Genomic DNA, 57,671 nt, shown 5'->3' with positions numbered 1-57,671 from the left:
ATCTGGAGCATAAATAATTTCTCTTTCTTCAAGCATTTGTCCATGTCTGTCTATGTCTTCTAATTGATTATTTGCGCTACCACATACGGCTTTAACCTTCAATTTAGGAATAGTATCGTCGTTTAATATACCTCCCAAGGCACAGGGAGCAAATATGTCAGCTTCGACTTCAAATATCTCATCTACTCCAACTCTTTCGGCGGCGAATTCGTCGACGAACTTTTGAACGGCTTCTTCCAAAATATCAGTAACTATTAATCTTGCACCTTCTTCTTTTAAATGTTTGCATAGATAATAGGCAACATTTCCGCATCCTTGAATAGCTATTGTTTTACCTCTTAGTGATTCTTCTCCAAAAGCCTCTTTTGCTGTTCTCAACATTGATTTATATAAACCATAAGCTGTTACCGGGCTTGGATTGCCAGAAGAACCATAACTCTCAGAGATGCCTACAACGTAGTTGGTTTCTTGATATACTATATCTAAATCCTCTGTTTTAGTTCCTACATCCTCGGCAGTTATATATCTTCCATTTAGACTTTCTACAAACCTTCCAAAGGCTCTAAACAAAGCTTCTGATTTATCTTTCTTTGGATCGCCTATTATTACGGACTTCCCTCCTCCCAAATTTAAACCAGCTGCAGCATTTTTATATGTCATACCTTTTGCAAGTCTAAGTACGTCCTTTAAGGCTTCTTGTTCTGAATTATAATTCCACATTCTACAACCACCAAGAGCTGGTCCCAAAGTTGTATCGTGTATTGCAATTATGCTTTTTAAACCTGAAGTTCTGTCATAACAATAAATAACTTGCTCATATTCACCACTTTCCATATTTTCGAAAACCATGGTATCCCTCCCATATACAATAGACTTTTGATACCTTTAGATTTTTTAAAAACCCATTCTGCAATTATTAATTATTAAAAAATCTAAGTTTAGAAAATTTTCTTCTTTGTAATTGTCTAAAAACCATAACAAAACTTTTTACTAGATGATATTTTAATACAAATTACTCTATATTCATATTTACGTTACAATATTTTACAACACTTACGTTTTATTTTACTACTTCTTTCATTCCCGCTTTTATTGCTTCTAGATTTATTTTTATCAGGTCACTCTTTTTTCCGGTCAACCTTTCTTGCAACGCTTTTTCAATAGATTTAAGGGTAACTGCTTTTGTCGCCTTTAAATAGGCCCCTAACATTACCATATTTGATACCATTTTGTTTCCTAATTCTTCAGCTATATCATTGGCAGGTATTTTAATTACTTTAATGTTTTCTCGATGAGGTTTTGTATCGATAACAGATGAATTTATAATAAGTATCCCATTTTCTTTAAGAATTTTTTCAAATTTCAACATAGATGGAAGATTAAAAGCTACAACTTCGGTAGGTTCATCTACAACAGGAGAAGCAATATAATCATCAGAAATTATTACAGTACAATTTGCAGTTCCTCCTCTCATCTCAGGTCCAAAAGAAGGAAGCCAAGTGGTAAACTTACCTTCAAACATCGCAGCCATGGATAATATTTGGCCAAAAAGCATAACACCCTGACCCCCAAAACCTGCAGATATTACACTGTGATACGCCATTTTAAACACCTCCAAAACGTTTATTTTTCCTCGATTCACTTAACTTTATCAACCTTATCAACAAATACACCTATTGGAAATTCTTTTACCATGTTTTCTTCAAGCCATTGCATAGATTCAATAGGTGTGAGCCCCCAATTAGTAGGACAAGTAGACAAAACCTCTACCAAACCGTATCCTAATCCCTCTATTTGAGCTAAAAATGCCTTTTTAATTTGTTTTTTTGTTCTTATCACATCTTGTGGAGTGGTGACTTTTGTTCTAGATAAAAATGCAACTCCTCTGATTTCTTTTAGTATTTCAGATACTCTCAACGGATAACCTTCGTTTTTTTCGCTCCTTCCGTAAGGTGTAGTTGTGGTTTTCATACCCAATAAAGTGGTTGGAGCCATCTGTCCACCTGTCATGCCATATATAGCATTATTTATAAAAATGGTTGTTATCTTCTCTCCTCGGTTAGCAGCATGAATTATTTCTGCTGTTCCTATAGCAGCTAAATCACCATCCCCTTGATAGGTAAAAACTACATTTTCAGGTCTAGCTCGTTTAATACCTGTAGCTACAGCAGGTGCCCTTCCATGAGCAGCTATAGTTCCATCCAATTCGAAAAAATCATTCGCAAAAACTGCACACCCTACAGGTGCCACCATGATTGTTTTTCCTTGTATATCAAGTTCGTCAATTACTTCGGCTATTAATCTGTGAACAATTCCATGGTGACAACCAGGACAGTACGAAAATTCCTTACCACTTAAGGATTGAGGAGCTTTAAAGCGTTCAGTATAAATCATGTCTTTCCACCTTCTTCTTAATTTAAATTAATTCCATAAGTTTTGCAAAAATTTCATTGGGCGTAGGAATAATTCCAGCTGTTCTTCCATAATATTCAACAGGTCTTTTACCTTCAACAGCAATTTTGACATCTTCTACAAATTGCCCTGTACTCATTTCAACAGTAAAAAAGAAGCTAGCTTGGTCTGACCACTTGCTCAATTGAACATACGGAAAAGGCCATAAACTAATGGGTCTAAAAACTCCGACTTTAATCCCTTTTTCTCTGGCCTGATTAACCACAGATTTCACAATTCTTCCCATCGTACCATACGCTACAATTACAATTTCAGCATCATCAAGTTGATATTCTTCATATAATATTTCATTTTTGACAACTTCTTTATACTTACTCTGAATCAACATATTCTTTTTTTCTAAACTAACAGGGTCCATGTCAAAAGACGATACCCTGTGAGCTTCTCGACGCATACCAGTCCCACTAAGAGCCCAACTTGAATGATCAGGTAAAGAATCAAGGTCCACAAATTCTGGAAAGCTTACAGGTTCCATCATTTGTCCTAACAGACCATCTGTTAACAATAAAACAGGATTTCTATACCGATCAGCTACATCAAAGGCATACATAGTAAGTTCTACCGCCTCTTGAAGAGACTCAGGGCTAAAGACTATTAATCTGTAATCTCCATGTCCACCGCCTTTTGTAGCTTGAAAATAATCAGATTGAGCTGGTTGAATATCGCCTAAACCAGGTCCACCTCTTACTACATTTACAAAAACGCATGGTAATTCTGCCCCAGCTATATATGAAATACCTTCTTGCATTAAAGAAAAACCCGGTGACGAAGTTGAAGTCATAACTCTTTTACCAGCAATTGCTGCTCCATATACCATATTAACAACCGCAACTTCGCTTTCTCCTTGCAAAAAAACACCACCAACTTCTGGCATTCTTCTTGCCATATATTCTGTCAATTCACTTTGGGGGGTGATTGGATATCCAAAATAAAGTCTACATCCGGCTCTAATAGCTGCTTCAGCAATTGCTTCTGTACCTCTAGCTAACACCTTTTCCATTGAAATCAACTCCTTAGCTCTTAATCTTCTCCAATACTTTAACGCTAATACAAACGTCTGGACACATTTGATAGCAAAAGCCACAACCGATACAATTTTCTATTTTTGATACTTTTGCATAGTGGTAGCCCTTTTCGTTGTATTTTTTTGAAAATTCCAAAACTTCTTTGGGACAGACTTCTATGCAAAGGCTGCATCCTTTGCATCTATCCTCATCTATAGAAACTATAAATTTTTGTTTATCCATCTTTTTTCCCTCCAGTCTTAAAAATTATGGATACTTTAAAATTATAAAAATTAGCCTCAATACTTGTTATAAATTTTTTCTAAATATTTTCTTATTTTGTTTTAATGAAGGTAATGAATATGGCCGTGCATTTTACCCCACTTCTTTATTGTCTGTAAAATTTAATAATAATCTTTGAAAAAACGCTTTATCGGAAACTTCTCAAATTTCGTTTCTATTTCATCAGAAATCTTTTCTGAAACAGCAGTGAATAATACAGGGATGTTTGTTTCTCTTGAAACATTTTCTAGGATCTTTTCGCCTTCTTCGATTATCAAATTAGTTGTTTCATTTTTAAGATGGGTATTACAAATTAAAAAATCAATTTTTGTTCTTATTTTTTTCTCAATCTGAATGATATTTTTTTTAATGTTGTTTTCATTTTGAGTAAAGGGCCTTTTAGTGTTAACAACAAAATAAATCACCCTTTTAGAATTGTCTAAAAAATTTTTCAAAGATCCAAGAACAGTTGCGCCTTTTTCATCTCCACCAACATCTAAAACTGTTTTAAATTTTGGATTTACTAAGTAGCCACCTACTTCAGCTGTTATTATTGGAACGTCTGCATGCAAATATCTTTCAGGGGGAGTAACTACACGAAGATTATTATTCTTTAACTCATCTAATTTGTCTCTAACACGAAAGTAAGGAGTGGCAACATCCAAATCAACTATCGCTACATTTTCGTTCTTTTCTTTCAACTTAATTGCAATATTAATAGCTATTTCAGTCTTTCCTGATCCTCCCATACCTATGAAAATGTGAGTTTGATATTCTTGAAGAATATGTTCTAACATTTTCTATTATCTCCTTAAGCCCTAATTAACAGCTTTTTAATAGTCTGTAGCTTCTTCTTCACCTCTTAATACTCTTAAAGCAGCATTTGCTAAAGCTTCTTCCTCTTCTTCACCTGGAAATACATAAATTGGAGCTATGAAACTGACTTTTTCTTTTATCCAAGGTATTAAAAACTCATTTTCATTTGCTAAACCACCTGTCAAACCTATTGCATCTACTTCAAAATTTAAAACAGCCGACATTTTTCCTATCCACTTTGCAATTTGATGAGCCATAGCTGAGTATATTTTTTTGGCATATTCATCTCCGTTTTTTATTCTTTCAACAACATCCTTTGCGCTATTAGTTCCAAGATATGCCACAAGACCGCCCCTGCCTTTAATCAACTTTCTAATGTCTGATTCTGGATATCCCTGATAACAAAGACTAATAAACCCCGTTAAAGGTAATGTTCCGGAACGTTCAGGAGTAAAAGGACCTTCTCCTTCTAAAGCATTGTTTACATCTACTACCCTACCTTTTTTGTGAGCACCAATAGAGATTCCTCCGCCAAGATGAGCTATCACAAGATTTAATGATTTGTAATCTCTTCCAATTTTTTGACTGAGCTTTCTTGCAACAGCTTTTTGATTTAAGGCATGAAAAATCGACTTTCTTTTAAAATCAGGATGACCAGAGATTCTTGCTATATCTTCCAATTCATCAACAACTACAGGATCTGCAGTTAATGCTTGAACTCCTATTTTATCGGCTATATGATAAGCAATTAAGGCTCCTAAATTTGATTCATGCTCTCCGTATTTGGCGGTTCTTAATTCTTCTAACATTTTTTCATTTATTTTGTAAATCCCGCTAGGAACAGGTCTTAACAGGCCTCCTCTGCCAATCACTGCAGAAATACTATTTAAATTAAGGTTTTCTTTTTCAAGAAATTCCAAGATTGTATCTTTTCTCATTTCATATTGATCAACTACTTTCCTAAATTTTTTAAGTTCAGAGATATCATGATGAATAGTTTTTTTTATTATTTCTTTTTCATCTTCATAAATTGCAATCTTGGTAGAGGTAGATCCAGGATTTATAACCAGAATCTTAAACATTTTTTCACTCACCTTTCGGTCATCAAAATTGAAAAGGCTATTGAATTTAATTTTGTTTCGTTAGAATCTGCTCTAGAGGTAAGTACAACTGGTTTTTTACCACCGATAATAGAACAAGCTAACTTAGCCTCTCCAAAATAGACTAAAGATTTGTATAAAATATTACCAGCCTCTATATCTGGTACTATCAGTATATCAGCGTCACCAGCTACTTCACTTACCAATCCTTTATGCTCCGCAGCTGTTTTTGAAATTGCATTATCCAGTGCGAATGGTCCATCTACCACACAACCTTTAATTTGACCTCTTCTATTCATCTGAGTCAGGATCGCAGCGTCTATTGTTACAGGCATTTTAGGATTAACCAGCTCTAAGGCACCTAAGATAGCAACTTTAGGTTCTTTATTACCTAACACATGGGCAACGGTTACGGCATTATTTATTGTATCAATCTTTTGCTCAAGTGTTGGAGAGATTACCATTCCTGCATCAGACAGAATTAGAAGCTTATGGTACCTTGGGATTTCAAAAACGCACACTAAATTCATTGTTTTACCGCTTTTTAATCCATATTCATCTTTAAGATATATTGATAAAATCTCCGAGGTCGTTATCTTACCTTTCATAGGAAGATCTGCTTCTCCCTTAGCAACACTTTCAATTGCACCAACGACTGATTCATAATCATTTGTGGTGTTTCTTATTTCAACTTTACTTAAATCTAGATTATTTTCTTGAGCAATATATAAAATTTTTTCTTTGTTACCAAACAATATAAAGTCGCAGAGACCTAGTTCGTAGGCCTTATTTACTGCTTTCAAGACTTCTAAGTCCTCAGCTGCAGCTACAGAAATCACCTTTTTGGTTTGCTCACTTATTAGTTCTAAAATTTGATCAATTTTTTTTATCATGCAACTTTCTCTCCTTCCCAAATTAAAAATTCTTCTAATTGATATAAAACTCGTAGCGTCCCATAAGCGAGTCCTTCAATTTCATAAGTTCCTGGATAAAGCATCACTACCCCTAATTTTGCTATTCTATTCTTAATTAATCTAACAAAATATTCGTTATTTGCTAATTCACCAGTTATAATTACAGCGTCTATTTTTCCTTCTAGTACAACCGCCATTGCTCCAATTTCTTTTGCTATTTGATAAGCCATTGCTTCAACAATCAGTTTTGCATCATTTTCCTTTGTAGCTTTTTTAATCGCTTCCTCTAAATTTTTTGTACCAAGATAAGCAAGTAACCCACCATTTTCTATGAATCTCGATCTAATATCCTTTTCTTTGCACTTGCTTTTATGTTTAAAAATCCAACTTGTTAGGTCTCCTAAAGGCAAATCACCAGTTGTGTGAAGTCCAAAAGGGCCTTCATCAAAAGGAAAAGTTGCATCTATCATCAATCCATTTTTTTGTGCTCCTATGGATATTTGTTCATCTAAATGTGCAATTACAAAATTGCATTCGAAATAATCTTTTTTCAACTCGTTTGAGGCATATCTTGCGACAGTTTTCATATTAAGGGCATTGTATCTGCTAAGTCTCTCTAATTGGGGTATTCCAGCTATTCTAGATTCGTCGATAAATTCATCTACAGAAATAGGATCGGTCATGAAAACTGGAGGTTTTTTAAAACTTGATTCGGAAAGATTATAAGCGATAGTTGCTCCTAAATTGGCTGGATGTTCCATAGGCGATTTTGTGGCGAGATAATTCACTATATTTTCATTAACAACATATGTACCACTTGGCATAGGCAAGAATACTCCGCCTCTAGCAGCTATAGCATCAAAATCGTCAATTGAAAGGTTCAGTTTATTCAAAAAGTCTTTTATCGATTCTTTACGATAATCTAATTGATCTATAATCTTCTCATATTTTGATAGTTCATTTTGATCGTGATTTAAAGTCCCTTCTAATACTTTTTTTTCATCCTCAAAGATTGCAATTTTAGTAAGAGTCCAATCCGGATAAATAACTAATATTTTCTTCATTAGTTCACCTCCTAAACTTTAAACTTTTAGACATTTTAGAATTTCTATGACTTAAATTCTATAAATATTTCAAAAATCTTCCTAATTCAGAAACGATCAAAGTTTTTAATTGTAGAGCCGACCTACATAAGTATCAAAATCAGGGTACACGCAAATTATATATTTCTACGATTCAGACAAATTGCTTACCTCTGACTATAAAATTGTTAATGAACTCTTTTTACTGAAATTATTCAATTGATTTTGATATTTTCACAAACTTTTTTAAACAAAAAAGTTTGTGAAATTTAATTCATTTGTAATTTTCTCTTATCATTTTAATTGTAATTAAAAATATCTAAAAAGTCAAAGTTGTTTATGAGTAATTATGGTAAATTACAACCAATTACACGCATTTAAAACCAGTGTGAAAAAAATTTCATGAAAAATATTTCATATATAAACTTTTTATTTTTCAGTCTTGCTCGTATTTAAAAATAATTCTGAATCATAAAGCTTTTGCGAGTTTTTACTCTTTTTATATTTAATCTTATTAAGATTTTTTCACAAAGTATATTTGTTAAATTTGCAAAAAAAACAATAAAAAAAGAGCTCGAATTTTTAACCAAGCTCTAAAGCTAAGGACTTTATATTTATTTTAGAAATTATTGCAATTTAATTTGCTACAATTCATGAATTTCCGATATATAATTTTTTAAATCAATTTCTATCATAAAAGAACTTTTTGTGTCTTCTAATAGATAGGTTAATTTTTTATCTTTAAATTCTAAAAATTTAAAATTCTCTATATTTGTTAAACCTTCTCTAAAGTTACATAAATCTTTTACATGATCATAAATGGACATATTCCAACTTTCTTTATCCCAATTAAACGTTCTTCTACAATCAGGATCCCTTCCACCAAACATCCCTATTTCATCGCCATAATAGATAATTGGAATTCCCGGAAAAGTAAATTGAAGTGTAAACGCTATTTTAACTTTTTTATCGCTTTTAAGAATCCCTCTTATTCGACTTGTATCATGACTTCCTAACATGTTCCAACATCTATTAAATCTAAGATGTTCTTTGTAACTTAGATTTTGCACAAAAGTATGAAGATCTATTGTCCCCTTCAGTAAGTTGATCACGTTATCTCGAAAAATATAATCCATCGCTCCATCGAAGGGATATTTTTCAAGTAGTTCATAAGGTAATCCCCAATATTCTCCAATTACAAATATATTTGGATTTATTCCTTTAGCTTCATTAATTAATTCTGAACAAAAATCAGGTTTGATGCACCAAGGCATGTCGAATCGCCAACCATCAATTCCTTTAGAGGTCCAGAATTTTACTACCTGTTTCAAATAATCTAATAGATCATTATTATCATGATTTAATTTTGGCAAATAATAAATTCCAGCATCTTCATAATTTGGATTAGGGAATCTTTTTATTGGAAAACCGTGGATATGGTACCAATTCCAATATTGTGAGGTCTCACCATTAATTTCACAATCTTTAAATGCCCAGAAACGGTCGCCAGTATGATTGAAAACGCCATCTAATAATAATTTCATGCCGTCATCATGCAAAGACTTCAATAGATCTTCAAAATCATCCATGTTACCGAAGTTAGGATCTATTCTCATGTAATCTTGAGTATCGTACTTATGTGGAGATGGGGCTAAAAAAATTGGTGTCAAGTAAATGCAATTTATTCCCAATTTTTTTAAATAAGGAATTCTATCTTTTATTCCTTTTAAGTTACCTCCAAAATGATCCCTTCTTGTAGGTTTTTCACCCCAATTTTTATATTTTTTTTGATTATTGTTGACTTTATTAAAACGATCGGGAAAGATTTGATAAATTATCGTATTATCTCTACTCAACAATCCTCACTCCTTTAAACCTGAAGTTGATATTCCTTCAATAAAATATTTTTGGGCAATTATAAAAACAATTAAAGAAGGTAATATTGAAAAAATAGTTGCGGCTGATAGTAATTCCCATCTAATACCGTATCTTCCTTGAAAATATGACAAACCTACTTGAATAGTTCGCATTTTTTGAGAATCTGTGATTATTAAAGGCCATAGAAAATCATTCCAAGCAAATAAAAATGAGAATAAAATGTTTGTTACCATTACTGGTTTTGAAAGTGGCAAAACTATCTGGAAAAACAGTCTAAACAAACCACAACCTTCCAATCTAGCAGATTCTTCTATGCTACTTGGTATTGACAGGAAAAATTGTCGAAAAAGGAAAATAGCAAAAACACTTACTGCTCGAGGAACAATTAAAGCAGTATAAGTATCATACCATCCAAGGTTTTTTATTGTCAAAAAGTTGGGAATCATTTTGACGGAATCTGGTATCATCATTGTGATTAAAAAAATAATAAATAGAGCATCTTTAAATTTAAACCTAATCTTTGCAAAAGCATAACCAGCCATTGCTGAGAAAAGAGTCTGAAAAATAACTATGCCCAAAGACATAATTGTACTATTGAAAATATACCTAGCAAAAGGAACAGCGTTCCATGCTTCAATATAATTCTCAAAATAAAAATGCGTAGGAAATAACAAGGGAGCAGAAAAAATCTTTCCTGGTGGCTTTAAAGAGGTAGTAACGAGCCATAAAAAAGGCATTATAGAAATGAAAGCACCGATCACTAGAAAAATATATAAAAACACATTTTTTATAGAAAAAGATTTTTTATGCGACATTTTTAACCCCTCCACCTGTATATTTCCATTGAACTATAGATAAAAAGAAAAGAATAACAAAAATTATTAGCGCGATCACAGAAGCATAACCTAGATTAAAATACTTAAAAGCATGTCTATATAGCAAAAATCCCAATACATCAGTAGCCCCTATTGGGCCTCCGTTAGTCATAGTATATATTAAATCAAAAACTTGAAACGATTCAATAAAACCAGTAATTATTAAGAACAGTGATGAAGGTAATAAGAGAGGTAATTTTATATATCTGAAAAGATGCCATACGTTTGCCCCATCAACTTCAGCTGCTTCTAAATAACTTTTTGGAATATCTTGTAAAGCAGCTAAATATATCACCATACAAAAACCTATTCTTTTCCAAATTCCGACGATAGAAACTGAAAAAAGAGCCCAAGATGTGCTGTTTAACCATTGTGGCCCATTAATATTAAAATAGCCTAGTATTTTATTAATCACCCCATTGTAGGGATCAAACAAATACTTCCATGTAATCCCTGAGGCAACACTTGGTGTCACAACTGGAATAAAGTAAAGTAATCTAAATAAGGATTTCCCTTTAAGGTCTTTATTCAATGCCAATGCAATTAATAAACCTATGATCATCGAGAGAAAAGTAACTAACGAAGAATATATTAAAGTGACGATTATCGAGTTTCTCAATTCTGGATCCTTAAAAGCCATAATGTAATTGTTAAATCCTACAAATTCTTTATTTGGACTGAATCCATTCCAATTAAAAAAGCTCAAAAAAAACGAATAGAATGCTGGAAACAAATTAAAAACAAAAATAATTATAATTGAAGGAATTAGAAAAATAGCCAATGAAAATCGTTCTTTTTTGAAAAAGAGGTGGGTCTGCGACCCACCCGTTTTTTTTGACATTCAATCACTTCTTTCCCAACAACAAATCTACTTGGGATGCGGCTTCATTAAGTACTTCTTCAGGTGTCCCTTTTTTATATACTGCACTTATAATAGCTTTTGATACTATATCAGAAACTTGAGGATATTCTTTAATAGGAGGTCTAGCATGTGAATATTGCTGTACTTCTATAAACGGCAATAACAATCTATTTGTGTTTTTAATATATGCATTATAACTTTCATCAGTTGCCACAGATTTCTTTACTGGAATAAAACCAGTTGCTTTATCCCAATCTATCTGAACTTCTGTACTGGTAAACCATTTTACAAATTCCCAGGAAGCAGCTTCTTTTTCTTTAGTAGTGTTGAAAATAAATATCTGTTCCCCTCCCATGTTAGTGGCAGGGACACCATTTTCAGGGTAAGGAAAAATAGCGCTACCTAATTCGAAATTTACTTGAGCTGGGAAAAATTGTGTCATCCAAGATCCATCCATAACCATGGCAGCTTCACCACGACTGAATAGTCCCCAAGGAGCTATTGGTGAAATCTTATGAGTATTAGTTAAATCAACCCAAAATTGAAGGGCTTGAACTCCAGCTTCAGAATTGAAAGAAGATTTTCTATAATTAGAGTTGGGATCCAGAAATTCTCCTCCAGCCTGCCAAAGAAAAATTTGCCACTGCCAAGTTGTACCTTCTCCTCCATCTAAATATAACTCGTAACCAAATTTTCCTGTTTTTTCTTTAATAATTATTCCAAACTCAACGAGTTCGTCCCACGTTTTTGGTGGTTTTTCTGGATCTAAACCTGCTTTCTTGAAGAGATCTTTATTCCAAAACAACCCAAGGTTACTAGAACTTACTGGGATACTAAAAAGCTTATCTTCGACTTTGCCATAAACTAAAGTATTTTCATAAAAATCATTTAAATCATAGTTATATTTTTCCACAAAAGGCATTAAGTCGATGACTTTTGCAGTATCAAGTATTAAAGGCATGCCGATAATATCTGAAATCGCAAGATCTGGAGTTTGTCCTGACAGTATTGAAAGTTGAATCTTTGTTAGCAAATCTGATCCAGGTATAAAAACAGGTTGAACTTCAATGTTAGGATGAGAAGCATTAAATTCTTTTACTAAAGATTCTAATTTTTTTCCATTCTCTCCATCCCAATAGTGCCAAAAAACTAACTCTGTCTTAGCAAACATAAAAACACTAAAAATTGCAATAACTAAACATAAAAACGCTTTTTTCATTTTCTCTCTTCCTCCTTTTGATTTATTTGTTCCATTTGCACTTCTTGATTTTTCAAATTCCATAACTACGCTGAATTTCTTCTAATTACCAAAGGATCAAATTTAACGGACTTTCTTGAAGACATAGAAAACTTCGAATTCATTTTGTCTAAAAGAATATTTGTAGCTAATTGACTCATTTCTTCAATAGGTTGTTTGATAGTTGTTAGTCCAATGTCTTCTGTCCAAGGCTGACCATCTACACCAACTATAAAAATATCTTTTCCAACTTCCAAATTAAGGTTATTAGCTGCCAAAATTAATCCATAACCAAATAAATCCGTAGTTGCAAAAAATCCTACCGGAAATTTTTGAATCCTTTTCAAGATCGACATTGCCTCATTCAATGCATAGTGTAAGTTTAGTTCACTATGAAAAACTTTTTTGGAAGAAAAAGTTAGATTATTTTCTTTTAAAACTTCTTCAAAACCCTCAATTCTTTTTTTAAAAACACCTGAAGTGAAAATAGTATCAGGTTCTATAAAAGTCATAACATATAAATTGGTTGTTTTTTCAAGTAAAATTTTCGCAGCGATTCTTCCAATAAGATGATTATCTATATAAACACAATCATAAAAATTTGATTCCATATCTATCAAGACAACAGGTTTTTCTGTAGGAACTACTCCATCTTTAAATAACTTTTGAACAGGAAGCGAAGACATAAGGATTCCATCAGAATGATATAGAATAGAGCTTTTTTCTAAGAATTTTTTTAACCGATATTCTGAAAGTAAAGGAAATATAGAACTTTCATAATTATTTTCTATCAATACACAATCAACTGAGTTAATCAGTCTATCATAAAAATCTGTCCTTATCATAGGGACTACTATCGATATAGAATTAGTTTTTCCTGAAACAAGTCCTCTAGCGTAGGTGTTTGGAACATATCCAAGAGTTTCAATCGCCTTAAGAACCTTTTGCTTATTTTCTTTAGAAACGTTTTTTTCACCATTTATAACTCTTGAAACGGTTCCAACTGATACATTAGCTTCCTTTGCTACATCTTTAATAGTAACTCTGGACATAATTTACCTCCTTTTTGAAACGTTTCAATTTATTAAATACATTATATCTTTTCTTACTAAAACAGTCAAGAATGATTTCCACCGATTAGACAACTTTATACTGAAACACGGAGATTTAGAGTTAAATAAAAATTAATTTCTTTGTTTTCGTGGATTTTTATCAAAAATTTTTTCATAGTAAATATATTTTTGTGTTAGAATTAAGATACGATATTAATTACTTACTTATCTAAAAGACGTACATTTAAGAGGTGATGTTAAATGTGGGAGGAAGTTAAAAACGTTGATTCAGAAGTTTACGATATATTGTTAAAAGAACTCAAAAGGCAAGAATTTGGTTTGGAGTTAATTGCTTCAGAAAATTATGTTTCAAAGGCTGTTTTACAAACTATGGGAAGTATATTTACTAATAAATACGCAGAGGGTTACCCTCGAAAAAGATATTATGGTGGTTGTGAATTTGTTGATGAGGTAGAAACATTGGCTATTGATCGAGCTAAAGAACTTTTTCATGCTAGATATGCAAATGTTCAGCCTCATTCAGGTTCTCAAGCAAACATGGCAGTCTACTTTTCACTTATGAAACCAGGAGACACATTAATGGGAATGTCTTTAAATCACGGAGGTCATTTAACTCATGGTGCGCCTGTAAATTTTTCTGGAATGTTATATAACGTAGTAACGTATGGTGTAGAAGAAGAAACCGAGATAATTAATTATGACGAGGTAGAAAAATTAGCAATTTCTTCGAAACCTAAAGTTATTGTTGCTGGTGGAAGCGCATATTCTCGTATTATTGACTTTAAAAGATTTAGAGAAATAGCAGACAAAGTTGGGGCCTATCTTGTTGTTGATATGGCTCATTTTTCTGGATTAGTGGCTGCAGGGATTCACCCTAATCCAATTGAATATGCCCACGTTGTAACCTCTACTACACATAAAACACTCAGAGGTCCCAGAGGAGGTCTCATCTTAACTAATGATAAAGAGCTTTCTAAAGAAATAAACAAAACAATTTTTCCAGGAATGCAAGGTGGTCCTTTGGAACATATAATTGCAGCAAAAGCAGTTGCTTTCAAAGAAGCTATGAGTGAGGATTTTATAATCTATCAAAAACAGGTTGTGAAAAATGCTAAAAAATTAAGCGAAGAGCTTTCAGAAAAGGGTTTAAAAATTGTTTCTAACGGAACAGATACTCATCTATTTTTAGTTGATCTATCAAATCTAAGCATCTCTGGTAAAGCCCTGGAAAAAGCCTTGGGAGAATGTAATATAACAGTCAACAAAAATACTATTCCAAAAGAAACTCGCCCTCCTTTTGTTACTAGCGGAATAAGAGTTGGAACTCCGGCCGTAACTACTAGAGGTATGAAAGAAAAAGAAATGACAAAAGTAGCTGAATTAATAATAAAAGTTACAAAGAACATTCAAGATGAGGAAGGAACACTTGACAAAAATCTAGTTAATGAAATAAAGAGTGAGGTATTATTCCTTAGCCAAAGCTTTCCTATGTATGCAGATCTTTTGGAATAAACGTTTTTATTTTAAATTTAATTAAATTTAAGTAGATTATCAATAAAGATATTTTTCAACTAAATCATGCAGAATTTCACGAGCGACAGGAGCTGCGGTTGAAGCACCCATACCACCATATTCAACAAATACAACTATTGAATATTGAGGTTCTGTTGTAGGTAAAAATCCTGCAAACCATGAATGGGAATGCTTTTCTTTGTCAATTTGAGCAGTTCCTGTTTTTCCTGCTACAGTTATTGGAAAATCTTTAAATGCGTCATAGGCGGTACCTTTTTCGTTTGATTCTCCATCATAAGTCGTAGCTTCAATCATCCCTTGGTAGATGTATTGCAAATATTCTTTGTTCATTTCATAAGAATCTATTAAGATAGGTTCATATTCGTTCACTACATTTCCAAAAATATCTTCTTCCTTCATAAACAAATTAAATTTATAATAATTACCTCCTGTTGCTATTAGGTTATACATCCTTAAAATTTGTATAGGAGTCATAGTTGTTGCACTCTGACCGATATAAACTCTCAATGTTTCTCCAGGATACCAAACTTCGCCTAGATTTTCAAGTTTCCACTTTCTTCCAGGGAAATTTCCACTTTTTTCATAAGGAAGATCTATCCCTGTGGGTTCTACCAATTGGTACTCATGAGCATATTCTTCTAAATAATCAATACCTAGTCTTTCACCTAACCAATAGTAGTAGCTGTTGACAGACGATCTAATTGACTTAACTAAGTTAGTCTCTCCATGTCCTAAAGGATTCCAATCTTCTAGTTGATCTATGATTTCCCCTTTGGAATTTCTCAAATAATATATACCTGTTGAATTAATAGTAGCATCCGGTGAGATTCCAGCTTCAAGAGCCGCGTAAGCAACAAAAGGTTTAATAATAGATCCCGGCGGATAATATGCTGAAATACATCGATTAACTAATATTTTATTTGGATCATTTAGTATTTTTTTGTATTCAAGATTATCCATTCCTTCAGAAAACTTATTTGGATCAGGTGAAGGATAACTTACAAATACCAATATTTCACCAGTATTTGGATTAGAAATTATTATTGTTCCATTATGATTATATTTTTTCATATAATCATATGCCTTTATTTGCAGATCTAGATCTATACTTAAAACTATGTTGTTCCCAGGGATGGGATAAGTTTTTTCTATTAATTGGGTAGTTCCTTTACTTGAAGACATAATCGACATTTTGTATCCATAATTCCCCCGTATTTTCTCATCATACACCAATTCTAGCCCTGTTCTCGGATATCCTTCGTTATCAACATACCCCAAAATGTGATACAATGACTCATGAGCATACCTTCTGATAAGCTTTTCTTGAACTTTTAGGTTTGGATCAATGTCAGCTATTTTTAATGCCACAACAGAATTTATATTCAAATTAACTTTTTTTTGAAAGTTTAATTTATCAATGACCATGTAAGGATTATCAACAACATCTTTTAAGATGGAGTATAATTTTTCCTCGGTGTCTTCTTCTAGGATGTTTCCTGAATTTGTTATTTGATAAATTGTTTCATTCCAAGCCAAAAGTTTCCCATTTCTATCATATATTTTTCCCCTTTCAGGTGGTTCAATAAAAATCTTGGTACTCAAATCTTGAACCTTTAAAGTATACTCCTCCCAGTCAATAACCTGAAGCTGAAAAGAGCGTAAAAATATCAAACAAAAAGAAATTAAAAATACCACAAACAAAAATTTAACTCGTTTCTCTTTCATTTACAATCAACCTCATGTTTACAAAATAAACTATTATCATTATAATCATGCCAATTAATGATGAAAAATAAGACTTGGTCATTATACTTAGCGAGAAAGAAAGCACGCAAAAAATAATCAAAGCTTTAAAAAAATTCATTCTCATATTTTTAAAAAGAAAATTTAGCATCAAAAAAATACCAAAAAAAAGAATTGCTGAAAAATTTAACTCTAATCTTGTACTAAAATAAAAGATTGTATATAAGAAAGTATAGTAAAGAGGGAATATCTCAGAGTTTTCAAGTGCTATTATATAAACAACACAGATAGGAAAAACAAAAATTAAGGTTTCTCCTAACCATCTATCGAACGAGGCCGTAATTAATGCGAAAAGCAAATAAAAAACGTATTTCATAGATTCATCTCACTTTTATACTAAATTAATATGGGAAAATAAATACTACAAAGCTTTCGTTTCTGTATGGTTTAAAGAGGTAAAATTCTCCATATTTTGAAACTAAATCGCCAACCAGAAATGCAGCTTCTTCATTTTCGTTTCTATTTTTTAAGTAAAATGGAAAATCTAAAAAAAGCTTTAAATCATCATGCGGTAGTCTGTAATCGTCAGGTATTTCAACTAGAATATCTCCTCGATTTTCCTTTATCAAAACGTCTAAATTATGTATTCTACCAAAAAATCTTTGATTCCCCCAACCAACTTTTCTAACTAAAACGTTGTTAGAATAGACTTTTTCAACAAATCCAAGTAATACTCCATTTTCATTTACAACTAAGTAGTTTTCATTAATTTTGTCTCCGCTAGTTAATATTGTTAACGTTCTATTAGTTTCTTTTAAAATTATACCCCAAGGAATGCTCATATTTAAGTTTTTCACTTCTTTACTTTCAATTATAAAAAAAGGTTCTTCTTCTACAATATGCATAATACTTTTTAACTTATCTTCAGTTAAACTTCGAGATTCAATCTTTGAGTATAAATTTGAAAACAAAAAATCACAGGGAAACATTAGGGTTTCCACAACGTTTAGGGCATTTGAGAATAAATTGAATAAAATTGAAACAAAAATTATTACAGCCAAAAAAAATAAACTCGAATTTTTCATTTTATAACTTCTAAAGTGTTCTCAAAATATTTATCTTATCTATTATTAACCCTGCTCCCCGTGCCACACAGGTAATTGGATCATCAGCTACAATAACTCTAATAAAAGTTTCTTTCTCAATTAGCTCTTTCATTCCTTTAATCATTGCTCCTCCACCAGCGAGGAAAATTCCTTTATTAACAATATCGTATAATAATTCAGGAGGAGTCTCTTCAATAGCTGACTTAATATTTTCAATTATTTTATTTACTGAGTTTTTTATTGCTTGCCTAATTTCATATCCTGAAACCTGGATAGTTTTTGGTAAACCTGATAATACATCCAATCCTACTATTTCTAAGCTTAATTTATTATACTCTTCAGTATCAAAAACATTACCTATTTCCATTTTTATTCTCTCGGCAGTTTTTTCACCTATAATTATATTGTATCTCGTTTTTATATAGTCCATTATTTCTAGATCCATTTGGTCTCCAGCAACTCTTAGAGACCTTGACAATACAATATTTCCAAGAGAAATAATAGCTATTTCTGTTGTACCGCCTCCAATATCAACAATCATATTTCCAGATGGTTCTTCTACATCCAAACCTGCTCCAATAGCTGTCGCCATTGCTTCTTCTATCAAGAAGGCTTTACTTGCCCCGGCATCTAATGCGGCTTCTCTTAAAGCACTCTTTTCAACTTCTGTTGCGCCAGTAGGGACTCCTACCACAACTACCGGTTTCAAAACTACAAAATTTCCAACTGCAGCATTTATGAAATATTTTAACATTGCAACTGCTATGTTATAATCTGCAATTACTCCTTCTTTTAAAGGTCTAATAGCAAAAATATTAGCTGGGGTCTTTCCTATCATCTTTTTAGCTTCACTACCGACACAAATTATCTCTCCATTTTCTTTATTTATAGCGATAACCGAGGGCTCATTTAAAATTACTCCTTTTCCTTTCATGTAAACGATTGTATTGGCAGTACCTAGATCTATGCCTAGGTAACTTCTCATATAAGATCTCATGCTATAAAAAATCCTCCTTAAATTTTTATCTAAAATAAATTTTTCATGATCAATTTATTTTATCAATTTATTCTATTGACTTTAAATAAAAACTCACTCGGCATCAATAATATTAAATTCTAAAAGATTCGTTATTATTTAAATCTTTATATTAAGAATTCTAGGTTATTTAGTTTATCTATATTAGTATAACACAGAAATAATATTTTTGAGATTTTAGCAACATAAATTTAAATTAAAGTGATTGACAAAGTTAGGCAAAAAGTTTATAATATTAAACAGATAGTTTAATATATAATATTTTTAAAATTTAATATTTCTATAGGAACACCATATTTGGAGGTATTTTTATGAAGATTGGTGAAAAGATTAAAAGTTTGAGAATTATGAGAAATATGACTCAGGAAGAACTGGCAATAAGATCAGATTTAACAAAAGGTTTTATTTCTCAAGTAGAAAGGGACTTAACTTCTCCAACCATTGAGAGTTTAGAGATGATTTTGAGAGCCCTTGGAACAGACTTAAAAGAATTTTTCTCAAACTTAGAAAACAAAGAAAAAGTGGTTTACACAAAGGAGGATAGAATTCCTATATATGACACACCTGAAGGAGTATGCGAAGAGCTTTTGTTAACAGCCAGCGATCCAAAAAACATAGAACCATCATTTATAATACTTGATCCAGGAAAGTCAACAGAGATAGAGAAACCTCATGAAGGTGTAGAATTCGGATTCATTATTGAAGGCACAATAGAGCTTCATTTAAACAAAGAAACTTATATAATTGAAAGTGAGGAGTGTTTCTTTTTTACGCCAAACAAAAAACACTACATAAAGAACAGAAGCAAAAGTCAAAAGGCAAAGTTTCTTTGGATAGAAATTTTTTAAAGGAGGAGTGAGAGATGGCAAAATCTTTAGGTAGACATTTGATAGCAGAGTTATACGACTGCGACGAAGAAATACTCAACAATGTTTCAGAGATCGAATACCAAATGACGAAAGCAGCTATTGAATGTGGAGCAACAATTGTAACATCCACCTTTCACCGCTTTTTACCTCACGGAGTAAGTGGTGCAATAATAATTTCAGAGTCTCATTTAGCTATTCATACGTGGCCAGAATACAAATATGCGTCGTTAGATATTTACACTTGTGGCGAGTCTGTTGACCCATGGGTAGCTTTTAATTATTTAAAAGATGCTTTTAAATCTCGTAGACAAGACGCTGTGGAATACAAACGTGGGGTATTTGAGTCTATAGGTGTCCCTGATAATTCACGACATAAGGTTGAGGTGAAATAATGTCGGAAAAGGTTTATCCACCGTTTATTTTCAACGAGTACGACAAAGTGAATAAATATGGTATCTTTATGAATGTCGACCACGTTATCTATTCTGAACAGACCCAATATCAAAGGATAGATATATTTGAAACAAAGGCATTTGGGAAAGTGTTTACGTTAGATGGTATAACAATGACCAGGGATTCAGATGAATTTGTATACCATGAAATGATCTCTCACGTTCCTCTATTTCTCCACGAAAACCCAAGGAAAGTGCTTGTAATTGGGGGAGGAGACGGCGGAACTGTTAGAGAAGTTTTGAAACACTCTTCTGTAGAAAAAGTTGTCATGTGCGAGCTTGATAAAGGTGTTGTTGAAGCGACTAAAAAGTATTTACCCAATTTATCTTATGAACTAAGTAATCCTAAAGTTCAACTTGTATTTGAAGATGGTAGCAAATTCATAAAAAACTTTAAAAATGAATTTGATGTAATAATAATTGATTCAACTGATCCAACTGAAGGTGGTGGAGGTGCTCTTTACACGAAAGAATTTTATGAAGACTGTTTAGAAGCCCTCACTGAAAATGGTGTTTTCACGGCACAAACTGAAGAACCATTCATGGAAAAAGAATGGATGGTTAAGGCCTATAAACGAATCAGCTCTGTATTTAACATTGCAAAACTATATATGGGATTTGTTCCGGAATATGCACCTGGTACATGGACATGGACATTTGCATCTAAAAACATCGATCCAATAAAAGACTTTGATCCTGAGAAGGTTAAGAACTTTGAAAAAGAACTGAAGTACTATAACGAGGAGATACATATAGCTTCGTTTGCGTTACCTAACTTTGTGAAAAAGTTGATAGACGGCATCTAAAAACTTCGCTAAGAATTTAGCGAAGTTTTTTTATTGTTATATTACATAGATCTTTTCGCTATCGAAGTATTCTTCAAGAAACGAAACTACAAAGTTCAACATTTCTTCTTTAATGTCTTCAGGATACGATGCAACATTTTCAATTGTTTCATAAGGAAAGAAAACTACCGATGAATCAGAAAATCGTTTCATTCTCCGCAAATAATTAACAGGTATTCTGAAAACCCCAACAGTAATCGAATTGATTAGTTCTAAATTTATTCTAGAAACAAGATATTTCAAAAACTCATAGTAAGTATTTCTCCAGGTTTTTCCCGTGTATATAAGAGGATCCAAGGCTAAATTTATTTTCCAATTTTTCTTTAAAAGATTAGACGTAGCAGTTAGTCTTGCTTCTAAATTAGGGGTCTTTTTTTCAAATTTATTGATAACTTCTTCTGGAGATATACTCCAAGATAATTCCAAATTACTTATTGGATCATAGTTTGTAAACTTTTTCCAATTTGCACTTTTCGTTCTGATTTCTATAGTAACACCTTGATTTTTCTTTGCAAAATTGTACCATTTATTAAAGAATGGATAAATACCTTCAAAAACTAGGATATCGGAATCATAGGAAATACTCAAATATACCTTATTTTTTTCTGAGATAAGGATATTAATTTTTTCAAAATAATCTTCAAGATTAACAAAGAAGACTATATGAGAGGACAGATTCATGCCTTTCAAATAACAATAATCACATTCAAATATACAATTTAATATAAAATTAGTATAGTAAAAGTTCTCTTCTTGAAAATTATGACATAGTCTTGAACCTTTATAAAAAAAACCTTCTTTTTTTTCCGCAAGAATTAAAGAAGGAGATAATTTCTGTACGTATGGATTTTGATTTTTTCTTGAAAATATTTCATTATAATTTTCTATAGCTACAACTTTGCTTTTAGAAAACTTGTTAAGTATGTATTGAGTTATTGGATAATCGAAAGCTCTTTTTTCCACATATATATGAGAAAATTTTCTAGCTATATAATTTTTGTTTGATTTGATCAAAAATTGCATTCCTTTCTTTTGAATTTTTTGGTTTAATGATTAAAAACTCTTCTAAAAAGGATGGCTCACAACCTTTATTAGCTTTATAAAAACAGTAAGCATTTTTTAATTGTTCTTTCTGTGAAAACGTCAAATTCAAAGAAATAGAAAGCATTTCTATGAATTCTGAGTCTCTCTTTTGAAAAAGCATCTGATAACTTTTAAGGAAAAGAACTGTTTTATCAATAAAATCCACTACTTTATTGATGTTTTTATCGACTATCTCCAAAACGAATTGCTTAGACAGTTTTTCGTTGTTTTTTTTGTATGCCAAATCAGAAACTATTTTGACAACATAAATTTGATGAGTGTTTAAAAATTTTGAAGAGATCTTAAAAGCACTTGAAGCTTCCATATCTACTAAAGCTTCAAGAAAATCAAATTTTTGATGCAAATGATCGATACTTTGTATCGTTTCTTCTTCTAAATCATATTCCAACAAAATATCAGAAAAGAAACATTCTTTAGTCTCATAATCTAACACTTTATTACATAAAAACATTTCTCCAACTGTCAGCTCTTTTTTTAATGTGCCGCAAATACCAAAATTTAAAAAAAAATCTTCGTGATTGTAATTAATGTCTGAATCACTTAGTATATAGCTTGTTGCTGCAGCAGCATTTATCTTTCCTACCCCCGAAACAACTAATTTCATCTTCTCTGAGGAAAAAACTTCAAAAGGTTTATCTTTTACTTTCTTTAACTGATATTGCTTGATTAAACCATCAGCTTCTGGTCTTAAAGCAGTTAATATGTAAATCATGTGGATCACGTTCCTAGAATAATCTTTTTTCTTGGTAAATCGGGGTTTTTTCATATATATTAAAAGTTTCTTTTTCTTTACCAGTAAATAAAAGAGAAACTTCATAAGATTCATTTATTAAAAGAGAGATATTCACTTTTAATTCATCTCTATATTTTTTTAAAATTTCGTATTCTAACAACTCATTCTCAGAAAAGTTAAAAATTATACGATTGTCCTTAATTTCAATTTTGGAAGATAGTAAAGAAAAATAAATAGCTAAATTAGACTTTTTACTTCTGGGATTACTGAAAAAATTAAAAATTTTTACAATCACAGGATTATCAAATTTTTCACTTTTTGCCAATGTTTTATTGCTATCGAGTTCTTTATCTACATCAAATCCTGCAATTTTTTCGAAAGAAGCTACAGTATTCCTAGAACGCATGTTTTTAGTTAGAAAACTAATTATTTCTACATCAAAGGTTAATCTCCTGTTTTCACTATATTTTAAATCTTTGATAATATTATTAAACTCATTCATCATCTCAATTTCAAAAAAAGGATCTTCTTTCTCCTTGATTTTTTCAAAAAGATATTCTATAGATTCTTCTAATAATATCTCTGGATCTTTTCCTAATTTAAACAATTCTTCTGACTGCTCTAAAAAACCATCTATATCAGATTCTAAAATATTGTTTATAAATCTAACAATAAAGCTCTCATCGAACAACCCTAAGATATCCATTACGTCCTCAAAAAAAACTTTATCATCGCCAAATTTTTCAACTTGTTCAAACATGGATATTGCATCCCTCATACTACCTTTAGCTTTTCTTGAGATTATTTCTAAAGCTTTTTCTTCATATTGGATACTCTCCAAATCAGCGATTTTCTTTAATCCGAAGAATATATCTTCAGAAGACAAATTCTTAAAATTAATTAATTGAGCACGTGAAATTATCGTATCAGGAACTTTTTCTAAGTTAGTAGTTGCCAAAACAAATATAACATGAGCAGGTGGTTCTTCCAAAGTCTTTAAAAGTGCGTTAAAAGCTTCCCTGGTTAGCATATGAAATTCATCAATTATATAAACTTTATAATTTCCATATACAGGTAAATAATTCGTTGAATCTCGAATATTTCTTATTTCATCAATCCCTCTATTAGATGCTGCATCCAATTCAATGACATCTATGAAACTATTCTTATTTATTGAAATACAATTTTCGCATTCATTACACGGATTAAAATTAACCGGATTTTTACAATTTAATGCTTTGGCTAAAATTCTCGCAGTAGTTGTTTTTCCTGTTCCTCTAGGTCCAGAAAAAATGTATGCATGAGAGATTTCCCCTTTTTTTAAGGCATTGTGAAAATACTTCACAACATGTGGTTGACCTATTATATCTCCAAAGTCTTTCGGCCTATATTTTCTATACAAGTTACTATTCATAAATTTTACCTCCACTTACTACTCTCTTCTTAAAAAATAAATTAATTTACAGTGAATTGAAAAGCTTAATCATCTTATAGTATAACACATTCGGAAAATTTTTGAGGTTCTTGCAACAAGAAGTTAAATTAATTCTACTGAAAAGAAATAAAAAAAGTTTATAATATTAAACAAGAAGTTTAGTATTTCACTCATTCTACTCTTAAAATTATGGATTAATAGATCACTTTTTGTAATGTTCTATTAAATTGTACTTCCTTTTTCCAATCTTTATTATACTAAGTTGAGGTGAAAAAAATGCCAGAAAAAGTTTATCCGCCGTTTATTTTTAATGATTACGACAAAGTGAATAAATATGGTATCTTTATGAATGTCGACCACGTTATCTATTCTGAACAGACCCAATATCAAAGGATAGATATATTTGAAACAAAGGCATTTGGGAAAGTGTTTACGTTAGATGGTATAACAATGACCAGGGATTCAGATGAATTTGTATACCATGAAATGATCTCTCACGTTCCTCTATTTCTCCACGAAAACCCAAGGAAAGTGCTTGTAATTGGGGGAGGAGACGGCGGAACTGTTAGAGAAGTTTTGAAACACTCTTCTGTAGAAAAAGTTGTCATGTGCGAGCTTGATAAAGGTGTTGTTGAAGCGACTAAAAAGTATTTACCCAATTTATCTTATGAACTAAGTAATCCTAAAGTTCAACTTGTATTTGAAGATGGTAGCAAATTCATAAAAAACTTTAAAAATGAATTTGATGTAATAATAATTGATTCAACTGATCCAACTGAAGGTGGTGGAGGTGCTCTTTACACGAAAGAATTTTATGAAGACTGTTTAGAAGCCCTCACTGAAAATGGTGTTTTCACGGCACAAACTGAAGAACCATTCATGGAAAAAGAATGGATGGTTAAGGCCTATAAACGAATCAGCTCTGTATTTAACATTGCAAAACTATATATGGGATTTGTTCCGGAATATGCACCTGGTACATGGACATGGACATTTGCATCTAAAAACATCGATCCAATAAAAGACTTTGATCCTGAGAAGGTTAAGAACTTTGAAAAAGAACTGAAGTACTATAACGAGGAGATACATATAGCTTCGTTTGCGTTACCTAACTTTGTGAAAAATTTAATAGAGGATGTGTAAAAAATAAAAAACTTCGCTATGAATTTAGCGAAGTTTTTACAATTCCCTTTCTGAGGTTCGAACAAAAGAAATTTCTTGTAATTTACTTTCAATAATAGGTAGAATCTTTTCTTTATAACTTTCAATTATTTCTGTTTTTAAAAAAACATCTTCTGTAAATTTTTGATCCAAAAAGTATATACCTGGTTCTTTTGAGATCAATCGAAGAATTTGAGAATAATCAGAATAGTCACATCGTACTGCGTAGATATAAGTAGTTTCATATTCAGCTAGTTTTGAGTTTTTAATTAATTCTTCTGCACAGGTAGAGTATGCATCTATCAACCCTCTAATACCTAACTTTACTCCTCCAAAATACCTGGTTACAACAATGGCGACATTCGATAGATCAAATTTTTCTATTGTACCATATATAGGTTTTCCAGCAGTTCCTGAAGGTTCTCCATTATCTGAATAATGAAATAATTCTTGATCACCGTCTAAAATTTTATAGGCCCAGCAATTGTGTGTAGCGTTATTATATTTTTGAGTTATAACTTTTATAAAATTTTGGGCCTCTTCCAGGGTATTAACTTTTTGTGCATTTGCAATAAAAATTGATCTTTCTATATTAATAGAAGTTTCCTGAGACTCCTTAATTGAACGATATTTCATTATATTTACCTCTTAAAAATTCTTCTAATTGAGACTTTAGAAAATATAAAACACATATTTAAAAATGTTTTGGAATTAGAATTTTTTTTAAAATACAGCGTAATTTCAAGATTTTGTGAAATCTAAATTTTCTAATTTTTTAAGTTCAAAAGTCTCTAGTTTCTCACTAATTGTTTCTTTTAAGTTTCTTGAGTTACCCTGATTAAAAATAATGATAAAAAGAAACAAAATAATCCAAAAATCATAAGTATAATGATTTCTTTGTATATGTCAATTATCCCATATCCTAGCACTGTTAGCTTACGCCATGCATCTAACGAATATTTGACAGGAAAAATATAGGAGAATTTTTCTAAAAACCCACCCTTTGGGACTGGAATCAGCACATTTCCAAAAACGAACATTAATCCTATAACTGCGGTAACTAGAAATGAAGCAGCCTTAGCACTTTTTAAGAAGGATGAAAGTACTAAACCAAAGGCGGTAAAAGTAAATACCGATACAAATATTAATAAAAATAAATGCCAGCTTACAGCCAGTGAATGAACGCCCAAAAGCCTGAACATTCCCCATGAAAAAATTCCTATAACAAAACCAAATAGTAGATATGCCAGCAGCTTAGCAACGGTAAAAACTCTTATCGAAAGACCATTTGAAAGATATAAATCAAGCAATTTTGATTCTCTTGCTTGACCTAAAGAATTTGAGATACCAATCATTGAAGAAATGAGAATAGCTACTACAGCAACAATTGGCGCGAACATATCGTTAATTCCAAAACTGTCTGAGTCAGCTTCTACAAGTGTTTTGTCTTTAGCATTTGGTATTAACATCTTAATTTCCGGTTTAGGCCTAGTTTCATCAATCCCAATTCCACCACCTAACAGGAACTCAGTCGTAGATCCTACCCTTATTTCTGGAATTCCTGCTAGTTCATCAAACACAGCTTTAAAGGCTGTATAAATCATGAGGCTGTTCTGGATATTATGTGGGTTAGGAACTACATACAAAGACGTTTGAACCTTATTTACCAAATCATTGGCAAAACCTTTTGGAATTATGATAATTGAATCATAATTTCCTTGTTCTATTAGCCTGTTGAAATCTTCTTCAGTACTAATTTCCACAGTATTTTCAAAACTTAGAAATTGTTTTATAAGTAAAAATGTAAAGTTACCTAAAAAACTTTTATCTTGGTTATAAATAACCAAACTAAAGTTTTGCGTGAGGTTTTTGGGATAAAAGGAGGAACCTAAAAATGCTAGAATTGTGGGGACTATAATACTTAAGATTAACACTGCACGACTTCTGAAAATCTTTTTAATTTCGTACCACATCATTTTTAAGGATTTCATTTTATCCTCCCACTATAATACTTAGTCAATTTAAGAAATGAAATAAAAACAATTGAATTAATCAAACATTTCTGTCTTTGTAATATTTATTATCTTTTACTTTCAGTAACTCTCGTTCGCTTGTTTTAATATATTTACTATTTTCCTACACAAAAATTTGAGAATATCGTGTTGAGTAATTCTTCTGTATAATTTTCTCCCGTTAGCTCATAGATCTTTTCTAATGCTTTTCTTATATCAATCATTGCCACGTCGTTTGGAAAACCGCTCTCTAATGAATTGAGCGCTTTTAATAGATAAAGCTTTGACATTTCTAAAGTATTTTTTTGTCTCATATTAGTTAAAGTTGGTTCTTCAATATTAACCTTTTCAAAGTATAGTTCATAAATTTTATCTTCCAAGGATTTTATTTCCCTATTTTTTGCCGAAATAGTGACAATATCGTACTTTTTTTCAAAAAGTTTAGTAGGACAATTGCTTAATTTAAAATTTTCCGAATCTGATTTGTTGAGAACTATTATAACAGTTTTATTTTTTAAATCTTTTATTTTGCTATAAATCAATTCATCTTCATAATCAAAAGGAGTAGTTCCATCTAAAATAAACAGAATTAAATCAGATTCATCGATTGCATTTAAAGTTCTTTCAATTCCTATTTTTTCTATCTTATCTTCTGTACGCCTAATTCCTGCTGTATCAATGAGTTTTAACAAAATGCCGTTGATGTTCAAATTCTCCTCTATTGTGTCTCTTGTGGTACCTGGAATTTCAGTAACAATAGCCCTATCTTTCTTCAACAAAGCATTTAAAAGTGTACTCTTACCAGAATTTGGTTTTCCAACAATGACAGTTTTAACTCCTTCAACAGCAATAATTCCATTATCTGCTTCAGTTAATATTTTATCAATTTTTTTCATAATGTATAAAATCTTTTCTTTTAAATCTGACGAATTAATTTCTACTTCATCAGGATAATCCAATTCTACTTCTATCTCGGCTGCCATGTTCATCAATAGTCTTTTAAGTTCTTCGATTGCTTCAGAAAGCTGATTATCTTTTAATAATTTCAATGTTGCATTTAGGGAAAAAGGCGTTTCTGATTTAATTAAACTATTTATTGCTTCTGCTTTAATTAAATCCATTTTTCCATTCAATACAGCTCTTTTTGAAAATTCTCCAGGGAGTGCTTGACGTGCTCCTGACTTTATTACCGTTTTTAAAACATTATATGTAACTAATTTTCCACCATGGCAAAAAATTTCTAACATATCTTCTCCTGTATACGAATTGGGTTGTTTGTGGAACACCCAAGTGATTTCATCTACTATTTGATCCTCATCGTATACCCATCCATAATACATTTTTTTGGGCTTATATTTATTCTTTTTTAAGCTTTTGTTTATTATATTCGCTACTTCTTTTCCCGAAACTCTTACAACTCCTATAGCTCCCATCCCTAGTGGAGTCGAAATAGCGGCAATTGTATCATACATTAATCGATTCACCTCTTAAGAAAAAATATTTTCCATATATTCGATATCGTCTTTCGGTCCATAAGCAATCAATTCATTGCTATTTGGGTAATAAAAAGCTCTTCTTGAATGTTTATTGTATTTTTCCACTGTAGGTTTTACGTCTTCTAAAAATTTAAATGTGATAAACGAGTCTCCTATTTCTATTTCTCTTATACCTTCCATATTTGCCTTGACTCTAATTATCGCATATTTGAACAATTTTTCGACTTCATTAGGAAGTTTTCCATAACGATCCCTTACTTCTACTTTTATATCTTCAACCTCTTCAGGAGTTTTTGCTACAGCAATTCTTCTATAAATTCGCATTCGTTCGATTGAATTTGGTATATACTCTTCTGGGATAACAAGTGAACCTTTTATTCCTTTAATCTCTGTATAAGTTTGTGGCTTGAAATGTTCTTCAACATCTTTTATACCGTACTCAACGAGAGCCCTATTGAGCATTTCTTTATATAGATGTAATCCAACAGTGTTTATATGGCCTTTTTGTTCTAACCCTAATAGATCTCCATACCCTCTTATTTCCATATCCCTTAATGACAGTTTTAGTCCACTTCCAGGCTCGTTATATTGTTTTATAGCTTCTAATCTTTTCTTAGCTTCTAGAGTAAGTTCCTTTTTATATAAAAAGTAAGCAAATGCTCTTTTGTTTGATCTTCCTACTCTTCCTTTTAACTGGTATAACTGAGCAATACCGTATCTTTCTGAATCATCCACTATTAAAGTATTCACGTTTGGTATATCTATTCCATTTTCTAAGATAGTTGTGGAAAGTAGTAAATCTATCTTGCCAGAATAAAAATCATTCATAGTTTTTATAAAATCTTTTTTATGTGAACTTCCATGCACTACTCCTATCTTAACTTCTGGAATAAGTTTTTGTAAATTTTTGTAAATGGACTCAAGTTCCTGAATCCTGTTGTGAATATAAATAGTTTGTCCACCTCTAGCCTTTTCCCTCAAAACTGCTGTACGAACCAATTTATCAGAATATTCGCCAACGTATGTTTGGATAGGTAATCTTCCCAAAGGGGGGGTAGAAATAGTTGAAATTTCTCTAAGGCCACTTATAGACATATATAATGTTCGAGGAATTGGAGTAGCACTCATCATTAAGAAATTTACCCCTTCACTTAACTTCTTGAATTTTTCCTTTTGGAGGACACCAAACCTTTGTTCTTCGTCTATTATTACTAAACCCAATCTTTTTATTTGTAATGAGTCAGATAACAAGGCATGTGTGCCTATTATTATATCTATTTCTCCTTTTTTTATTTTATCAAAAATTATATCTTTTTCCTTAGGAGTTTTATGCCTGGTTGCCAATTCTATTTTTAAACCAAAAGGTTCCATTCTTTCTTTAAAACTTTCATAGTGTTGAGTGGCTAGTATAGTAGTTGGAGCAAGCAATAAAACTTGATAATTAGATACAACTGTTCTAAAAGCTGCCCTCATAGCTACTTCAGTTTTTCCAAATCCAGAGTCTCCTGCCAACAACCTATCCATTGGTCGTGGGCTTGCTAGATCTGCTAGTACCTCAGCAATACTTTTTTCTTGGTCAGGAGTTTCGATATATGGAAAACTTTCTCTAAATTTCTCTTCTAACTCTTTATCTCCAAATAATTGAATGCCTTTTTGATTTTCTCTCACTGCATATATCTGAAGAAGTTCTTTTATTTTTCTTCTTATTTGATCGTCTACTTTTTTCTTAGTTGACTTCCATTTTTTACCGTTTAAGGAAGAAATAGTTACGCTTGACGAGTCACCTATATATTTTGAAAGTTTATCTAGTCTTCCAACTGGAACGTAAACTTTTGCATTATTTGCATATTCTAAAGTAATATATTCACGCAATCCCATTGCAGTTTCAACTTTGTTTACTCCAAGATATATGCCAATTCCATAATCTTCATGAACGACTAAGTCGCCCTCTTTAAGATCTTCCCAGTCTAAAAGAGGTATGTAATCGATCCTGTTATCTTCTTTTTTAGTTTTTTTAAAGTATATTTTTTCTAATTTTAGCTCAGCTTCTTTGTAATTGATTTTATTTAAAATCTCTAAAGTATGACCAGAAAAAGTTTTATAGATTTTCCTTTTTAGCTCATTGTCACACATTTCGAAGTTTTCTCTTTCTTTTTCAACAAATGATTTGATTACTTCTTCTTTGTTCACAATGTAAATTTCACAATCTTTATCTAAATAACTCAAGATGCTATTTTTATCTTTATAAAAAAAAGAAGGAATGGAATTGAGATTATCCATCGAAATGCTGTTTTGTTTTGTTTCTAATACATATCGCGACATTCTTTCTACAAAAAGATCTATATTTTCATCATATTTTTGTATCTCTGAACCTGGTACTATTTCAAATTCCTTTAAACTCTTAATCGACCTTTGAGAATATATATCAAATAAAGTTACTCTATCTATTTCTGTGTCAAAAAGTTCTATTCTCACCGGTTCTTCATACAAGGGAATATAAATATCTCTAACGAAACCTCTTTTAGCATAATCTCCTGGCGAATTCACTTCTTCAGATAGAATGTATCCTAATTTATATATTTCATCACTGGATAAATCAAGTTTCTCTCCAATTTTATACTTCTTTATTATAAAATCTTTTTTGGGAACAGTAAATCGAGATAATGCACTTAAAGTAGTTAAAATTGTGACTTTTTTGTTTTTAGCTAAAGAATAAAGAACTTTTATTCTTTGGGCTTTAATGTTAGCCGATACATCTAAATTCTCAAAAGGGAATATATCAAAATCAGGATAAAATAAGCAATTCTCTACTTCATCTAATCCATAATAATAATTTTCTGGAATTATTATTAAAACTTGCTTATTTACTTTTTTTAACGATTCTATAAAGCTAAACAATTCGGTTGAAACCACTATTTAAATACCTCCTAAATCTTGCACCTTTTACTTCTTTTAAATTCTAACTTGAGTTTAGAGTAGCTACTCACTTCAAAACTTTATAAGATCTTATTTTTGTGAATTACATATTATATGTTTTGATTAACGAAGAAGAGTTACCCTCCTTATAGCCGCTTGCCTTCAATTCCCCTACACATAAATATTTTTTGATATTTTAGTAATTGATTTCATTTATCTTTAACTCTATCTTTTTTGTCGTATTTATTATTGGTCTAATCCGTATATTCTCAATATGAATAAGTGTAGAAGTGTTAGCAATCTTTTTACTACATATAGTTATACCAAATAAAATAGAATTTTCTGTTATAATTCTTTTAAAATTGTTGTTTATCCAGGAAACATCAAAACCTTCTACAAAAAAAATCTCCTTTTTCAAAGGAGGGATTTCTTTTATTTTCTCAAAGCTTTTTGTATCTTTGAAATTTATGGTAAATCTTAATATTTCGCTATCAATTTTTTTTAACTTAACCTCATGAAAATGTATTTTTGTATTTGTATCGATAATATGGATGTTTAACTTTCGTTCATTGTGCATATATAAATCAACGCCTCTTTCAAACGCTTAAAAGGTTCAAAAATATTGTATTTGTCAACATAAAACTTGATTTTTTTCAAAGCATTGGAATCGATAACTTTTGAAGCGTAAAATTTTAAACTCTTATTATCTCTTAATGGAATTACGCCTTCTTTTTCTTTTACTTCGAAACCTTTGTTATAACTTAACTCAACTATGTATACTAAAATCTTGTCTGTATCAACATAGTTTATGAGTTCCTGATCATCTGTGAAAACCAAATCAACGTCATATGGATTAAAAAGCTCCTCACTTCTGAGTATTTCATAAGCTAGATAATTTTTTAAATTATCTCCGTATATAATTTTTTGGATTTCTGAAGGCTTGAACGGTTCTGTATACTTAAAGGACACAGGAATTCCATTTTCATTTATAATAAGTAATCCTCCTGCATATTTTTCATCACTCGAAACATAAAGAGAAAAGTAACCTACCATTTTTTTCACCCTTTTTATTTACATATTTACAATCTTAAATCTAAAATTTTTCCTCTGTAATCATCAATTTTAAAGACTGACTCATTATCTGAATCGTCCTTAACATTTCTTTGAGAAAAAGTAGCTCTTCTTGATAAATCGTTGTTTAGATATTTTTTTTCAGCTCTATCTTTATTTTTCACTTTACGATGCAAAGTTTGGGAGTATTCAGTAGCTTGTTTAACCAATAATAAATTTTTAGCTGAATCATAAGACTGTGAAATAGCTTGAACATTTTCAGCTACATTAACAGACTTTGTTAATAAAATTTGGATTTCATGGCTTGAAGGCATTTCTATCGCCACCCAACATTTACTCTTCAATCATTTTCTTAAGTTTAATAAGAATTTGACTATGTATTTGTGAAACCCTTGATTCACTTATTTCTAGAATTTCTCCAATTTCTCTAAAAGTTAAATTATCATCGTAATATAAGGACAAAATAAGCTGCTCTCTCTGAGGTAATTGCTCAATACAACTTTTTAATTTCTCTTTAAAGATTTCTTTGTAAGCTATAACTTCTGGGTCATTACTTTCATCTTTCTCAACATACCAATTTCCTTCGTCATTATCAAAAAAGTAACCATCTAGTTGAAGAATCTGCCTTTTCGCAATTGAAAATTTTATCTTGTCCACATCATTTTCATCGATATTCAGTTTCTCTGCTATCATTTTATCGTCTAAATATTCGTCTTCCCCACATTCATATACTAAATCTTCATATTTCTTGATAAGCGATCTAGTTTCTTTTGGAAGCCAATCTATTTTACGTAAATAATCAATCATTGCACCTTTTATTCTTTTCGTTGCATATGTGTTAAAAGAAGCCCCTTTTTTTGGATCAAATTTTCTGTATGATTGTAGTAAGCCTATTATTCCTTCTTGAATAAGATCGTCTAATTCAACATTTTTTGGAAGAGTACTTTTTAAATTTAGAGCCATATACTTTATTTTCGGTAAATAATCTAAAACTAATTGTTCTTCATCAAAATTATACTTCATTATTCCTTCTCCTTAAATGACTACTATTTCTACTTTTTCTCCTCCACCAACTTTCCGTACCCGTAGTTCACCTGTGGCAATGTCAAATTCAACGCTACGAGCTCTTGAACCTCCAGTATCTTCCGCAACTAGCTTTACACCTAATTCTTTTAAATTCTTTTTCACAGCTTCAACGTTTTTAACTCCTATCTCAAAAGTTGTTTTAGAATTTTTAAACATAGAAGCGCCGCCTGCTATTTTAGCTTCTAAGTTTCTTATATCTCCGCCCATATTTATAATTTCATCTACAACAGCTTTTATGCCAGTGTCAGCATACTTACCTATCCTTTCTCTTTCTCCTCTACTTTCAGGTAGCATTACATGGACAAGTCCTCCGATTCCCTTACTTTTGTCTCTTATACAAGCAGCAACGCAGGATCCGAGGCCTAAAGTTATTAATACAGCTGGATTTTTATCTACAGCATATTCTCCAATTCCTATAACCTTTTTACTCTCCATCTAAAATTTCATCCCCAAACTTTCCAATATTTTTTCGGTGTTTACTTCGTCAGAGATATAGATTAAATAACCTTTAACCTTATCTTCAATATCTTCTACCAAAATATCTGTTTGAATCAAGATGACATAGTCTCCTCCATTTGTTGTTATCAAAGATGTTTCAGAGACTATAGCTGACAACATATCTACTACAACTTTTGGAGGCATTGAATGTACGTTTAATCCTGTAAAATTTGATAAAGCTGTAATATACGAACTACACATGATATTAGCAATTTCTCCAATTGCAGAAGTAGTGAGTTCATCCATATTAGTCAAATCATTTGGCCTTGGAAGCATTAATAATTCAATTACTGATTTAGTTTCTTCCGCTCCCAATAAAAACAGTAAAGCTCCTTTTATTTCACCTTCTATTTCGACCATTGAGCCAGCTGCAATATTTTCGGGATCTTTAAATTTTTTCCATAAATCTGACACAGGAATGACTTCAGCTGACGGCACTGTAATTTTAACCTTCTTACCTAACATCATTGAAATAGAGGTAGCTGCATTCCCAGCTCCAATATTTCCTAATTCTTTTAAAACATCTAATTTTTGGTCATCTATCTTATCAAAAATTGACACTTTATCCCCCCTTTTGTAAATTTTGTTTGTACATATTTAGTATGAAAACTTCCATATATTAATCTCTATTGTTTTTTACATTAGCAATTTCCCATTTAAAAACAAACCTAACTAATTCTTTTTCTAAATCAGGAGTAATTCCTAAAAACTTAATTCCGTATATATTGTCTCCAAGCTGTGTTTGGCCTATTTCTCTTACAATTTCTGCCTCAACATTTTTCAGTGAAAGTTCATCTTTTAAATTTATGTTTATTAATATTTTATCTCCGACCAAAAGGTTTTTCTTTGTTACTATAGCAGCGCCTCCAGCACTGAAATCCTTTGTTACAAAACGATGTTTTTCTACCTTTTTGGTTTTTTCATTATTTTCTGACTCGAATTCCTCTTTCAAATAAAAAAAACCTTCTTCACATAAAGGTATTCTGACATAGTGACGCCTTTGAACTCTATAAATTTCTTTAGGAACGCTAACTATTAAAAATCTTACATTTCCTTCTTTACCTAAACTATGCACGGAACTTTTGAATAAATAAAGAATGTTCTTTGAATAAGCTTTAATAGACAAAGGAACACCGACTGGGATCTTTACATAAGCTCCTTTATAAATAGGTATCCCTATTTTAGCTAAATTTAAATTTTCATTGTGTTCGTATAATATACTTTTGTATATTCCTTTAATACCTTTCTCCTCTATTTCCAAATCCAAAGGCATATTAGTATACAAAACATTTTTAGCTAAAACCTTTTCTATATATTCACTCATTTTTTCACTCCATAATTAACTCTCTAAACCGAAAAGCTTCTTAATTCTCTTTGCAAAACTACTTTCCTTCTGTGAAACTTCAAGATTCAAAATGTTATCAACAATTTTCTTTATATCTTTTGAAAATTTACTATCTTTTTTCATTATAACAACAGGAATTTGAGCTTTTACACTTAAAGGAACATTTGGATCGTACGATAGTTCATAAAAGCTATTTATATCTTTATTCAAAAATTTTTTTACAGTACTAGATAACGCATATTTTATGTTATCTAGTTCTTCCTTATTTTTTGTCATATTTAAAACTATCTCTATTTCAGAGTTTACTCCTAAATATGATAATGCTTTTAACAAGGAATAAGCATTTACTACAGCTGTTGGTTCTGGAGCTGTAATTATAAATATTTTGTCAGAATTTAAGTAAAAATTGTTGAGTTTTTCAGAGTATCCTGCTCCTACATCTATGATAAGATAGTCTGTATCCCTTGTTTCAACTAAAAATTCATTCAAAATAGAACCATCAAAATTGTTTTGAAAAATCTTCCAATCCGAATAATCAAATCCGGTGCTAACTATCTTGACTCCGTGCATCGTGTCTTGAATACATTCTTTAAAAGTTATCGTTCCTTTCATATAATCACTAAGTGTGTGTTGTATAGTACTACCTAAAAGGATGGAAGCATTAGCAAATCCTGCGTCTGAATCAAAAAGAAGAACTTTTTTATCATAAGAGGCTAACAACGCAGCTACGTTAACAGAAAAAATAGATTTCCCAACCCCTCCTTTACCACTTACGACGGAAATTATTTTTGTTTCATTGCTAACAAATTCTTCCCTTAAACTATTTGCTTGATCGTTAAATAAATAGCTCATTCAAATACCTCCCGCATTGCTTTACTTACAAACCACTCTTTATCTGGAAACTTTAAGTCTTCAGGAACTCTCTGACCATCAGTGATTCCAATTAAAGGTAAATTTGAATACTCTAAAAAAGAAAACAATTGTCCAAAAGTGGTTACTTCGTCTATCTTTGTAAATATTAAACAATTTAGCTGGATGATAGAAAAACTGTCGAAGATATTTATCATCTCTTGGGGGTTTGAATTGGCTGAAACAAGCATAATTTTATAATCAGGTTTTATAGAATCAATAAATATCTTCAATTCTCCCATTTGGAGATTATTTTTATGGCTTCTTCCGGCTGTATCTATTAAAACAGTATCATAATTTAATAATGATTCTACAGTAATTTTTAAATCTTGAGGGGTATAGCAAATAAAGAGAGGAACACCCAAAATATCTGCGTATATTTTCAATTGATCAGTAGCTGCAATTCTATATGTATCAATGGTTACAAACGCTATTTTAGAGCGTTCTCTAACGAATTTCGCTGCAATTTTGGCCAAAGTTGTAGTTTTTCCAACTCCTGTTGGTCCTGTAAAAACTATTTTCCCTTTCATTTCTTTAAAATTCGCTAGTTTTATACATTCTGATATTTTTCTTTCAAACTTAACTTTTAAATTTTCATCCTTTCGCCAATTTTCATTAATTGGCAAATCTTCAATTTCTGATATAAGACTATCTATGAAATCTTTGGAATAAGAATTTTTATACAATTCTTCTTTGAGTTCTTGAAGATAAATATTACTTATTTCCAGTTTTTTATTTAATTTGTCTACCGCTTTTTTCAGTTCATTTAGTTTGATGCTGTCTGTTATCCCAATTTTCGAGTCTGTTATCTGATCTATATCATAACTACTTTTTTTATTATAAAAAGCATCAGCATCTTTATCCATTTGAGAAGATAGTTTTCTATTTTCTTCTACTAATTTCAGAAACTCTGCATTACTTTCGATTTTTGTAGGTCTGGTGGTTTCTTTTGTTAGATTACTAAAACTAGCAAATTGATCATTGCGGTTTGAATCTTTTGTAGAATTTTTCGAGATTAAATCTTTTAAAGTATAGGTATTGAAGTTTTCCGTTTTTAAAGCACTTTTTTGGACGTCTTTTTTATGGTCTTGTTTTTTATTATCACTTAAAACCGTTACTTCTAAATATTTTTCTCCACCTATTCCAAAGAAACCACCTTTTTTAACCTTTCTTGTATCCAATATATAAGCGTCTTCACCGAATTCTTCCCTGATTTTTTCCATTGCTTCTGAAATTGTTTTTACGGTATACTTTTTAATTAACATTTATCTTTCCCCCTAAATTTCCACAATTTCTTCAACGCTTAAAGGAGTTTCATAAGGCACCTCTTCATAGGCAATTATACTAATATTTTGAATATATTTCAAAATAAATCTAGAAAAAGGATACCGAATACTTTTTGAACATATTATAACAGGGTTATATCCCTTCATCATCGCATTCTCTAAAGCTTTAGCTATTTTACCTACTAAAACATTTGAATATTCAGGCTCTAGAGCTAATACTCTTTCTGAATTTCTTTCAACTATCGATTCTGCAATCTTCTTTTCTACACTTGGATCAAGAGCCACTACATGTAATTGACCATCATCGGATTTCAAACTCTCCACAATTTGTCGCCCTAAATCTATTCTGACCTGTTCGATCAATTTTTCAATATTATTTCCGTATTTGTCTACAGCTTCGATAAGGCTTTCAAAAATCAAAGGCAAATTTCTTACTGAAACCTTTTCATACAACAATCCGTTTATAACGTTTTTCAACTCATGCATTTTTAACATAGTTGGAATGAGAGTGTCTACAAGTGTCGCATAATTGACTCTTAATCCATCAACCATGATTTCTAACTCTTTTATTCCTACAATTTCATGAGCATATTTTTTTATTGTCTCTGAAAGATGTGTAGCAAAAACACTAGGTGCATCAACTGTAGTATAACCTTTTTCGATTGCTTCATCCTTTAAACTTTCATCTATCCAGTATGCTGTTAAACCGAAAGACGGTTCCTTAGTTTTGATTCCAGGAAGATCCTCCATAGCCATTCCAGAATCAATAGCCAACAACCTATCAGGCATTAATTCAAATCGTCCTACTTCTACCCCTTTTAGTTTAATAACATATTCGTTAGAACTTAACAGTACGCTGTCTCTAATTCTTACTGGAGGGATAATTATACCAAGTTCATAAGCTATTTGTTTTCTAACTATTGTAATTCGGTCTAGTAAATCTCCTCCTTGGTTAGGATCTGCTAGAGGTATTAAACCATAACCAATATCTACCTCAATTGTATCACCTTGAATAATCTCTGAAACTTCTTCTGGTGTTGTCAAAGGAGGAGTAAAAGGGACACCCCTTTGAGGATATTTAGGTTCAACAGGTCCAACTTGTCCCACAGCTTGGTATTCTAAATGCATTTTCTGAGTTTTTCTAGTTGAATAACCCAAATAAAGCAAACCTCCTCCTAAAACTAAGGATGGGAAAAAAGGTAACGGGGTGAAAATTCCTAGAAAAAGTATAATTCCTCCAGTAATACTCAATACTCTGTAATCACTAGTAAGCTGTTCAAGTAAATCTTTACCGAAATTGTCTTTAGATGCTGTCCTTGAAACAATCATACCTGCAGAAGTTGAAATTAAAAGGGCAGGAATCTGAGCGACCAGTCCATCTCCTATAGTTAGTAACGCAAATAATTGAGCAGCCTCTCCAAAATCTAGTCCTTGCTGCAAAACACCTATTAAGATTCCGCCAACTAAATCAATTAGAGTTATAATGAGTCCGGCTATCGCATCACCTCTAACGAACTTACTGGCTCCATCCATCGCACCATAGAAATCAGCTTCTCTTCTTATATCTTCTCTTCTTTGTCTAGCTTCTTCTTCACTAATTAATCCAGCAGAAAGATCAGCATCTATACTCATTTGCTTACCTGGCATTGCGTCTAATGTGAATCTAGCCGCGACCTCAGCGATTCTTTCTGTACCTTTAGTGATTACAAGAAATTGAATGATAATTAAAACCAAGAAGATTATTAATCCGATTATATAATTTCCTCCAACAACAAAATCTCCAAAGGTCTTTACAACTTTCCCTTCAAAATTTTTTCCTTCTAAAAGAATCAATCTGGTCGACGATACATTTAAAGCTAATCTAAAAAGAGTAGTTATAAGTAGAAGAGAAGGAAAAATAGAAATATCCAAAGCTCTTTTTATATATAATGTTGCAAGTAATATTATTATTGACAAAGTTATATTAAGAAGTTGCAAAAAATCAAGCAGAAAAGCTGGAATAGGTATAACCATTAAAATTACTATTCCAACTATTAATATCGATATAACAATATCCAAACCTTTTAATTTGAAGTTCATTTTAATCGCCTCTATTACCTAGAAATCCTATAAACGTAAGCTAATACTTCAGCAACTACTGTGTATAAATCTTCTGGGATTTCTTCGTTTAGATCTACTTCTTCATAAAGTTTTTTCGCTAAAGAAGGTCTTTGTACTATTGGAACTCCATTTTTGAAAGCTATATCTCTTATTTTAAAAGCTATTTCATTGACTCCTTTAGCAACAACTATCGGGGCATCCATAGTTTCAGCATCATATTGCAACGCTACGGCATAATGAGTAGGGTTGGTAACAACGACATCTGCTTCAGGAACCTTCTGCATCATCCTTGTCATTAACATTCTTCTCATTATTTCTCGTTGCCTTTGTTTGACCTCTGGGTTACCTTCAATTTCTTTCATCTCTTGTTTTATTTCATATTTTGACATTTTCAAATCCTGCATATATGCATGTCTTTGATACCAAAAGTCGAAAAGGCTCAAAATTAACAGGGCTATCCCTAATTGGAATAATATTTTAGTTATCATATCGAAAATTATTTGAAAAGATGCACCTATTTCTTGATCAGCCAAAGAAAGAATGAGATTCCAATTACTTTTAAAAATATTGTACGTCAAAAAACCTACAACACAAAGCTTCAAAATAGCCTTCAGCAATTCGACCACAGTTCTCATAGAAAATAGTCTTTTGAAGCCGTTTATTGGATTTATCCTACTTAAGTCGAATTTTAAGGATTTAGTTGTAAAAAGAAATTTAGTCTGTATCATACCCAAAATTGAAGAAACTATCACGGAAACACCAAAAAATATCACTAATTTCAAATATAGGCTTGAATGAGTCTTAACTTCATAAGCAAGTAATTCAGTTCCCTCAAAATCAACCTCTAAAGCAAAATAATCGTAGAAAAGTCTTTCGATCTCTGCTACCAAGGGATTAAATAAAAACATAAGTAGCATTGACATCGCTAATAAACTCATAGCCATGTTAAATTCATTTGATATTGGGATATTTCCTTCTTCTCTTGCCTTTTCTAATCTTCGAGGAGTAGGTTGTTCCGTCTTTTCAGGGTCTGCAAATAATTGTAAATCTATCTTGACAAGAGGACCATCGATTTTTTTATCCATTCTATTAGCTGAAAGAATAAAGCTGAAAAATTTTCTCCCCAAATCATAATCACTCCTAACAATAATAAAAAACCAATCAGAATCTCTATAGGCAAACCTACCATAAAAACATTTACTTGTGGAATTAATCTTGAAACAATCCCAAGAGCTACTTTTAACAATATCATAAACGCGATAATTGGCATAGAGAATTTTAGTCCAATAATAAATACATCAAAAAGCTTTTGTGAAAAGATAGCATAACTTTCAACATTCAAGTTAAATATCACAGGGATTTTATGAAACGAATCAATTATTAATGTGTATAATACCAAAGGTCCTTTTATAATAAAAAAAAACAGAACACTGAATAAAAAAGAAAACTCAGATAAAATTGAAATTTCATCATTAGATAAGGGATCGAAAACATTTGCTACTGAAAAACCCATCTGCATCCCAATTATTTCACCTGCAAACTGCACTGCATAAAATAAAATATTTGTTATGAGACCGATGGTGATTCCAATTAAAAAATTTAAAACCATATTATAAACGATCGTACCTATTGGAACATTCAACGGAATGGTATCATTAACACTAGGTAAAATTAAATAAGATATAAATAGACTAATAAAAACTTTCATATGAACTGGTAAAAATTGTGAACTAAACAAGGGAATAAAAAACACTATCCCTACTAATCTAAAGAATATAAAAAAATAAATCCACAAACTATACGACAGAGTCTCTAAGAGCAATTAAATCATCCCTAAATAGTATGTGAACAAATCAAAAGTGAAATCAGCTAAGTTTTGCATGATCCAAGAAAATAAAAGTATCAGAACAAGAAAGGTTATTATGATTTTTGGAGCAAAAGTCAAGGTTTGTTCGTGCAATTGGGTAACGGCCTGAAAGATACTTATGATCAATCCAACTGCAACACTTATTAATAAAATAGGAGAAATAACCTTTAGGAAAACCAATATTCCATTTTCAAAAATTTCAATTAGAACTTCTTCTGTCATATTTTCATCCTCCCGTAAAACTTTTAACCAATCCACTAACTAATAAATCCCATCCATTGACCATCACAAAAATCATGATTTTGAATGGGAGCGAAATTAACACAGGGGGAATCATTATCATACCCATTGAAAGCAAGATACTAGCAACAACCATGTCGATAATTATAAAAGGTAAATAGATTAATATACTCATTTTAAAAGCTATTTCAAGTTCACTGATGGCAAAAGCAGGAACCAAAATATGAAAAGGGGTTTCTTCAACATTTGAAATGTTTAGATTCATCGCTGATGAAAGCATATAAATATTATCTTCGTTTTTATGAGCTACTATCTGAGTTAACATAAAAGTTTTAAATTCCCCTTTAGTTATTTCTAGGGCTTCTTGATATCCAATTTCCCCCTCGTTATATGGTATAACTGCCTTTTGATAAACTCCGTTAAACACCGGAAACATAATCATAATGGTTAAGAACAAAGCTAATGCGAGCATTACTTGATTAGGTGGAGACTGCCTTGTACCAATAGCTTGTCTTACAAATCCTAAAACAATAACTATTCTAGTAAACGAAGTAATAAGCATCAAAAATCCTGGTGCTAATGATAAAACTGTAACTAAAAGTAAAATAGTTAATGTTGGCGACAGTTGATTGGGTACTTCGTTGTTGTTAATTTGTATATCTATCAAGGGAGGAGTAGGTGTTTGCTGAGTAAAAGACAAGGATGTAATAGACACAAATATTCCTAAAACAAATAATATTTTTATAATTCTACTTTTCTTTTTGATCTTTTTCATTTGTCTTATCCCGCTTTAAAAACTTTGTAAAAGTATCTATAAATTTTGGAGATTCACCCATCAGTTCAAAAATTTCTTCTTCATTCACTTTTCTTATTACTTCACTAGAATTTGAACTTACTAAAATAAGGTAATATTCATTGAAAATCTTAAGCAACCCTACATAAAGATTTCTATCGATATAGAATTTTTTAACAAGGACCACTTCTTTATTCTTCGGCCCTTTTTTTATTGATTTGTTTAAAAAATAATATATCAAAAATAAAACTATAATAAATAAAATTATTACAACAAACCAGATTGTCACATCTAGAGTACTACTGGTAACTGTAGCTGTAGAATAATCGTTAGGCATCTTTATTACTCCAGTTTTTGTAAAGCTTCTATAACCCTAGAAGGTTGAAAAGGCTTGACTATAAAATCTTTTGCGCCTGCCTGAATAGCCTCTATTACCATGGCTTGTTGCCCCATAGCGCTACAAACTATTATTTTTGCATTTGGATCTATTTGCTTAATCTCTCTTATTGCCTGGATACCGTCTTTTACTGGCATCGTAATATCCATTGTCACAAAATCTGGACGTAACTCTTTGTACCTATCAACCGCTTCTTGTCCATTTGCTGCCTCTCCAACAACTTCATAATTAGCTTTAGTTAATATATCTCTTAGCATCATTCTCATAAATGCTGCATCATCTACAATTAGAACTCTTCTGCCCATTCAAGCACCTCCTGAAGCTGACAACTATTGTTTTTTTAATTCTTTTTGTAATTCTTTTTCTAATATACCAATTAAATCAATATAAACTATCAATCTGTTCGCTATTTTTATAATTCCTTTTACATTTTCAGAATAAACATCTTTTTTAGATTGAATCTTTTCTAATTTTGCAGGATCGATAGTTAAAACATTTTCAACTTCATCAACCAACATACCTATTTCCTCATCATTTATCTTCAAAACCAGAATATTTCCATACTTGTGATTTTCAGGAAGTTTTATTTGCAAAATTTTAGCTAAATCTATAATAGGGACGATTCTTCCCCTCAAATTGATTAATCCTTCTATAAAATACCTAGCATTGGGTACTCGAGTAATTTCTGTTATATCTACAACACTTTCAATATTTTCTATCAAAATGGCATACTCTTGATCTAAGATCTTAAAAGAAAGTACATCTTCCATTCCATTTTCTCCCCTTTATATTTAAAATCAAGTTTTACATTAATGAAGCAACATCTAGTATCAAGGCAATTCTACCGTCTCCTAAAATCGCCCCTCCACTGAATTCTTTTACATCGCTTAGTAGTGAACCAAGCGATTTAATGACAATATCGTCTTGTCCTAAAAGTTTATCTACTACAACTCCATGTTTCTTATTTCCAATTCTGACAATAACAATATTTTCTTTTATCAAACCTTGCTTTCTACCATATCCAAACAAATCTCTCAATCTTACTACAGGAATGATTTCGCCTCTTAGGAGAAAAACTTCTCTATCTTCAACAACCTTCAATTCTCCATCAGCTAATCTTTGAGTAGTATCTATATTTGCAATGGGGATAGCATAAACATCATTATCAACGGTTACCAACAATGCTTCTATAATTGCCAAAGTTAAAGGTAATCTTATCGTAACCTTAGTTCCCCTGTCTTTTTTTGTTTCTAAAGAAACAGTTCCTTTTAAGTTTTCAACAGTAGCTTTTACAACATCCATGCCAATTCCTCTACCAGAAACCTCAGTAGAAACAGTTTTGGTAGAAAAACCAGGAAGAAAAACCAAATTATAAATTTCTTCATCGCTCAGTTTTGAAGCTTCAGAAGAACTAATTAATCCTTTCTCTATAGCCTTTCTCAGTATCTCTTCCTTATTCATGCCCCTACCATCGTCTTCGACTTCAATTATAACACCGTTTCCTTCATGTCTTGCCGATAAGATTAAAGTCCCAGCTTCAGGTTTACCCTTTGCTATTCTTTCATGAGGCTTTTCAATCCCATGATCTATAGAATTTCTAATTAAATGCACTAAAGGATCCCCAATTTCATCTGCAACAGTACGGTCTAACTCAGTATCCTCTCCACGAATTATGAAATTAACCTTTTTCCCTAATTCTTGTGAAAGATCCCTAACTAATCGTGGAAAACGATTAAAAACAAAAGATACGGGAACCATTCGCAATTTCATTACAATATTCTGTAAGTCCAAAGTTATTCTTGAAAGTTGTGAAAGACTTTCATCAACTTCTTTTAAGTTATACTTACTTAAAGTTTCAACAATTCTGCTCCGTGCAATCACAAGTTCAGCCATCAAATTCATTAATTCATCTAATTTGTTAATATCCACCCTAATTGTTTTCAGTAATTTCACTTCTTTTTCATTATTTTCGATGTTTTCCTCTTGCTGTTTCTCTTTCTCTAAAATTGCTTCTTCCATCAAACTTTCAGAAAATTCATCAACATAAACGGATTGGACTTCTGCTATTTTATTAATAGCTTCAGCTATTTCTCCTATACTTTTTGAAGTTACTATGCCAAACACTAACTCCCTGTCAAAATTTTCTTTTTCGATTTCCTCCACACTGGGGTATGTATAAACGATTTCACAACCAAGTTCTTCCAATCGATGATAAATAGCGTAAGCTCGAGCTTGCTTTAATTGTACGTTTTCTAGCAAAAATACTTTTAAAAAATAGAAATTAAGCCCTTTTTCTTGAGCCTTTTGATATACATGTTTTAAAATGTTCATAGTTTCTTCATTTATATTGTTATAACAGTCTTTAATCCTACCATTAATTATTGTACTCTCTGTTTTTGCAATTTTTTTATATTCTGTTTCCTTATCTTTTAAAGTGACTAAATAATTATCCAACTCAACTTCTAACCTTTTTATGTTAAAAGTTTCGCCCTTCCCACCAGATGCAATATCATTTAAACTTTCTTCTATAGAATCTGCACATTTAAAAAGCAGGTTCATTAAATCTTGATTTAATTTAATCTTATTGGTTCTTAAGAGATCTAGTATGCTTTCTAATTTATGCGAGACCTGCGCTAGAACATCAAATTCCATTGTGCCAGCCATTCCTTTCAAAGTATGAATTATCCTAAATATACTATTTATTATTTCCAAGTTTCCTTTATCTTTCTCAAGTTCTAACAAAAGGTCATTTAATTCTTGAATATTTTCTTTTGCCTCTTCTAAGAATACAGTCAAATAGACATCCATATCAGGCACGGTTATCCCCTCCTCAACTTTAATAACTTAGATAACTGCTTAAGCAATCCCACTCTTTTATCGATTTACCAACTTGATTACGAATTGCTTGCAATCCACTCCATAGTGCATAGTATGAAGCTCTTTTTCTTATGTCTTCTCTATTAACCTCGAATATTTTCTTAGTGGAAAATAATTGATCTTCAAAGTATAAACCAAAGTAAACAGTTCCTACCGGTTTTTCTGCCGTTCCACCAGTTGGTCCAGCTATTCCACTTACCGAAACACATAAATCCGCATTTGTCAATTCTTTTAATCCTTTTACCATTTCTAAAACAGTTTCAGTACTAACAGCTCCAAATTTTTTTAATGTATTTTCTTTGACTTGAAGCATTTTTTGTTTTAAATCGTTAGAATAAGATACAACAGAACCTACAAACACTTCTGATACACCAGGTACAGAAACAAAAATATCAGAAATCATTCCACCCGTACACGACTCTGCAAAAGAAATCTTCCAATTTTTTTCCACAAGTTCATTAAAAAGAGTAACTTCTAATCTATCTAAACCTATGAAATTATCGGGAAATTCGTTTATTATCATATTAAAAATATTATCAAATTCTTCTTTATTTTCCAATCTTAACCTCAGACTAGGACCTACATACTCTTCGATTTTTGTTGAGTAATCAAGATTTTCAACATATTTGGAAACACTATCCATAAACTCCGCTTCAGTTAAACCATAAAAATATAGAACACATTCATATTTTTTGTTCGATTTTTCATGTTCTAATTCCGGCAAAATATAATTATCAAACATATAAGAAGCTTCCCTAAAAGGACCTGGTAATAGATAAATGACTTTTTCTGTGATCGTTACTTTTTGACCCGGAGCACTTCCCATTAAATTAGGAAGTACTTGAGCGCCTTCTATAACGTAAGCTTGCTTTTTTAAAATTTCCAGCGATTTGGAAACTCTTTTCCTGTAATATTTTTTAATGTCTTCATAAACAGACTCATTAAAAACTATTCCTAAATTTAGCACTTCTGCTACCGCACGCACTGTCAAGTCATCTTTAGTAGGTCCCAATCCACCAGTCAAGATAATTATATCACTAATATTCAAAGAATCCTCTAAAGTTTTTTTAATTAAATTTAGATCATCTTTGATATTGATAATTTTTAATGTTTCCACACCTACTTCTTTCAGTTTTTGAGCTATATAATTAGAATTTCTATCTACTATGATCCCTTCCGTAAGTTCGCTACCTGTAGCAATTATCGAAACCTTTTTCGACAATAACAATCACCTCAACTAATTACAATGACTTTTATATTACCTTAAAAGTATTTTATCATACTTTCCGCTAATATTTGTATTTAATTATTAACTTTAATAATATATAATAGTAAAGAAATGTTATTAACTATTTTTTAGTGGATTATTTTTATCGAAATCACATTTGTTAAACTATTTTTTAATGAACATCTTTGGTTAGTAATTTGCTTGAGATATGAACATAGGATTTGGTAGGTTACAAGGCGGAGGTTCTTCCCTAATCACAATCAATTTAATGAAAAATATTTGAATAAAACAAATATTTTTAAAAAACTTTAATTTTATAATATAAGTAAATTGCTAGAATTTTTTTAAACTTCATAATTCCTTTCTAAAAGTATTCTACGGAGGTTTTTATACACAATGAAGAGAGATATTGTAGAAGAAGCAAATAAAATAATTAGTCATTTTCCTAGGTTCCATTCTGAAGAAGATCCCTTTAAAATCTTAATAGAAACTATATTATCTCAAAGAACAAGAGACGAAAATACCGAGAAGGCAGCTAAGGCATTATTTTCGAAATATAACAATGTTTTTGAACTTTCAAAAGCTCAACCAGAAGATTTATATGAGTTAATAAAACCATCTGGAATGTATAAACAAAAAAGTAAAAGAATTATTGAAATTTCAAAAATATTAGTCGACCAGTATAATGGAGAAGTTCCAGATACTTTAGAAGAGCTTTTAAAACTTCCTGGAGTTGGCAGAAAAACTGCAAATATTGTATTATATGTTGGATTTGGTAAGAAGGCGTTAGCAGTGGATACACATGTTCATAGGATTTCAAATAGATTAGGATGGGTGAACACAAAAACACCTGAAGAAACTGAAGATGAGTTGAAAAAAATAATCCCTCCTGAACTTTGGGGACCTCTTAATGGAGCAATGGTAAATTTTGGACAAAAAATATGTAAACCTATCTCTCCAAAATGCTTTGATTGCATTCTAAAGGATGTTTGCCCTTCAGCAAACCAGTTCTTAAAACCTGAAAAAAAATAAAAGCCTCTCGTGTTTGAGAGACTTTTAAATTATTTCTTATTCTTTTTTAGATTTATGTCATTAAGGTTTTCAAGTTGTTTTAAAAGTTCAGGAGGTGCAATGCTTATATTGCTACTATCCTCTTCCTCAAAAAATTTTCTCAATTTTTCTTCGAAAACAGCATATTGTTTTTTGAAATAATTAACGTCATTATCAACCCAATTAACAATACTTTTTGTTACTGACTCTATTCTTTCTTCCTCTAGTTCTATTTCCTCTTCGCTAAGTTGATTAAGAAGTTCAAATTCTTCTTTAACAGCTTCTTTAACATTTTCTTCATTTAATAGATTATTTTTTCTTAATATTCTTAAAGAAATATTAATTCTAAACTTTAGATCTTCTATTGACATCTCTAAGCTATCTAATCGTGCCATTAATAATTGTAAAAGTTGATCAATTGTAATTTGCATTAAAAAGCCTCCTATTTTAAGTTTCTAATACTTCCTTTTGAAACACAAAACGAAAATTTGCAAATATTTTAGATCGAATGTGTCTTGTTCAGTCACCTATATTTAATAGAAAAACTCCGATTTTAAATTTCGTGTCATTAACTCATATATAGCCTTTTTTGGATCTAATCCTTCATATAACGCTTCATAAATCTTGAAAGCAATAGGCATTTCAATGTTTTTTGCTCTAGCATCGTTATAAACTGCCTTTGCGGTGTACACGCCTTCTGCCACCATAGGCATTTCATCAATTATTTCTTCAAGAGATTTGCCTGTTGAAAGCATCTCTCCGACATATCTATTTCTACTATGAGAACTTGTACAAGTAACCACTAAATCGCCAATTCCTGCCAAACCCATAAAAGTTTCTTTTTTGCCGCCATAATGTCTACCATATCTGATTATTTCTACAAGTGATCTTGTAATAAGAGCAGCTTTTGTGTTGTCCCATTTTCCAAAACCGTCAATAACCCCAGCTCCTATTGCGTAAATATTTTTAACCGCACCGCTAATTTCGACACCTATTAAATCTTCATTAGAATAAACTCTAAATGTTTCAGAACTAAATATCTCTTGAATATATTGATTCATACGTTTCTTTTTACTTGCCACTACAACACTTGTAGGTACATCTTGAGAAACTTCTTCTGCATGACTTGGACCACTTAGAGTACAATAATGGGAATCTCCAAGAGTTTCCTTAAAAATATGTTGTGGAAGCTTTAAATTGCTTATTTCCATACCTTTGGATAGATTTACAAAAATTGTTTGCCGAGTCAATTTCTGTTTATCTACACTACTTAATACATTTCTTATATATTGAACAGGAATAGCAATGACTACAATATCTGCTTGTTCTAAACTTTTATTTATATCAGGTTCGACGTTAATATTAGAAGGTATTTTTATTCCTGGTAAATACCGACTATTTTCACCTTCATCAATGAGAGACAGAACTTCTTGACTTCTATCCCAGATTTTCACTTGATGACCGTTTTTTGAGAGCAAACAAGATATTGCAGTACCCCAACTACCACCGCCCAAAACTGTAACTTTAACCATTACTTTCTAACTCCTCAGCTATTTTGTTTATGGCCTCTTTCACCGCCGGAGTTCTATATGCTTTTGCTATATCATCTAATTTTATGATCCATCCATCATGTCTTTTTGAAACGTCAACAAGAAAGGACTGAGAAAATCCGGCATCATCACTAAAAACCTTTAAAAGATAGTTGGTTTCGGGAGAATTACAATTACTATAAATATCACTAATAAAGAAAACTTTTTCTTCTTGCTTATACTTAAAATTCTGTAAAGACTTTAATTTTGATAAGTTAACCGTTTTAATTTTCTTATGTGACAAAGTATTTTCTCCTTCTAATAATCTTCTAATTGGTTTTTTACACTTTTTTCTAGAAATAAGAAAAAATTCAGACCTACCTTGAGCTTCCCATTTTGCTTCATATCTAGTCTTAATCGGAATTTCAAAATCAGTTTTTAATGGGGTAACTTCAAAACAACCGTTGTTTAAGAAATTTTCTCTAACTTCTTCGGCGTACAATTTTACATCTGTTGTCAAGAATACTTCTCCATTAGTTTCTAGAACCCCCGACAATGTATCAATAAAATCTTCACTAAACAGCCTTTTCTTAGAATGCTTTTTCTTCGGCCACGGGCAAGGAAAATTGACAATTATCTTATAAATTGAATCGTCGAAGAAAAATTCTCTTATTGCGAATCTTGCATCTTCGAGTATTATCCTAATATTACTTAGGTTGTTAACATGAATTTTCTTTTGAATTTTATAACAGGAAGTTAAAGATGTTTCAATTCCAATAAAATTGTACTCTGGATGCTTTTTAGCTAAACCTATTAAAAACTCTCCACCACCAAATCCTATTTCTACAATAAGTTTGTTATTATTACTAAATATTTTAGACCAATCTAATGGAAAATAAGTTAGGTCTTTAGTATAAATTTGATATTTTCCCAAAAACGAATGATTCAATTTTCTCCTCCCTTAGAATAAAGGGACGTAGCCACTTTAGAAATTCTAAGAACTTTGTTTATTGCTGACTAAAAATTTGAGTAAATTTTTATGCTCCAACGTTGGTATCAGTAATTGGTGCTGTTTCTCCTAGATATTGTTTAACTTTTCGATGTAATTGAGACTTTTTTCTGGCGGCATTATTTTTATGAATAACACCTTTTGATTCAGCAGTGTCAATAACTTTAAATGCTTTATTTAAAAGTTGATTGATTTGTTCTTTGTCAGCGTTTGCCTTAATACTCTTGTCTATCTCTTTTTGAACTTCTTTAATTCTTTTCATATATCCTCTATTCTTAGACCTTCTTTTTTCAGATTGTTTAACTCTTTTTTTTGCAGATTTTGTATTTGGCACCTAACTTTTACCTCCTTGATTTTCTAAATTTTTGATTAATTTATCGTTTTCATATATTTGGAAATCTTTGCAAGGTATATTATTGAATATTTTTATCAAATATTCCTTCACTTCATAGTTTTATCGGTTCTAAAATAATTTTGGATATTCTTTTTTATCCAAAAGAAGTGGAAGGAGTTGCTACTTTGTAACATATTTAGTACAAAATTATTTTTTAAATTAATTTTAATCATTTATCTGAGTTATAATCCTAAGGCGCTTCTTAGTTCTTTAACCTTATCCAACCTTTCCCATGGAAATTCGAAATCATCTCTTCCAAAATGTCCGTATGCAGCAGTTTTTTTGTAAAAGGGTTGAAGCAAGTTTAGATTATCGATAATAGCAGCTGGGCGAAAATCAAACATTTCTCTTACTACTTTATAAATCTTTTCTTCTTCAACTTTCGCTGTTCCCTTTGTATCAATGTTAATTGAAACGGGTTGAGCGACACCTATTGCATAAGACAACTGGATTAACACCTCATCAGCAGCTCCACTTGCAACCAAATTTTTTGCCACATACCTTGCCATGTAAGTAGCAGACCTATCAACTTTTGTTGGGTCTTTCCCAGAAAATGATCCTCCTCCATGAGGGGCCCATCCTCCATAGGTATCAACTATTATTTTTCTTCCAGTCAATCCAGTGTCCGCTTGAGGACCACCTATAACAAATCTCCCAGTAGGATTGATTAATATCTTTGTATCTTTTGTGACAAGTTCTGGAGGAATGACAGGTTCTATAACAAACTTTTTGATAGCTTCTTCAAGTTGATCACGAGTTGCATCAGGGGCATGTTGAGCAGAAATTAAGATCGTATCTATTGCTACAGGCTTATTGTTTTCGTCGTATTCGACTGTAACCTGTGTTTTTCCATCAGGTCTTAAAAAGTCCACTACCTTTGTCTTTCTGACAACTGCTAACCTACGAGCAAGTCTATGAGCCAAAACAATAGGTAAAGGCATGTAAACATCGGTTTCATTTGTAGCGTATCCAAACATAATTCCTTGATCTCCAGCACCGATACGATCATAAGGGTCAACCTTATCTTTTTTGATTTTTGATTCTAAAGATTTATCGACTCCCATAGCTATGTCGGGAGATTGCTCTTCTATTGAAGTTACAACAGCACATGTTTCACCATCAAAGCCAAACTTAGCTCTGTTGTATCCAATTTCAAGCACTGTATTTCTTGCTACAGTTGGAACATCAACATAGGCACTGGTTCTTATTTCTCCTGTTACAACAACTAGTCCTCTAGTTACTAAAGTTTCTACAGCAGATCTAACGTTTATTCTATTCTCCTTAGGTTCTTTTTCCAATAGGGAATCAAGAATGGCATCAGAAATTTGATCACAGATTTTGTCTGGATGCCCTTCTGTTACGCTTTCACTTGTAAAAAGTTTTTTCTTCATCATTCGTCCTCCTGCGATTGTCTTTAATAGATAATTTTGAAATTCTAAGGATCTAATTTAGCGCTAAATTAAATGTTTTTTAAATATTTAGTACTTTCCTTACGTCTAAACGATCATATAGAGCATCTCTAAACTGAAAGTTTGACTAAATCACATTTAAGATCAATCAGTATTTGGCTTGATGAACCACTTAAGTTCAAAATATTTTTACACTCTAGCTTTTAATTTAATGTGAGTTCACTCAAGCATTGCATTTTCATAAATATAGTTAGGGCTTAACATTGTGCCCCTTCAAATTAGAATATTTTTCACAAAAATAACCACTTTTAATACAACTATCATCTTAAATACAATGTTTAAAACGCTAAATTAAAATCCGATTCTTATTATATCAAAAAAAAACGTTTCGTCAACCATAAAAAAGAAATGTTATATTAATTTTTTTAAACAATATTAATACGGCCTTACGAACTTTATATTATAAACTTTTTCATTGCCCCAAAAATCTTCTAAAACGACCTTACCTCTCAAATCACCTGAAGAAGTGTGAGAGAAAGCAGAAAAGTCGTTAACAACGATAGGGCTCAAGTTATAATCTGAATACATTTTAATCCAGTATACAGATGCTGTGGAACCGTAGGCATAAATTGTTTCGGCTTTGTAAACTTCGTCTTCTTTTAATTTACTAAATTCAACTTTATAAGTTAGAATATCGTTTATGTACAAAGAAACCTTTTTTGGAACAATGGTTGAATTATCTCCTAGTTTTTGCCTAACTCTAACATCGATTTTTGGATAAACACCCGCATATTCTACTATATTTTCCTTGCCGTCTGTAACTTCAAAATACTTATTATTGGATCGAATTTGTATAAGCTCTAATTGTTTTGATCTAGTTTCTTGATATTCCAAAAATTCTAACGCATCGTAGATAATCTGCCCCTCAGGTGTTTCTTCTAAAACTTCAAAGTGTAAATGAGGAGCCGTTGCTTCTCCAGTATCACCCGAGTTTGCAATAATTTCGTTTGTTTTTATGGGTATCGCACTTGCTGGAAAGACAATTTCAATTGTCTGGTTACCAAATTCTTCTTTAACAAGGTCAACATAGCGAGAAATTTTCTCAGAAAAACTTTGTAGATGTGCATAGCCTGAGATTAAGCTTGTATCTTCATGGAATATAAAAATTGCATTTCCATACAAATTATCATTTATCCAAACTTTATAAAGATAACCATCTCCTCCACAATAAACAGGAAGCCCAGTTCTTCCAAAAGTTGAAAAATCAACGCCTAAATGAAAATGAGAAACCGGTCCAGTATTTCTGTATTCTCCAAATGCTGCTGTTATATAAGAATTTTTTACAGGTGGTTGAAAAAGTTGAGAATATACAGCTAATGTTGCTAAAATTAGAACCAAGAAAATAGAAATATATCTTTTTTTCAAACTTTATCCCTCCAAATTTTTTCTTCTATGATATACACATGTAAAATGAAACAATAAGCTAATGAAGGCTATAAAAATAATCGAGAAAGTTACTAAAGTTTAAAGATAGGGACTATTATTCATTTGAACTCGGTGTACCACTGTCTTGAAATAATTTGATATATTTAGAAGGGACCATCATTTTAACAGCATGTTTATAAACTAATGATTGTTCGCCACTTTTTTCTAAAAGAATAGTGTAATCATCGAAAGATCTGACGATACCACTTGTTTGAAATCCCCCTTCTAAATAAACTTTGACTTCTATCTTGTTAATGCGTAAAATGTTTAAAAATCTATCCTGCAGGTTAAATTTTTCAGCCACTTTTATCACCCCTAATTTTGTTGTTTTATTTTAAGTATGATTTTCCTTATTGCATCTTCCTCAGAAAGTTCACTCAAATTCAACCATAATGAGTTTTCAAATCTTCTGAAATAAATTATTTGCCTTCGGGCATAATTTCTAGTGTTAACTTTCATTTTATGGACCATTGTATCATATTCAATTTCACCTTCTAAATATTTTATCACTTCTTTATAACCAATTGTGTTTAGTGAATTTAAATTTTTAGAAAAACCTAATGAAAGAATATTATTAACCTCTTCGATAAGGCCTTCTTTTAGCATTTTTTCTGTCCTTTGATTAATTCTCTCATGTAACTCTTTTCTATCTCTATCTAAAACAACTATTTCATAGTTGAATTTTGGTTGTTCAGGACCTTGAAATTTAATTAGTTCACCCATTCTTTTTCCAGTAACAATATATACCTCAAGAGCTCTTATTGTTCTTTTAACATCATTTGGATGTATTCTTAAAGCACTTTCTGGATCTATGTCTGTTAACATCTTTCTAAGTATTCCAGGATTTTCGTTTTCTAATTTTCGAAGATAAGTTCTGACTCCATGATCAGATTCAACATTTAGGAAACCTTTTTGAAGCGCATCAATATATAGACCTGTCCCCCCTACTAAAATAGGAAATTTATTGTTATTTAACACTTCTTCAATTGTTTTTTCAGCAGCTAATTTATAATCATAAGCTGTAAAATGTTCATCTAATTCGACAAATCCAAACAAATGATGTTTAACTAATTTCAATGTTTGTTCGTCGGGGAAAGAAGTCCCTATTTTCAGATTTTTGTAAATCTGCCTTGAATCCATGCAAATTATTTCACCATCAAGTTCTTGAGCAACTCTGATGGATATTTCTGTTTTTCCAACAGCAGTAGGGCCAGTAATTATTAAAACCTTATTCTTGTTATCTTTCATTTCTTTTCAATCACTCCAAAAACGACACCACTTTTTTTACTTCCCGCATTATAATTAAATTTGAACTCATTCCAAATGGAATCATTAACTCGAGCTTTAACGACAACTCTTTTTCTTGAAATTCTAATCATGTTTTCTAAATCTACTTTATCTATCCTGTCATAACTGGCAAATTTTCTTAAAGGATTCATTGAACTAGACTTAAACTGAGGATTTTCAAACATAGGATCACAATACACGGAATCATAGCTATTATCAACTTGCCTTTTTATAAAATCTTTATAATTTTCGTGATAGATTTTTATTTTTTCAGAAGACTCTTTCAACCACAATTCTTTAAATTGATACCTTTTTAAACTTTCTTTAACTACTACGTAAATAGGAAAAGATGCTTCAATTCCAATCACTTCTTTACAAAAATAACCTAAAAGAAGTGCATCACTTCCAAGACCAAATGTCAAATCTAAAATTACATCATTTTCTTCAGGTTTTATAGATTCTATCAAATAATCTTTTCCATTTTTTAAATAATTGTTCAATCGTATTTTCGAAACAGAAGGATGGAAAAATAATCTTCCATCCTTCCACTTACAATCTATCGTTAGATTTTTATTTACAACAAAATAAATTTCATCTTCTTTCAAAACATCCTTCAAATTTTTTCTTTCAATAAACTCGCCGTTATATTTGTGAGCCAGTTCCTTAGCCAAACTAATTTGTTCTCCATTTGGGTCATGTGAGGTAGTGAATATCAATCTAGTAAAATCCTCCATCTTTAATCAATACTCCTTTTTTCTTCAACTGCTCTTCTAAGGAATCAATTATCTGTTCCCTTTCTTCAATCTTTTTTTCCAAAGTTGTCTTTTTCGAAGCTAAGCTCTCATATTCATTTTTTAGTGAAATGTAATAATTAACTAACCTAACTATTTGATAAACCATGAAAAATGAAATGAATACTAAAACAAACAAAGCAAAAAATTTCCACCAATCGAAAAACGATTTTTTATTTTTTTTATTGAAAATGTTCTTTTTATTTTTCTTGTTATCAATATCGATTAAAGGCATTTTGACACATCCTCTAAAAGTAAGGTTATTTAACCTTTCAAGCCTGTTCTTGCTATCCCCTCTACAAAATATTTTTGCAAAAATAAGAACAAAATTACTACCGGAATCATCGTGAAAGTAGAGGCGGCCATAAGTAAATTATAAACTTCACCAGCATCTGTCCTAAAATTTTGTAACCCTACCGCTAAGGTCCTCATTTCTGGACTTTTGGTTACTATCAAAACCCAAAGAAAGGCATTCCAGCTACCGACAAACTTTAATAGACCTCCAGTCAAAATTGCAGGCTTACTCAAAGGAACCATCACAGTCCATAGAAATCTCCAACTACTTGAACCATCAATTTTAGCTGCATCCCACAAATCATCTGGAACGGTCATAAATTGTTGCCTGAGCAAAAATATAGCAAAAACACTTATAACCCATGGAACAATTAACGCATAGTAACTATCTATCCACGAAAATTTACTAATAGTTATATAATTAGGTACTAACATCACTTCGCCAGGAACCATCATTGTGGCTAAGAACAATGTGAAAATTGCGTTCTTTCCCCAGAAATTTAACTTTGCAAATGCAAAAGCTGCCATTGAAGAAAAAATTACTTCAAGTAATGTAGTAGCTAAAGCCACAAAGACGGTATTAATATAATAGCGAGAAAATGGTGCGGAATTCCATGCATCCACATAATTTTGAAAAATATTTGCTAGTATCTGTGAAAATGTATACCCAACTTTACTATAAGGTTCTTC

At 31.4% G+C, this 57,671-nt stretch carries 60 protein-coding genes (1 of these 60 only partly in view); 6 read left to right on the top strand and 54 right to left on the bottom strand.

Annotated elements, in window-relative coordinates:
* From PKN74_RS02310 to PKN74_RS02245, 14 genes are all read right to left on the bottom strand, one after another.
* Positions 1 to 849: the 5' portion of a Leu/Phe/Val dehydrogenase gene (locus tag PKN74_RS02310; RefSeq protein WP_472308200.1), read on the bottom strand. Its footprint begins 249 nt before the window's first position; only the first 849 of its 1,098 coding nucleotides appear in the window; it begins with the start codon at positions 847 to 849; its stop codon lies off the left edge, out of view.
* A 211-nt stretch (positions 850 to 1,060) separates the two neighbouring features.
* Positions 1,061 to 1,603, bottom strand: a complete 543-nt coding sequence (locus tag PKN74_RS02305) for a 2-oxoacid:acceptor oxidoreductase family protein (RefSeq protein WP_472308198.1) — start codon at positions 1,601 to 1,603, stop codon at positions 1,061 to 1,063.
* A gap of 35 nt (positions 1,604 to 1,638) precedes the next feature.
* Positions 1,639 to 2,394, bottom strand: coding sequence for a thiamine pyrophosphate-dependent enzyme (locus PKN74_RS02300; protein ID WP_472308196.1), 756 nt, complete (start codon positions 2,392 to 2,394; stop codon positions 1,639 to 1,641).
* 22 nt (positions 2,395 to 2,416) lie between these two features.
* The gene (locus PKN74_RS02295; protein ID WP_472308194.1) at positions 2,417 to 3,472 is read right to left on the bottom strand and encodes a 3-methyl-2-oxobutanoate dehydrogenase subunit VorB; all 1,056 of its coding nucleotides are present in this window, start codon (positions 3,470 to 3,472) and stop codon (positions 2,417 to 2,419) included.
* A gap of 13 nt (positions 3,473 to 3,485) precedes the next feature.
* A complete protein-coding gene (locus PKN74_RS02290; protein ID WP_472308192.1) occupies positions 3,486 to 3,719 on the bottom strand; it encodes a 4Fe-4S dicluster domain-containing protein in 234 nt (77 codons plus the stop codon).
* Between the two features lie 161 nt (positions 3,720 to 3,880).
* A complete protein-coding gene (locus tag PKN74_RS02285) occupies positions 3,881 to 4,555 on the bottom strand; it encodes a nucleotide-binding protein (RefSeq protein ID WP_472308190.1) in 675 nt (224 codons plus the stop codon).
* A gap of 36 nt (positions 4,556 to 4,591) precedes the next feature.
* Positions 4,592 to 5,656 carry a butyrate kinase gene (gene buk / locus PKN74_RS02280; RefSeq protein WP_472308188.1) on the bottom strand — a complete coding sequence of 355 codons (1,065 nt, stop codon included), beginning with the start codon at positions 5,654 to 5,656 and terminating at the stop codon, positions 4,592 to 4,594.
* A gap of 8 nt (positions 5,657 to 5,664) precedes the next feature.
* Positions 5,665 to 6,567 carry a bifunctional enoyl-CoA hydratase/phosphate acetyltransferase gene (locus PKN74_RS02275; RefSeq protein WP_472308186.1) on the bottom strand — a complete coding sequence of 301 codons (903 nt, stop codon included), beginning with the start codon at positions 6,565 to 6,567 and terminating at the stop codon, positions 5,665 to 5,667.
* Complete coding sequence (buk, locus tag PKN74_RS02270; RefSeq protein WP_472308184.1) at positions 6,564 to 7,652, bottom strand: butyrate kinase; 1,089 nt, start codon at positions 7,650 to 7,652, stop codon at positions 6,564 to 6,566. Before buk (PKN74_RS02270) ends, PKN74_RS02275 begins: the two co-directional genes overlap by 4 nt.
* 662 nt (positions 7,653 to 8,314) lie before the next feature.
* Positions 8,315 to 9,526, bottom strand: coding sequence for a glycoside hydrolase family 13 protein (locus PKN74_RS02265; protein WP_472308182.1), 1,212 nt, complete (start codon positions 9,524 to 9,526; stop codon positions 8,315 to 8,317).
* Between the two features lie 6 nt (positions 9,527 to 9,532).
* Complete coding sequence (locus PKN74_RS02260; RefSeq protein ID WP_472308180.1) at positions 9,533 to 10,363, bottom strand: carbohydrate ABC transporter permease; 831 nt, start codon at positions 10,361 to 10,363, stop codon at positions 9,533 to 9,535.
* Positions 10,353 to 11,264: a carbohydrate ABC transporter permease gene (locus PKN74_RS02255; RefSeq protein WP_472308178.1), complete on the bottom strand. Its 912-nt coding sequence runs from the start codon at positions 11,262 to 11,264 to the stop codon at positions 10,353 to 10,355. Before PKN74_RS02255 ends, PKN74_RS02260 begins: the two co-directional genes overlap by 11 nt.
* Before the next feature lie 4 nt (positions 11,265 to 11,268).
* Positions 11,269 to 12,504: an ABC transporter substrate-binding protein gene (locus PKN74_RS02250; RefSeq protein WP_472308176.1), complete on the bottom strand. Its 1,236-nt coding sequence runs from the start codon at positions 12,502 to 12,504 to the stop codon at positions 11,269 to 11,271.
* A gap of 65 nt (positions 12,505 to 12,569) precedes the next feature.
* Positions 12,570 to 13,574: a LacI family DNA-binding transcriptional regulator gene (locus tag PKN74_RS02245; protein WP_472308174.1), complete on the bottom strand. Its 1,005-nt coding sequence runs from the start codon at positions 13,572 to 13,574 to the stop codon at positions 12,570 to 12,572.
* 261 nt (positions 13,575 to 13,835) lie between these two features.
* On the opposite strand from PKN74_RS02245, the gene glyA reads away from it, so the two are divergent.
* Positions 13,836 to 15,107, top strand: coding sequence for a serine hydroxymethyltransferase (gene glyA, locus PKN74_RS02240; protein WP_472308172.1), 1,272 nt, complete (start codon positions 13,836 to 13,838; stop codon positions 15,105 to 15,107).
* 39 nt (positions 15,108 to 15,146) lie between these two features.
* Here glyA and PKN74_RS02235 read toward each other — a convergent pair whose 3' ends face one another.
* The 3 genes from PKN74_RS02235 to mreB all read right to left on the bottom strand — a co-directional run bounded on the left by PKN74_RS02235 (position 15,147) and on the right by mreB (position 18,974).
* Positions 15,147 to 16,853, bottom strand: coding sequence for a penicillin-binding transpeptidase domain-containing protein (locus PKN74_RS02235; RefSeq protein ID WP_472308170.1), 1,707 nt, complete (start codon positions 16,851 to 16,853; stop codon positions 15,147 to 15,149).
* 419 nt (positions 16,854 to 17,272) lie between these two features.
* Positions 17,273 to 17,956 (bottom strand): hypothetical protein, encoded by a 684-nt coding sequence (locus PKN74_RS02230; RefSeq protein ID WP_472308168.1) that lies wholly within the window; start codon positions 17,954 to 17,956, stop codon positions 17,273 to 17,275.
* Positions 17,957 to 17,966: 10 nt separating this feature from the next.
* Complete coding sequence (mreB, locus tag PKN74_RS02225; protein WP_472308166.1) at positions 17,967 to 18,974, bottom strand: rod shape-determining protein MreB; 1,008 nt, start codon at positions 18,972 to 18,974, stop codon at positions 17,967 to 17,969.
* Between the two features lie 350 nt (positions 18,975 to 19,324).
* On the opposite strand from mreB, the gene PKN74_RS02220 reads away from it, so the two are divergent.
* Genes PKN74_RS02220 through speE (PKN74_RS02210) form a run of 3 tightly spaced genes read left to right on the top strand, consistent with a single transcriptional unit; the run spans position 19,325 to position 21,140 of the window.
* A complete protein-coding gene (locus PKN74_RS02220; RefSeq protein WP_472308164.1) occupies positions 19,325 to 19,861 on the top strand; it encodes a helix-turn-helix domain-containing protein in 537 nt (178 codons plus the stop codon).
* Between the two features lie 14 nt (positions 19,862 to 19,875).
* Complete coding sequence (gene speD / locus PKN74_RS02215) at positions 19,876 to 20,274, top strand: adenosylmethionine decarboxylase (protein WP_472308162.1); 399 nt, start codon at positions 19,876 to 19,878, stop codon at positions 20,272 to 20,274.
* The gene (gene speE / locus PKN74_RS02210; RefSeq protein WP_472308160.1) at positions 20,274 to 21,140 is read left to right on the top strand and encodes a polyamine aminopropyltransferase; all 867 of its coding nucleotides are present in this window, start codon (positions 20,274 to 20,276) and stop codon (positions 21,138 to 21,140) included. The genes speD and speE (PKN74_RS02210) overlap by 1 nt, the downstream gene beginning before the upstream one ends.
* Positions 21,141 to 21,176: 36 nt before the next feature.
* Here the strand turns inward: speE (PKN74_RS02210) and PKN74_RS02205 are convergent, their stop codons facing one another.
* From PKN74_RS02205 to dnaX, 3 genes are read right to left on the bottom strand one after another with little or no spacing between them, the layout of a single operon-like run.
* Positions 21,177 to 22,193 carry a spore photoproduct lyase family protein gene (locus tag PKN74_RS02205; protein WP_472308158.1) on the bottom strand — a complete coding sequence of 339 codons (1,017 nt, stop codon included), beginning with the start codon at positions 22,191 to 22,193 and terminating at the stop codon, positions 21,177 to 21,179.
* Positions 22,162 to 22,995 carry a 5'-methylthioadenosine/S-adenosylhomocysteine nucleosidase family protein gene (locus PKN74_RS02200; protein WP_472308156.1) on the bottom strand — a complete coding sequence of 278 codons (834 nt, stop codon included), beginning with the start codon at positions 22,993 to 22,995 and terminating at the stop codon, positions 22,162 to 22,164. Before PKN74_RS02200 ends, PKN74_RS02205 begins: the two co-directional genes overlap by 32 nt.
* A 13-nt stretch (positions 22,996 to 23,008) precedes the next feature.
* Positions 23,009 to 24,430, bottom strand: coding sequence for a DNA polymerase III subunit gamma/tau (gene dnaX / locus PKN74_RS02195; protein ID WP_472308154.1), 1,422 nt, complete (start codon positions 24,428 to 24,430; stop codon positions 23,009 to 23,011).
* Between the two features lie 297 nt (positions 24,431 to 24,727).
* Here dnaX and speE (PKN74_RS02190) point away from each other — a divergent pair, with 297 nt between their 5' ends.
* On the top strand, positions 24,728 to 25,594 hold the full coding sequence (gene speE, locus PKN74_RS02190; RefSeq protein ID WP_472308152.1) for a polyamine aminopropyltransferase: 867 nt from the start codon (positions 24,728 to 24,730) through the stop codon (positions 25,592 to 25,594).
* A 36-nt stretch (positions 25,595 to 25,630) separates the two neighbouring features.
* On the opposite strand, the gene PKN74_RS02185 is transcribed toward speE (PKN74_RS02190), so the two are convergent.
* The 23 genes from PKN74_RS02185 to PKN74_RS02075 form a co-directional block, all read right to left on the bottom strand.
* Complete coding sequence (locus PKN74_RS02185) at positions 25,631 to 26,248, bottom strand: IMPACT family protein (protein WP_472308150.1); 618 nt, start codon at positions 26,246 to 26,248, stop codon at positions 25,631 to 25,633.
* A 179-nt stretch (positions 26,249 to 26,427) separates the two neighbouring features.
* Entirely contained in the window at positions 26,428 to 27,603 is a 1,176-nt protein-coding gene (locus PKN74_RS02180) for an ABC transporter permease (RefSeq protein ID WP_472308148.1), read from the bottom strand.
* A 137-nt stretch (positions 27,604 to 27,740) separates the two neighbouring features.
* Positions 27,741 to 29,096 (bottom strand): tRNA uridine-5-carboxymethylaminomethyl(34) synthesis GTPase MnmE, encoded by a 1,356-nt coding sequence (mnmE, locus tag PKN74_RS02175; RefSeq protein WP_472308146.1) that lies wholly within the window; start codon positions 29,094 to 29,096, stop codon positions 27,741 to 27,743.
* A 15-nt stretch (positions 29,097 to 29,111) separates the two neighbouring features.
* Positions 29,112 to 32,033: a DEAD/DEAH box helicase gene (locus PKN74_RS02170; protein WP_472308144.1), complete on the bottom strand. Its 2,922-nt coding sequence runs from the start codon at positions 32,031 to 32,033 to the stop codon at positions 29,112 to 29,114.
* A gap of 199 nt (positions 32,034 to 32,232) precedes the next feature.
* Positions 32,233 to 32,613: a hypothetical protein gene (locus PKN74_RS02165; RefSeq protein ID WP_472308142.1), complete on the bottom strand. Its 381-nt coding sequence runs from the start codon at positions 32,611 to 32,613 to the stop codon at positions 32,233 to 32,235.
* Positions 32,592 to 33,089: a hypothetical protein gene (locus tag PKN74_RS02160; protein WP_472308140.1), complete on the bottom strand. Its 498-nt coding sequence runs from the start codon at positions 33,087 to 33,089 to the stop codon at positions 32,592 to 32,594. The genes PKN74_RS02165 and PKN74_RS02160 overlap by 22 nt, the downstream gene beginning before the upstream one ends.
* Before the next feature lie 26 nt (positions 33,090 to 33,115).
* Positions 33,116 to 33,433 carry a hypothetical protein gene (locus tag PKN74_RS02155; protein WP_472308138.1) on the bottom strand — a complete coding sequence of 106 codons (318 nt, stop codon included), beginning with the start codon at positions 33,431 to 33,433 and terminating at the stop codon, positions 33,116 to 33,118.
* 7 nt (positions 33,434 to 33,440) lie between these two features.
* The gene (locus PKN74_RS02150; protein ID WP_472308136.1) at positions 33,441 to 34,130 is read right to left on the bottom strand and encodes a FliA/WhiG family RNA polymerase sigma factor; all 690 of its coding nucleotides are present in this window, start codon (positions 34,128 to 34,130) and stop codon (positions 33,441 to 33,443) included.
* A 12-nt stretch (positions 34,131 to 34,142) separates the two neighbouring features.
* Positions 34,143 to 34,628, bottom strand: a complete 486-nt coding sequence (cheD, locus tag PKN74_RS02145) for a chemoreceptor glutamine deamidase/glutamate methylesterase CheD (RefSeq protein WP_472308134.1) — start codon at positions 34,626 to 34,628, stop codon at positions 34,143 to 34,145.
* On the bottom strand, positions 34,629 to 35,252 hold the full coding sequence (gene cheC / locus PKN74_RS02140; RefSeq protein ID WP_472308132.1) for a CheY-P phosphatase CheC: 624 nt from the start codon (positions 35,250 to 35,252) through the stop codon (positions 34,629 to 34,631).
* Positions 35,253 to 35,310: 58 nt separating this feature from the next.
* Entirely contained in the window at positions 35,311 to 36,015 is a 705-nt protein-coding gene (locus tag PKN74_RS02135) for a flagellar brake protein (RefSeq protein ID WP_472308130.1), read from the bottom strand.
* Between the two features lie 15 nt (positions 36,016 to 36,030).
* Complete coding sequence (locus PKN74_RS02130) at positions 36,031 to 36,888, bottom strand: P-loop NTPase (RefSeq protein ID WP_472308128.1); 858 nt, start codon at positions 36,886 to 36,888, stop codon at positions 36,031 to 36,033.
* Positions 36,885 to 38,210 carry a flagellar biosynthesis protein FlhF gene (gene flhF / locus PKN74_RS02125; protein WP_472308126.1) on the bottom strand — a complete coding sequence of 442 codons (1,326 nt, stop codon included), beginning with the start codon at positions 38,208 to 38,210 and terminating at the stop codon, positions 36,885 to 36,887. The genes PKN74_RS02130 and flhF overlap by 4 nt, the downstream gene beginning before the upstream one ends.
* Before the next feature lie 12 nt (positions 38,211 to 38,222).
* Positions 38,223 to 40,310 carry a flagellar biosynthesis protein FlhA gene (flhA, locus tag PKN74_RS02120; RefSeq protein WP_472308124.1) on the bottom strand — a complete coding sequence of 696 codons (2,088 nt, stop codon included), beginning with the start codon at positions 40,308 to 40,310 and terminating at the stop codon, positions 38,223 to 38,225.
* A 14-nt stretch (positions 40,311 to 40,324) separates the two neighbouring features.
* Positions 40,325 to 41,458: a flagellar biosynthesis protein FlhB gene (gene flhB / locus PKN74_RS02115; RefSeq protein WP_472308122.1), complete on the bottom strand. Its 1,134-nt coding sequence runs from the start codon at positions 41,456 to 41,458 to the stop codon at positions 40,325 to 40,327.
* On the bottom strand, positions 41,380 to 42,153 hold the full coding sequence (gene fliR / locus PKN74_RS02110) for a flagellar biosynthetic protein FliR (RefSeq protein ID WP_472308120.1): 774 nt from the start codon (positions 42,151 to 42,153) through the stop codon (positions 41,380 to 41,382). The genes flhB and fliR overlap by 79 nt, the downstream gene beginning before the upstream one ends.
* Positions 42,154 to 42,420, bottom strand: a complete 267-nt coding sequence (gene fliQ / locus PKN74_RS02105; RefSeq protein ID WP_472308118.1) for a flagellar biosynthesis protein FliQ — start codon at positions 42,418 to 42,420, stop codon at positions 42,154 to 42,156.
* 4 nt (positions 42,421 to 42,424) lie between these two features.
* Positions 42,425 to 43,213 carry a flagellar type III secretion system pore protein FliP gene (gene fliP / locus PKN74_RS02100; protein WP_472308116.1) on the bottom strand — a complete coding sequence of 263 codons (789 nt, stop codon included), beginning with the start codon at positions 43,211 to 43,213 and terminating at the stop codon, positions 42,425 to 42,427.
* Positions 43,188 to 43,568 (bottom strand): hypothetical protein, encoded by a 381-nt coding sequence (locus tag PKN74_RS02095; RefSeq protein ID WP_472308114.1) that lies wholly within the window; start codon positions 43,566 to 43,568, stop codon positions 43,188 to 43,190. The genes fliP and PKN74_RS02095 overlap by 26 nt, the downstream gene beginning before the upstream one ends.
* A gap of 5 nt (positions 43,569 to 43,573) precedes the next feature.
* Entirely contained in the window at positions 43,574 to 43,933 is a 360-nt protein-coding gene (gene cheY, locus PKN74_RS02090; protein ID WP_472308112.1) for a chemotaxis protein CheY, read from the bottom strand.
* Between the two features lie 24 nt (positions 43,934 to 43,957).
* On the bottom strand, positions 43,958 to 44,398 hold the full coding sequence (locus PKN74_RS02085; protein ID WP_472308110.1) for a chemotaxis protein CheW: 441 nt from the start codon (positions 44,396 to 44,398) through the stop codon (positions 43,958 to 43,960).
* A gap of 34 nt (positions 44,399 to 44,432) precedes the next feature.
* Complete coding sequence (locus PKN74_RS02080; RefSeq protein WP_472308216.1) at positions 44,433 to 46,436, bottom strand: chemotaxis protein CheA; 2,004 nt, start codon at positions 46,434 to 46,436, stop codon at positions 44,433 to 44,435.
* A gap of 28 nt (positions 46,437 to 46,464) precedes the next feature.
* Positions 46,465 to 47,727, bottom strand: coding sequence for a CinA family nicotinamide mononucleotide deamidase-related protein (locus PKN74_RS02075; protein WP_472308108.1), 1,263 nt, complete (start codon positions 47,725 to 47,727; stop codon positions 46,465 to 46,467).
* A 402-nt stretch (positions 47,728 to 48,129) separates the two neighbouring features.
* On the opposite strand from PKN74_RS02075, the gene nth reads away from it, so the two are divergent.
* Positions 48,130 to 48,765 carry an endonuclease III gene (gene nth, locus PKN74_RS02070; protein ID WP_472308106.1) on the top strand — a complete coding sequence of 212 codons (636 nt, stop codon included), beginning with the start codon at positions 48,130 to 48,132 and terminating at the stop codon, positions 48,763 to 48,765.
* Between the two features lie 29 nt (positions 48,766 to 48,794).
* On the opposite strand, the gene PKN74_RS02065 is transcribed toward nth, so the two are convergent.
* From PKN74_RS02065 to PKN74_RS02015, 11 genes are all read right to left on the bottom strand, one after another.
* Entirely contained in the window at positions 48,795 to 49,214 is a 420-nt protein-coding gene (locus tag PKN74_RS02065) for a hypothetical protein (protein ID WP_472308104.1), read from the bottom strand.
* Positions 49,215 to 49,316: 102 nt separating this feature from the next.
* Positions 49,317 to 50,315: an NAD(P)H-dependent glycerol-3-phosphate dehydrogenase gene (locus tag PKN74_RS02060; RefSeq protein WP_472308102.1), complete on the bottom strand. Its 999-nt coding sequence runs from the start codon at positions 50,313 to 50,315 to the stop codon at positions 49,317 to 49,319.
* Positions 50,308 to 51,261, bottom strand: a complete 954-nt coding sequence (trmB, locus tag PKN74_RS02055) for a tRNA (guanosine(46)-N7)-methyltransferase TrmB (protein ID WP_472308100.1) — start codon at positions 51,259 to 51,261, stop codon at positions 50,308 to 50,310. Before trmB ends, PKN74_RS02060 begins: the two co-directional genes overlap by 8 nt.
* Before the next feature lie 88 nt (positions 51,262 to 51,349).
* Entirely contained in the window at positions 51,350 to 51,655 is a 306-nt protein-coding gene (rpsT, locus tag PKN74_RS02050; protein ID WP_472308098.1) for a 30S ribosomal protein S20, read from the bottom strand.
* Positions 51,656 to 51,897: 242 nt separating this feature from the next.
* Positions 51,898 to 53,106, bottom strand: coding sequence for a methionine adenosyltransferase (gene metK, locus PKN74_RS02045; protein WP_472308096.1), 1,209 nt, complete (start codon positions 53,104 to 53,106; stop codon positions 51,898 to 51,900).
* 453 nt (positions 53,107 to 53,559) lie between these two features.
* Positions 53,560 to 54,549 carry a M23 family metallopeptidase gene (locus PKN74_RS02040; protein WP_472308094.1) on the bottom strand — a complete coding sequence of 330 codons (990 nt, stop codon included), beginning with the start codon at positions 54,547 to 54,549 and terminating at the stop codon, positions 53,560 to 53,562.
* Positions 54,550 to 54,664: 115 nt separating this feature from the next.
* Positions 54,665 to 54,913 carry an RNA chaperone Hfq gene (hfq, locus tag PKN74_RS02035; RefSeq protein WP_472308092.1) on the bottom strand — a complete coding sequence of 83 codons (249 nt, stop codon included), beginning with the start codon at positions 54,911 to 54,913 and terminating at the stop codon, positions 54,665 to 54,667.
* Positions 54,914 to 54,924: 11 nt separating this feature from the next.
* Positions 54,925 to 55,857, bottom strand: coding sequence for a tRNA (adenosine(37)-N6)-dimethylallyltransferase MiaA (miaA, locus tag PKN74_RS02030; protein ID WP_472308090.1), 933 nt, complete (start codon positions 55,855 to 55,857; stop codon positions 54,925 to 54,927).
* Complete coding sequence (locus PKN74_RS02025) at positions 55,854 to 56,630, bottom strand: class I SAM-dependent methyltransferase (protein WP_472308088.1); 777 nt, start codon at positions 56,628 to 56,630, stop codon at positions 55,854 to 55,856. The genes miaA and PKN74_RS02025 overlap by 4 nt, the downstream gene beginning before the upstream one ends.
* Positions 56,614 to 56,922: a hypothetical protein gene (locus PKN74_RS02020; RefSeq protein WP_472308086.1), complete on the bottom strand. Its 309-nt coding sequence runs from the start codon at positions 56,920 to 56,922 to the stop codon at positions 56,614 to 56,616. The genes PKN74_RS02025 and PKN74_RS02020 overlap by 17 nt, the downstream gene beginning before the upstream one ends.
* Before the next feature lie 29 nt (positions 56,923 to 56,951).
* Positions 56,952 to 57,671 (bottom strand): carbohydrate ABC transporter permease (locus PKN74_RS02015; RefSeq protein ID WP_472308084.1); only part of this gene is annotated, 720 nt, incomplete at its 5' end.

The sequence above is a fragment of the Defluviitoga sp. genome (assembly GCF_035349255.1).
GTDB lineage: Bacteria > Thermotogota > Thermotogae > Petrotogales > Petrotogaceae > Defluviitoga.
This window is presented reverse-complemented; position numbering and strand designations above follow the sequence as displayed.

Coding starts and splice junctions, on each gene's coding strand:
- mnmE (WP_472308146.1), bottom strand. CDS start 29,096: ATGTATGATACAATTGCCGCTATTTCGACTCCACTAGGGATGGGAGCT.
- PKN74_RS02260 (WP_472308180.1), bottom strand. CDS start 10,363: ATGTCGCATAAAAAATCTTTTTCTATAAAAAATGTGTTTTTATATATT.
- mreB (WP_472308166.1), bottom strand. CDS start 18,974: ATGAGATCTTATATGAGAAGTTACCTAGGCATAGATCTAGGTACTGCC.
- PKN74_RS02255 (WP_472308178.1), bottom strand. CDS start 11,264: ATGTCAAAAAAAACGGGTGGGTCGCAGACCCACCTCTTTTTCAAAAAA.
- PKN74_RS02095 (WP_472308114.1), bottom strand. CDS start 43,568: ATGCCTAACGATTATTCTACAGCTACAGTTACCAGTAGTACTCTAGAT.
- PKN74_RS02250 (WP_472308176.1), bottom strand. CDS start 12,504: ATGAAAAAAGCGTTTTTATGTTTAGTTATTGCAATTTTTAGTGTTTTT.
- PKN74_RS02080 (WP_472308216.1), bottom strand. CDS start 46,436: ATGGATGTCTATTTGACTGTATTCTTAGAAGAGGCAAAAGAAAATATT.
- speE (WP_472308152.1), top strand. CDS start 24,728: ATGCCAGAAAAAGTTTATCCGCCGTTTATTTTTAATGATTACGACAAA.
- PKN74_RS02020 (WP_472308086.1), bottom strand. CDS start 56,922: ATGCCTTTAATCGATATTGATAACAAGAAAAATAAAAAGAACATTTTC.
- PKN74_RS02180 (WP_472308148.1), bottom strand. CDS start 27,603: ATGAAATCCTTAAAAATGATGTGGTACGAAATTAAAAAGATTTTCAGA.
- PKN74_RS02150 (WP_472308136.1), bottom strand. CDS start 34,130: ATGAAGTATAATTTTGATGAAGAACAATTAGTTTTAGATTATTTACCG.
- PKN74_RS02185 (WP_472308150.1), bottom strand. CDS start 26,248: ATGAAATATCGTTCAATTAAGGAGTCTCAGGAAACTTCTATTAATATA.
- PKN74_RS02285 (WP_472308190.1), bottom strand. CDS start 4,555: ATGTTAGAACATATTCTTCAAGAATATCAAACTCACATTTTCATAGGT.
- PKN74_RS02200 (WP_472308156.1), bottom strand. CDS start 22,995: ATGATTTACATATTAACTGCTTTAAGACCAGAAGCTGATGGTTTAATC.
- PKN74_RS02025 (WP_472308088.1), bottom strand. CDS start 56,630: ATGGAGGATTTTACTAGATTGATATTCACTACCTCACATGACCCAAAT.
- flhA (WP_472308124.1), bottom strand. CDS start 40,310: ATGAACTTCAAATTAAAAGGTTTGGATATTGTTATATCGATATTAATA.
- speD (WP_472308162.1), top strand. CDS start 19,876: ATGGCAAAATCTTTAGGTAGACATTTGATAGCAGAGTTATACGACTGC.
- dnaX (WP_472308154.1), bottom strand. CDS start 24,430: ATGAATAGTAACTTGTATAGAAAATATAGGCCGAAAGACTTTGGAGAT.
- PKN74_RS02235 (WP_472308170.1), bottom strand. CDS start 16,853: ATGAAAGAGAAACGAGTTAAATTTTTGTTTGTGGTATTTTTAATTTCT.
- fliQ (WP_472308118.1), bottom strand. CDS start 42,420: ATGACAGAAGAAGTTCTAATTGAAATTTTTGAAAATGGAATATTGGTT.
- nth (WP_472308106.1), top strand. CDS start 48,130: ATGAAGAGAGATATTGTAGAAGAAGCAAATAAAATAATTAGTCATTTT.
- PKN74_RS02060 (WP_472308102.1), bottom strand. CDS start 50,315: ATGGTTAAAGTTACAGTTTTGGGCGGTGGTAGTTGGGGTACTGCAATA.
- cheD (WP_472308134.1), bottom strand. CDS start 34,628: ATGGAGAGTAAAAAGGTTATAGGAATTGGAGAATATGCTGTAGATAAA.
- speE (WP_472308160.1), top strand. CDS start 20,274: ATGTCGGAAAAGGTTTATCCACCGTTTATTTTCAACGAGTACGACAAA.
- cheY (WP_472308112.1), bottom strand. CDS start 43,933: ATGGGCAGAAGAGTTCTAATTGTAGATGATGCAGCATTTATGAGAATG.
- PKN74_RS02165 (WP_472308142.1), bottom strand. CDS start 32,613: ATGCACAATGAACGAAAGTTAAACATCCATATTATCGATACAAATACA.
- buk (WP_472308184.1), bottom strand. CDS start 7,652: ATGAAGAAAATATTAGTTATTTATCCGGATTGGACTCTTACTAAAATT.
- PKN74_RS02300 (WP_472308196.1), bottom strand. CDS start 2,394: ATGATTTATACTGAACGCTTTAAAGCTCCTCAATCCTTAAGTGGTAAG.
- PKN74_RS02065 (WP_472308104.1), bottom strand. CDS start 49,214: ATGCAAATTACAATTGATCAACTTTTACAATTATTAATGGCACGATTA.
- PKN74_RS02135 (WP_472308130.1), bottom strand. CDS start 36,015: ATGAGTGAATATATAGAAAAGGTTTTAGCTAAAAATGTTTTGTATACT.
- PKN74_RS02290 (WP_472308192.1), bottom strand. CDS start 3,719: ATGGATAAACAAAAATTTATAGTTTCTATAGATGAGGATAGATGCAAA.
- PKN74_RS02085 (WP_472308110.1), bottom strand. CDS start 44,398: ATGGAAGATGTACTTTCTTTTAAGATCTTAGATCAAGAGTATGCCATT.
- metK (WP_472308096.1), bottom strand. CDS start 53,106: ATGAAGAAAAAACTTTTTACAAGTGAAAGCGTAACAGAAGGGCATCCA.
- miaA (WP_472308090.1), bottom strand. CDS start 55,857: ATGAAAGATAACAAGAATAAGGTTTTAATAATTACTGGCCCTACTGCT.
- buk (WP_472308188.1), bottom strand. CDS start 5,656: ATGTTTAAGATTCTGGTTATAAATCCTGGATCTACCTCTACCAAGATT.
- PKN74_RS02275 (WP_472308186.1), bottom strand. CDS start 6,567: ATGATAAAAAAAATTGATCAAATTTTAGAACTAATAAGTGAGCAAACC.
- PKN74_RS02160 (WP_472308140.1), bottom strand. CDS start 33,089: ATGGTAGGTTACTTTTCTCTTTATGTTTCGAGTGATGAAAAATATGCA.
- glyA (WP_472308172.1), top strand. CDS start 13,836: ATGTGGGAGGAAGTTAAAAACGTTGATTCAGAAGTTTACGATATATTG.
- flhF (WP_472308126.1), bottom strand. CDS start 38,210: ATGTTAATTAAAAAGTATACCGTAAAAACAATTTCAGAAGCAATGGAA.
- PKN74_RS02305 (WP_472308198.1), bottom strand. CDS start 1,603: ATGGCGTATCACAGTGTAATATCTGCAGGTTTTGGGGGTCAGGGTGTT.
- PKN74_RS02295 (WP_472308194.1), bottom strand. CDS start 3,472: ATGGAAAAGGTGTTAGCTAGAGGTACAGAAGCAATTGCTGAAGCAGCT.
- PKN74_RS02230 (WP_472308168.1), bottom strand. CDS start 17,956: ATGAAAAATTCGAGTTTATTTTTTTTGGCTGTAATAATTTTTGTTTCA.
- PKN74_RS02220 (WP_472308164.1), top strand. CDS start 19,325: ATGAAGATTGGTGAAAAGATTAAAAGTTTGAGAATTATGAGAAATATG.
- PKN74_RS02130 (WP_472308128.1), bottom strand. CDS start 36,888: ATGAGCTATTTATTTAACGATCAAGCAAATAGTTTAAGGGAAGAATTT.
- PKN74_RS02245 (WP_472308174.1), bottom strand. CDS start 13,574: ATGTCCAGAGTTACTATTAAAGATGTAGCAAAGGAAGCTAATGTATCA.
- fliP (WP_472308116.1), bottom strand. CDS start 43,213: ATGAAAAAGATCAAAAAGAAAAGTAGAATTATAAAAATATTATTTGTT.